The sequence below is a fragment of the Paenibacillus psychroresistens genome (assembly GCF_009728935.1).
GTDB classification, from domain to species: Bacteria; Bacillota; Bacilli; order Paenibacillales; family NBRC-103111; genus Paenibacillus_AC; species Paenibacillus_AC psychroresistens.
In genome coordinates this window covers 5,522,843-5,580,513 of sequence record NZ_CP034235.1, presented here as the reverse complement: position 1 = coordinate 5,580,513, position 57,671 = coordinate 5,522,843, and the positions used below count along the sequence as shown (strand labels likewise).

Genomic DNA, 57,671 nt, shown 5'->3' with positions numbered 1-57,671 from the left:
GTAAATTTAATTTTAAAGCGATTGGAAAAGCACTAGTTTATGGCGATACAGATGGATTTGTCAAAGTAATTGCTGATCAGAAAACTAATGATATACTTGGTGTGCATATGATAGGGCCGCATGTAACGGATTTCATATCCGAAGCAGCTCTAGCCCATGTATTGGAGGCAACTCCTTGGGAGGTTGGCCAAACAATACATCCACATCCAACTTTGTCGGAAGCTCTTGGTGAAGCTATGCTTGCGGTGGACGGTAAAGCAATTGGCATGTAAGCAATTATAGGATACTAGCGCTCTTTTGAAGCTTTGATGCTTTAAAAGGGTGTTTTCTTTAAATTAATAAGTTTTTAAAGGAGGTAGGAAAGGGTGATTTTGACCGAAAATAAGCCTATACGGGATGTTTATGATGCCATTGCAGATCCAACTCGGCGCGAATTGATTCGTCTTTTAGCAGGTGTCGAAGAATTGCCGCTCTATGAATTGACGGTGCAGTTTCAAATGGGGCGTACAGCGGTTTCCAAACACTTGTCTATCCTTAAAGAATCTGGTTTAGTAACGGACCGCAAAGTTGGCAGGGAAACACGCTATCAGTTTAATGCAGCACCACTTAAAGAAATTCAAGATTGGGTAGCTTTTTACGGATCGTTCTGGAAAGAAAAAATGATGCTTTTAGATGATTTATTAAAAGAGGACTAACATTGAAATTGGATGCCTGTGAACGCAACTATCCCTTCATGCTTGCATCCCATACAGCTTTTGCATATAATACCTTTAATAATACAATAAAATGCAAAGACGGAGAAAAGTAACCAGTGCCTCTAGAACAGGGAGGAGACGCCTAAGATTGAGAGCGTCTCTACAGAAACAGGCTGGCGAAGTTCACTCCTGAGCAGTCCCTTGAACGATTTTGTCATTAGAGGGTATCGGAATACGAGCCGTTATTTCGTGAATGAAGTGAGGAGAAGTAACGACGAACACAATGCTTAGGCAGGGTGAAGAAGCGGAAATTCTCTTAACAAGGGTGGTACCGCGAAGCTTTCGTCCCTTTTTTAGGGGGAGATAGGCTTTTTTTGTTGTTTATAAAGATCAATTTATTATGGGGGCGAAGATCATGAAAGCACGTTTAGAAGCATTAAAGCTAGAAGCGCTTGGCGAGCTAGAGCAAGTTACTGACATGCAGCAATTGAATGAATTAAAGATTAAATACTTGGGTAAAAAAGGGCCATTAACGGAAGTCCTGCGGGGAATGGGTGCATTAAGTGCAGAAGAACGTCCATTGATCGGACAGGTAGCTAATGATGTTCGAGCAGCAATTGCTGAGGTTATGGAATCCAAACAGCTGCAATATGAGCAGGCTGAAACAGCAAAAAGGCTGGAGCTGGAGACCATTGATGTCACATTGCCTGGGAAATCAACTAATCTAGGTGCGATTCATCCACTTAGCAAGGTTATTCAAGAGGTTGAGGATATTTTTATCGGCATGGGCTATACGGTCGAAGAAGGACCTGAGGTTGAGCAGGATTATTATAATTTTGAGGCGCTTAATTTGCCTAAGGATCACCCTGCGCGGGACATGCAGGATTCCTTCTACGTAACAGAGGATATCTTGATGCGGACACATACTTCACCTGTGCAAGTACGGACGATGGAACGGCTGCAAGGCGCAGTACCTGTTAAGATTATTTGTCCAGGCAAGGTATACCGTCGTGATGATGACGATGCTACCCACTCTCACGTGTTTACGCAAATTGAAGGCTTGGTTATTGATAAACATGTGCGGATGAGTGATTTGAAAGGGACTTTGCTGCAATTTGTGCAGGAAATGTTCGGAGCCCAAACTGAAATTCGGTTACGCCCTAGCTTTTTCCCGTTTACGGAACCAAGTGCAGAAGTGGATGTAACCTGTGTGATCTGTGGCGGAAGCGGCTGCAGGGTTTGTAAGCAAACAGGGTGGCTTGAAATTCTTGGTTCAGGGATGGTTCACCCGCGTGTACTTGAAATGGCCGGCTATGACCCGAAGATTTACAGTGGTTTTGCTTTTGGTATGGGCGTGGAACGAATTGCGATGTTGAAATATGGTGTGGACGATATTCGTCATTTCTATACGAATGATTTACGATTCTTGAAGCAATTTGCCCAAAACTAAGCGAGAGGAGAGCGACTAAAATGAAGGTTTCATATCAATGGTTATCTGAATATGTAGATTTGACTGGATATACCGCTTCGGAATTGGCGGAAAAATTAAATCGCAGCGGGATTGAAGTCGATGTGGTTGAAAACCGTAATAAAGGTGTAGATAGTGTAGTAGTGGGGTATGTGGTCTCACGCGAAAAGCACCCGGATGCGGATAAACTTAGTGTCTGTACAATAGATGTTGGGCAAAGCGAAAATCTGCAAATTGTTTGCGGTGCGCCCAATGTAACTGCTGGCCAGAAGGTTCCTGTTGCGCTGGTTGGCGCAAACCTGCCTGACGGACTGCATATCAAGCGGGCTAAGCTCCGCGGGGTTGAATCGCAGGGCATGATATGCTCGGCGAAGGAGCTTGGTTTGAATGACCGACTGCTGCCGAAGGAAATTCAGGAGGGAATATTGGTATTGCCTCCGCATACGCAGGTCGGGGCAAGTGTCTTGGAAGTGCTGGCAATCAATGATGAAGTGATCGAGCTCGACTTGACACCGAATCGCTCGGATTGCTTAAGCATGATTGGAGCGGCGTATGAAATCGCCGCGATTCTTGGCCGCGAGGTAAAGCTGCCGAGCGTTGGTTTGGGCAGTGCGGAAGCAGGAGCCGCTCCTTCGGGAACGAAGGCGGCAGATCGCATCCGCGTCAGCATTAGCGCGCCGGAGCAATGCGCGCATTATTCGGCACGCCTCATCGAAGGCGTGCAAGCCGCTCCATCGCCGCTATGGCTGCAGAATCGCCTCATGGCGGCTGGTGTTCGTCCGATTAACAACATTGTCGATGTAACCAACTATGTCATGCTGGAGTATGGCCAGCCGCTCCACGCATTTGACGCAGATGCTCTCGACAATGGCAGCATCGATGTACGTCTAGCGCGTGCTGGAGAAGTTATCGTCACTTTGGACGATGTCGAACGCACGCTAGAGCCGCACATGCTGCTAATCACGGACGGAACTAAGCCTGTGGCAATTGCTGGAGTGATGGGCGGCGCCAGTTCTCAAGTGACTGCATCGACTGTACGTATTGTATTGGAATCTGCCAAATTTGCCGGCAGCTCCGTTCGCAAAACGTCACGCCAGCTAGGGCTACGCTCAGAGTCAAGCCTTCGCTTCGAAAAAGAGGTCAATGCTGAGAACGTGATCGCTGCATTAGATCGTGCAGCATCGCTGATCGCTCAGCTGACTGGTGGACGCATCGCTGAAGGGATTGTTGAGTCAGTCCAGACACAAGCTGAACCCTTGCAAATAGAGCTTAATTTAACCAAAGTGAATCGTTATTTAGGCACAGCTTTATCTTTAGAAACGGTGCAATCGATTCTGCAACGCTTGCATTTTTCCTTCAGCCAGCAAGGTGAAGAGGATGTACTTGTGCATGTGCCTAGCCGTCGTGGTGATATTACTCGCGATGTAGATTTGATCGAAGAAATTGCCCGTTTATATGGGTATGATCATATCCCAACTACCCTAATGAATGGGGTTACGACTCCAGGATCATTAACCAAAGAGCAGTCAATTCGTCGAATATTACGTCAAGCTCTTACCCAAAATGGATTATTCGAAGTAATCAATTATACCTTTACTCATCCGGATCAAATTCAACAATTTCCGGGGAAATACTCGGCATCAGCTCCAGTAGCTCTGGCCTTGCCAATGAGTGAGGAACGCAGCACATTACGTACTAGCCTAATCCCGCATTTATTGGATACCGCTGTATATAATCGTAATCGGAGTACCTCTGATATTGCTATTTTTGAAATAGGTAAAGTATTCTTGACAGCAGAAAAGCAATTAACAAAGCTGCCAGAAGAGCGATTATTACTCTCGATTCTTATGACAGGCAATGTTAAGTCTAAAAATTGGTCCAGTAAATCTACAAAGGTAGATTTCTATGATTTGAAGGGGATCTTCGAAAAAGTCAGCGGTTATTTTGGCTTAGAGGGAATTGAGTTTGTTGCCTCAGCTCCACATGGTTTTCACCCAGGCAGAACAGCTGAGATTATTATCCAAACACCAGATGGATCTATCAGTCTGGGAACTTTAGGTCAGCTGCACCCAGATTTGCAACGAGCACATGACTTGGATGACACTTATATTATGGAATTGGAATTGGATACTTTAAGTAAATATGTTAGTTCAACGATCCAGTATATCAGCCTTCCCCGCTATCCTGCGATTAGCCGTGATATTGCTGTTGTCGTTTCTACAGAAATTGCTGTCGGAAAATTACAGGCTAAAGTTAAAGAAATTGCGGGTGCATTGTTGGAATCTATACAGGTATTCGACATCTTTACGGGTGAGCGTTTAGGTCAGGGTAAGAAGAGTGTAGCCCTCTCCTTAGTCTATAGACACGCCGAGCATACGCTAACAGATGAGGAAGTAGTTGCCGTGCATAGTCAGGTTGTTGAGGCTTTAGAACATTCTTTTGCAGCAGAATTGAGAAAGTAGCAGGATAAACGACTCTACTTAGCGAATATAGTAGCAATTACGCGGACAAAAGGAGAGGATCCTGTATGAGTGCCGAAGAAAAAACACGAATAACCGTTGATATATTTGGAACCAACTATAAATTGGTTGGCAGATCCAGTGTCAGTTATATGAAAATGGTTGCTTCACATGTTAACGATCAAATGTATCACATTTCCAATGCACTTCCACAACTAGAATCCTCTAAAATAGCTGTCTTAGCTTCTGTTAATATCGCAGATGAGTTTTTTAAGCTGCGCAAGGAAATGGAGCAATTGCAGGGTGAGGGTCAGAAAAGCATAGATTTAGAAGAAAAATATCGCAAATCCGTTCAACAATTTGCCGAGCTTGAGCAAGTGAATAAGAGCTGGCAGGAAAAACAATTAAACGCAGACGAACAAAGTGTTCAGCAGCAAATGGCATTGCAAGGCCTACAAATGGAGCTGCAAGCTGCACAGCAGCAGCACCAGGCTCAGCAAGAATATTTGCACAATGTAGAGCAACAGTTAATCCAAGCGAAAAACGAGCAAATTCGACAACGTGAAGCTTCAGAGGAGCATCAACAGCAGCTTACCTCTTCGGAGCTTGCAGAGCAGCAAAGATTGCAAGAAGAGAATGCAGAGCTAAGGAATGAACTCGAGCAAGAAAGAGCACGATATTCAAACCAGCAATCGGATGATCAGGATCTGGTTCAGGAGCATAAAAAGCTTACCGTTGAATATGAGAAGCTGAAAAAAGAGTATAACGAATGGATCCAGCTAGTTATGGAGAAAGAGGATCCGAGTTAGATAGTAATAATTAGAAATTTAAATTAATAATGGGGTTGTCTCAGCTAATGAGATTAACCCCATTAATATGTCTACAGTCTCTTATATAAACAGCGTGAACTACAAAAAGGAGGTTATGAAAAATGGAGTTGAATATGAAAACAGGTCGCTCAGGCAGCAGTTTAATTGTAGAAATGAATCGTACGGTAGTTCCACCAGGTATGCTAGCCATTTGGTTTTTAGGACAAGAAAGTGTGGTAATCAAGGGAGGGGATACCATTGTTTATGTAGATCCTTTTGTCTCTGATTATTTGGAGGTTCAATTCGGGGCCGTTCGCGCATTCCCTGCTCCATTCTCACCCCTGGATATAACGAATGCCGAGTTTTGTCTAATTACTCATGAACATGAGGATCATTTGGATCCGGGGACACTAAGCATCATGAGTCAGGAAAGTCCACAAACGACATATCTAGCGCCTGCTTTTTGCAGAAACAAGCTCATAGATTTAGGGATAAACACGCAGCAAATTATCGATGCTCGCACAGGAGAATGGTGGGGCCAAGGGGATTTGAGAATCAAGCCCATTCCAGCGGCTCATGAACAGCTGGAAGAACATCCTGAGCTAGGACATCGTTATGTTGGTTATATTATCGAATTAAATGGGGTAACACTTTATCACGCAGGAGATACAACCATTTATCCAGGAATGATCGAGCTCCTGAAAGCAGAAGCTATCGATCTGGGCATGCTGCCTATAAATGGTCGAGATGCATTCCGTAATGCTAAAGGGTTAGTTGGAAACATGAATTATCGTGAAGCGGGAGAATTAGCCTTTGCAGTTGGCTTTGATACTGTTATCCCATTACATTATGATGTTTTTGCTGCAAATTCGGAGAAGCCGGGTTATTTTGTCGATTACTTGTATGAGCATTATCCGGAGCAAAAATTCCATGTCATGGCGCGTTTCGAACGTTTTATTTATGCTTCTCCACGCGCTTGCCTTAGTGATTGATGCAGATTTCTTCTTGTTTTATAATTTGAAAAAAGTCTTTCACCGCAAAAAGCTGCAAAAATAAGCAGAATAAAGTGATTGGGATACCCATATCGGTCAAAGGTAACAAACGGCAAATAAATTAGCGTGAAATAGGAGAAAGCGAGCAGAATGACTAGCTTTTTCGCTTTTTTCTGAATAAAGCTTAGCACGATACCCATAATAGCCATAAAAAACATGATGATCTGAAAAGTAATCATAACTGGATAATGGATACCCAAAATAGGCTTCCAGTAAAATGGAGCAATATACAATAAAGCTGTTTTAATTACAGTATGCCAAGCGAGATATTTCAAAGGTTCATGAGTCAAGCCATAATAAAGGATCCGCTTTGCGGTTACAACTTTGGCTTCTTCGGAACCGAGAAGTATATTTTTTGGCGTATATTGAGGGTATTGGACAAAAAATCCATCGGATGGCAGTTTATCAAATATTAGAGCACCCTGCAAAAAGGGGCTTCCCGCTGAATTAGTAAACGGAATCCACTTGCCGAAGCTCTCATAATTCCTCACCCACCATGGCGTTAAAAGTAGACAAAAGGTTACAATAATCACCATCGTAAAGCTAATCATTTGCTTCCAAGAATATTTGTGCATGAACCAAGGTATTGCAAAAACGATTGGATAAAGCACCGCTTGCGGTTTAAAATAACAAGCCATTGCTAAAAAAACAGCGACAATAATGTAGTAGCGAAGCTGACGTTTTTCAATGGCAACTATCGTAAAAGTTAGCAGCAGCATGAAAATTGTTTTAAACCATGCCTCTGAGAGGATCACTCCTGCTGTAAAATAATCGGGCAAGTAAAAACAACTGATCGCACAAACAATCATGGCAATTCGGCTGTTAAGCACGTAACGTGCAAGCACGAACAACAAGAAAATAGAGCCTGACTGTAGAGTGGCTTGGAGAACGCGATAGGCCATAACAGCGGTATCGTTTTGCCCAAAAATCAGCATTAGACCCGAGAGGATTAGCGGAACACCTGGCATGATGAATGCAGTAGGCTTCGTTCCGCTGTTGTAGGCAAGTGTATGGTAATTGAGCAATATTTTGGCGCTGTTGACGTACTTGACATCATCATTATTCAGCTTCTCATAAGTCCCCAGTAAAAAGTGATCCCCGTAAAAAAGTACAATGCTTAAGCTTGCAACAAATACAAAGGCCATCATTATCGCCAACCAAAGCTTTGTCCTCCGGCTTTCTTCCAGCATACTAAACATCAGCTGTCACCTTTCTGCCAGGTAATAGTTGATAAACAAAGTACAGCAGATAAGCGATAAAAAGGATGAGAATGAAAACATTGGGATATCCGTAGCGTGAGAAGGTAACGAATGGGAAATAGACTAATGTAAAATAAGTAAAAGAAAGTAATACGAGCAGTGTTTTACCCTGTCTTTTTATCAAACTGAGCACAATCCCCAATGCCCCAACAATTGCTAAATAGTATTGAATTTTATCCATTGCAGCCTTAGTGACACCAAAAATATCCTTCCAATAATAAGGCCATTTATAGAGCGATTTTGGTTTTTCAATTAGATACCATTTTAAATAGGCAACCGGCTCATAGTACAAACCATATAACATAATTCTTTTTGCAGTGATAACTTGATTCTTATCGCCGCCTTGGAATAAGGTTTTGCTCGTATATTGCGGGTATTTTTCGTAAAATCCAGCTGACGGAGGATTGCCATTAATGAAAGCACCCTGCAATAACGGATTGCCAGCAGATTCCGTGAACGTCACCCAGTGACCGAAGGTAACATAATTGCGAATCCACCATGGAGACATCAAGATACAGAAAGTAACAGCGATCACCAGTGTATAAGTAATCATCTGACGCCAAGTATATTTCCTAAGGAGCCAAATAAAAGCAATCACTACCGAGAATAAAATGGTTTGCGGCTTGAAATAACAAGCGAAGGTCAGCAATAAAGCGACGATAAAATAATAACGCAGCTGCTTTTTGTCTAATGCAACAAGCGTAAAACAAATCAGGAGCATAAAAATCGGTTTAAACCAAGACTCGGACAATACAACACCGGAAGAGAAATAATCGGGTAAGTAGAGCGCGCTTAGGACACAAGCAATTAAGGCGACACGGCTGTTAAACACGTAACGGCCTAGACAGAACAATAAATAGATAGAGCCTGTCTGCAGTATCACGTTGACGATGCGATAAGCAATAACTCCACCGTCATGCTGTCCGAAGATCAGCATTAAACCGGAGACAATTAAAGGTACTCCTGGCATAATAAAAGTCGAAGGTTTATGACCGCTGTTATAAGCAAGCACATGCTCATTGATTAAGAGTCTTGCGCTGTTCACATATTTAACATCATCATTATTTAATTTTTCATAAGTCCCTAATAAGAAATGATCTCCATAATAAAGCACAATACCCAAGCTAATAATAAATACAAAAGCCATAATAATAAAAAGCGTGAGTTTGGTTGACCGACTTGTGTTCTGTAGTGTAAACATGCTTCCTCGCCTTCCTAATGAAAATAAAGCTTACCATACCATAATTCACCAAAAATTCAAAATAGAACGAAGCTCTAAGTATATATTGAAGGATATAAAGTCAGTCGCTTTTGACAGTTATCCCCTTCGCTCAGAATCATAAAAATCGAACATGCGTTTGTACAATTCACTAATTATGCTATAATATGGTTATTGAGATTATCTTTTGATTCTTCTATTGATGGTTTCAAACTGATCAGAATATGGTACAATAAAATTCTAAGGAGTGTGATCGGGATGCAAGAAATTTTAGCTAAACTAGATGAATTGTCAAAAGGCCAAACTGCAATTTTATAAAAAATGGATGAATTACAGAAAGGAACTAATGCTCGATTCGATGAATCAGATAAAAGAACTAATGCTCGATTCGATGAATCAGAGAAAAAATTTAATACCCGATTCGATGAATCTGAGAAAAAGTTTAATGCTCTATTCGATGAGTCAGATAAAAAGTTTAATGCTCGTTTCAATGAAACAGATAAGAGCAACAATGCACGCTTTAATAAAATTGATAATTCAATTATGCAAATTGAAAATATCGTGACTCAACTAGTTACTATGGTTGGAACGGTTATTAGCAAACAGAATGAAATGGAGAACATGAAGAAGGACATTGTTAATATCCAGCACGATTTTCGTTTGCTCTCACAAAAAACCACTCAGCATGAATTTGAAATTAATCGGCTTAAGAATGCAAAAAATTGACCCTACATAAGTAATTTAGATCTATAATAAATAAAAAAACAGCCATCTCTGAATTTCAGAGGTGGCTATTTTTCTAAAGCTTTAAACTACAATTAACTTTGCTTTCATGTTCATATGGCCGCCACCACAAGGGAAGCTGCAGCTGATCGTATAAGTCCCAGCTTCATCAGGTGTAATGATCTGGCTCATTTTGCCTTCTTTCAAATTAACTTTAAGTTTATCGATTCTCAGTGCATGAGTTCCGGATTCATTGACCAAAGTCAATTTGATCGTTTCACCTTTTTTAATCGTGTATTCTTCTTTATCGAATTTAAAGGTTTCCTTACTTGCTTTGAATATAAGCTCTGTTGAGGCTTCTGTTGTACCAACTGCTTCTGCAGGATCTACTATGGCGTCTGCTGCATCGTCCTTCTTACTTCCGCAAGCGGATAATGCAAACACTAAGGTTAGGACTAAGAGTAAACTTAATAATTTCTTCATGGTTATAAACTCCCTTTTAATAATTAATTTAACTACTCAATTATCATACTCCTAACTATTAATATTTGCAGTGACAAACTAATGAATCTTTAGTTGATTACTGTGAAAATGACAATTTGTGAACAGAAAAAAACCGCCGGTTAAGGCGGCAGCCAAGGCCATGGTTATTTTGAAGATAACTTACTTTACGGTGCGTTTACGATGATCGTTGTCTTTAAATACGCTGATGGGGACGAATAAATCGATAATCCCGATCACCAACGCAGCGATTATGGCACCGATCATGGTAACGTCCACACCACCTACGATGAACTGAGCCAACCAAATGACGAATGCACTTACGAGAAATCCGACAATTCCCCTGCCGAAAGGGGATACATTTTTGCCGAAAATCCCTTCAATAATCCACCCGATTACGGCTATGGCAATTGCCAAGAATAAAGCACTCCAAAAGCCGCCGACTGAGAAATTAGGCACAATCCATCCTACAATCATTAAAACTATAGCGGATATGATGAACCTAACTATGGCACCAAGAATATGCATCGAAGAAACCTCCTTTTCTAGATATATTACTTAATATAGTATTTCCAACAGAATTATAACCATTCAAGGGAGGTGATCCCAAGGAAATTTTAATTAAAATGATTTTCTCGAATGGCGGAAAGCTGGGGATTTGGATATAATGGTTATGCTAAAGTAGATCGTCATTATTGAGCTGCAGTGGCATTATCGTTGGAGGGATGAATTCGTGAATACTAAGATTATTAAAACTTTAGAATACGGTAAGATTTTACATACACTTTCTGGCTATGCGGCTACTTCGTTAGGGAAGGCTTGGGTTGAGAAGCTAGAGCCAAGTCCAGAGCTTACGGAAGTTAAGCAACGTTTGCAAGCGACCGATGAGGCCGCACATGTCATTCGGTTAAAAGGATCAGCACCGTTTGGTGGAATCCGTGATGTTCATGCATCCATACGTCGATCAGAAATTGCCGGGACACTTAATCCCACTGAGCTGCTTGATATTGCGAATACGATGAGTGGAGCCCGCAGATTACAGCGGTTTATTCTTAATGTCCATGAGGATCATCCGATTCCCTTATTGGCCAAGCTTGGCAATGAATTGACCGAAACTAAGGCAGTTGAAGAAGCTATTCGTTATTGTATTGACGATAATGCAGCTGTTTTGGATAGCGCAAGCTCAGAGTTAAGTAAGATTCGTCAAGAACTGCGTAATGGGGAGTCACGGGCTCGTGAAAAGCTGGATCAAATGATTCGAACCCCATCCATTCAAAAAATGCTGCAGGATAGTATTCTTACTATGCGCAATGACCGTTATGTTATTCCTGTTAAACAAGAATATCGGGGTCATTTTGGTGGGATTATTCATGATCAGTCCGCATCAGGGGCTACCTTATTCATCGAGCCTGAATCTGTAGTCGTGCTTAATAATAAATTACGCGAGCTCAAGCTCAAAGAAGAACGAGAAATTGAGAAAATATTGCAAATGCTCACGGCACAGGTAGCTGAAGTAGCAGAACCGATGAAAATTAATCTTATAGTACTGGCTGAGCTGGATTTCATGTTTGCCAAAGCAGGGATAGCACGTGAGATGAAGGCAGTGCTGCCCATTATGAACGATCGTGGCTTTCTTAAGCTGCGTAAAGGCAGACATCCCCTTATTCCACATAAATCGGTTGTCCCGCTTGATTTGGAAATTGGCAATCACTATTCGACAATTATCGTAACAGGACCTAATACAGGTGGTAAAACCGTTTCTTTGAAAACGGTAGGTTTACTAAGTTTGATGGCGATGTCTGGTTTATTCGTGCCTGCTGAGGAAGGAAGTCAGCTTTGTGTATTCGACGCGATTTATGCGGATATAGGCGATGAGCAAAGTATCGAACAAAACTTAAGTACATTTTCCAGTCATATGACTAATATTATTAATATCCTACGCGACATGACGCCTAAAAGCTTGGTGCTGCTAGACGAAGTCGGTGCGGGAACGGATCCAGCAGAAGGATCAGCTTTGGCGATCTCTATATTAGAAGATATCCATCGCAAGGGAAGCCGGATGATTGCTACGACCCATTATAGTGAGCTTAAAGCATACGCTTATGAGCGCAGCGGAATCATTAATGCCAGTATGGAATTTGATATTCAAACGTTAAGTCCCACCTACCGCTTATTGGTTGGAGTGCCTGGGCGCAGCAATGCCTTTGCGATTGCGGAGCGACTCGGTCTCGACAAGACGATCATCGATCATGCCCGCGGGCAGGTTAACGAAGAGGACCAACGTGTAGAAACGATGATTGCGACGCTGGAGGAGAACAGGCTTGTAGCAGAGTCGGAACGACATATCGCTGAGCAGCTGCGTCGTGATGGTGAACAGCTGGTTAGAAAGCTGGAGCAGGAGCAAGTCAAGTTTGAACTAGAGCGCGCCAAGCTCATGGAGCAAGCAGAGAAAGATGCGGCTCAAGCGGTTGCTAAGGCAAGAGTCGAAGCGGACCAAATCATCGCAGATTTGCGCAAGCTGGCAATGGAAGAACGCAGCTCAGTCAAGGAGCATGTGCTTATCGAAGCGAAGCGACGTTTGGATGAAGCCGTGCCTAAGCTGAAGGATAAGAATCGTTCCACACAGCAAGCGAAGAAACCAAAGGCGCTTCAAGCAGGTGACGATGTGATTGTTTCAAGCATCGGTCAAAGAGGCCAAATTGTTGAGATCGTTAGCGGAACAGAAGCAGTTGTTCAGTTAGGTATGATGAAAATGAAAGTAGCATTAGCTGATCTAGACACCTTAGGTGGTGGTACAGCGTCCAAGAAGACTGTTCAGCATGTAGTGACAGGCGTGAAACGGACTCGAGATGAGCATACACGTTCAGAGCTCGATTTACGTGGGGCTAATTTGGACGATTCGATTATTGAAGTCGATCGTTTTCTGGACGAGTCTTTTCTAGCCAATTTAAGTCAGGTCTATATTATTCATGGTAAGGGTACAGGTGTATTGAGATCCGGGATTCAGGATTATATGCGCAAGCATCGCAATGTGAAAAGCTATCGTCTAGGCAACTATGGTGAAGGCGGTAATGGAGTCACAGTAGTGGAGCTTAAATAAATTCGCAGTTCATCATATTGCTGAAAGTGTGGTAGGATGAGACATTTTATTACAAGATTATTTTTAAACCATTTATCTACTAAACTTGTGCTCTTAATTGTCCCTCTGCTCCTATTCACCATAGGAGTCATTAGTTATTTCTACTATGGCTCCACTTCAGACATAATAAGCGAAAATGTAAGGGCTTCCACTAAACAAGCGGCTAAACAGTCAGCTGACTATTTATCTTTGATTCTAACTGTAGGTACGGACGTGGGGCAGCAAATTTTTCATGATACGCGTATCCAGCAAGTGATAATATCAGAAACCAAAGGCAATCTATCTGTCGACCAAAAAACGGATATCAAAGATTCTGTAGATGAAATTTTGAATAATGTGATGTACACAAGCTCCTTTGTTCGCAGTATTTACTTGCTTAAAGAGCAGGGGAACAGTTGGGGAAGCGGTATGTTTAATGAATCCAAAATGATGCGCTATACGCTGAAGGAACATGATTGGTATAACGATGTGGTAAATGGCAAGGTGGATGATTTATGGCTGCCGCTCCACTACGATCCATTCAGTGGGGGCGGTGAGAATACCGAGCTAGTGCTGACTTTAATTAAACCGCTGCGTAACTTAGAAACACGGGAAGTGTTAGGTGTCATTGTAATTAATATGGATGGGAAGCTGATTTTGGATGCTATTCAACGGATTCGCTTAGGTAAAACGGGCAAATTTACGATTGTTAACAATCGAGGCGAGATCATGATATCCGAGGTTAGCGAGCAATGGAACCAAAGCTTAGCTGATTCAGAGCTCGGTAAGTGGATTATTGCCAATCGTAATATCGAAAATGAATTTGAGATGAAGCTGGATCATGTTGATCAATATATCGTCACCCGGAATATGAAAAATGATTGGACGATCCTTGGAACAGTACCTATTCAAGAGGTATTGGAGGGGATCCAAAAAATCCAACTCAAAATATGGATGTATTCAAGCCTGCTATTAGCTGCGGCGCTTGTCATTGGCGTGCTTTTTTCACGTAGAATAACATCGCCGCTAAAAGAATTAATGAATCAAATGTCGCAAATCGGGAAAAGTGACTTGAAAGCAAGGACAGATGTAAGATCACAGGATGAAATTGGTCAGCTAAGCCGCCGATTCAATCAGATGGTTGGTCATATTGAACTGTTAATAGGTCAGGTTAACGAAGAAGAAGCAAAAAAACGCGAAGCCGAAATGAGAGCACTAAGATATCAAATCAACCCGCATTTTCTGTTTAATACGCTTTCGACTATTCGTTGGATGGTGTTGTATCAAAAATATGATGAAGCCTATAACGGGATCGCTTCCTTGGTTCAGCTGATGGAAGCTAGTATGGAAAAAAGCGGTGTTTTCAGTTCGATTCGAGATGAGCTGGGCTTACTGGACAAATACATGGTCATTCAGCAATTTAGGTATGGAGATAACATCCATTTATTTGCAAATGTAGATGAAAGCTTATTGGATCTTGAAATCCCGCGAATGCTGCTCCAGCCTATCGTTGAGAATGCTGTATTTCATGGAATTGCCCCGCAAGAACAAGGGGGGAGAATTGATATCTCCATGGAGTTATCAACTGAGAGTGAGACGACCTTGCTGATTTGGATCAAGGATAATGGTCTAGGTATTAATCCAGAGCATATATCGGGACTATTGCGTACCTCATCAGAGCAGAGAGCTGGCATGTTTGGAATTGGATTAAACCATGTACATGAAACGATTCAGCTTTACTATGGCAAGGCGAGTGGTGTTTTCATTGAAAGCGAGCTAGGTATTGGTACCGTTATTCGCTTGGAATTGAACCTAAGGGGGGATAAAAATGACATATAAAGTATTTGTTGTGGATGATGAGCCTATGATACGTTATGGCTTGACCTCGTGCATTTCTTGGGCGCAAGAGGGTTTAGAATTAATTGGTGAGGCTGCTAACGGGGAAGCAGCGCTGCAATTAATTCAACAGCAAGAGGTAGATATTCTGATTACGGATATTAAAATGCCGGTAATGGATGGTCTTGAGCTAACCCGTAGAGTTAAGAGTCTATACCCAGATATTAAAGTAATTTTGGTCAGCAGCTACAGTGATTTTGAATATGCGAGGGAAGCTGTTCAATTAGGTGTTGTGGTTGATTATTTGTTGAAGCCTACCATGGAGCCAGCTGATTTATTGCGCATTTTACAGGTCTGTAAGATGAAATTGGATGAAAGTGCTGTTCGTGTCCAGAAATCCATGACAACCAAGAACAATGATCTAGAAAATGGAATAAAAAAACTGCTGCAAGGCGAAGTAGTACAATTTAGCGTTGTACCAGTTTGGTTAAAGGAACCATTGGTAGTTTCTGTTTGGAAGCTGGAAGCTGTTGAAACTAGCGCACAAGCTGGTGGTTTAGAGAAGCTGATTCAGTTAGAAAAAGCTAAAAGCTATTTATTGTCCGGATTTACAGAAAGCATAGGGTTTATTACGAGCGAGCAGCAATTAGTCTTAGTAACGGGTTATAACAACGGAAGCATTAATCAGCAATTGGAAAAGGCACAGCAGTATATGCAAAAGCAAGAAAAGGCAGCTTTTACAGTAGGTATCAGTGAATCCATACATAGTATCGAAGCGATAACAGCAGCTTATAAATGGGCGAGTCATGCACTAGACCAAGCTTTTTTCGACGGTAGGAATAAATGCTATCTCGGTAAAATAAGTTCTCATTACATAATCCCAAAAAGTGAAGATGCTGATCTAGTCTGGCTAGAAATAAAAGAGAGATTTTCAAAAGCATATGCCGCGGCTATTTTTGACGAAAGCGAGAATGCACTTAGAGCACTATATGCAGCCTGGGATTCCAAATTGTTCTCTGCAAATGAAGTTATTTTGCAAGCTAAAAGTCTAATTACGATCATTTGGTCGCGAAATATGAATTTAAAAACCAATGACAAAATTAATGGAATATTGGATAAACTCCAAGAAATCATTCTAATCGATACTTTGCAAAAGCTTATCTCCTATATGAATAAAGAATTTAAGGAAATTTGGGAATCCAATAAAATCTCGATTTTGAATGAAGATTCGAATAGCGCTCATGCTATTCAACTTGCAATGTCCTATATTCAAGAAAATTATCGTTCTGAATTGACACTGCAGAGTGCCGCAGATCATGTACACATGAGTCGAAATTATTTCAGTGAGCAGTTTAAAAAAGTGTCCAATCTGAACTTTATTGATTTTGTAATTCAACTGCGGATTAATAATGCTATGCAAATGCTTCGTCAAACTAACCTCAAGGTCTATGATATTGGCAGTCAATCAGGATTTAATAGCTCCAAACACTTTTTAAAGCTTTTCAAACGTGAAGTAAAGTGCACGCCTGCTGAGTACCGACAAAGTCAACGAGAGCTTAAAGTGGAGGCGGAAATATGAACTTGTTTAAATCCATGATTATGCTTTTGTCGATTCTGCTGCTTGTCTCATGCACTAATAGCTCGCTTGTTTCCGATAATAACCCTCCTTCCAGTGAAGACGTGGATCAACGCGATACGATTGAGTTTTGGCATACCTATAGCGACATTGAAACCAAGGTTTTTGAAGAGCATATTTTACCGCTTTTTGAGCAGGAATATCCAAATATTAAAATTCATGCGACACGGTTAGACTATACAGATCAATTAAAGAATAATATTCTTGCTTCCGTTGCGGATAACAAACAACCAGACGTCATGCGGATAGATATTAAATGGGTGCCGGAATTAGCTAAATACGGAGTGCTTGCTGAGCTATCTGAATTGGAAGACTTTAACCAGCTCAAAGAGCGTTTTATTGGGTTTTTGCTGAGCACTAATGAATACCATGGCAAATACTATGGATTGCCTGTTAACGCAACAACTAAAGCTGCCGTGTACAATCTTAAGCTGCTGAAGGAAGCGGGCTTATCCGAGCCACCTTCAACCTTTGATGAACTGATCCAAGCAGTGAAATATTTGCAAACCAAGCATTCCGATGTTTATGGGATTGGGATTTGCTGTACAGAAGGCTGGGGAACATTACCTTATTTCTGGACCCTGGGCGGAAATCTGACGGATGATAAGTTCACAAAGACGGATGGATATTTGAATAGTGAAGCAAGTATTAGAGCTATTACAACCTTAAAGATGTGGTATGATCAGCGAATTATTGGACCCTCCATATTACGTGGGGAGCCTGGCAATTGGGACGGTGTTCTCAAAGGAAAGCTACTGATGATTGATGAAGCTCATTGGTTTCATATAGTTAATTCAACAGGGGATAACAAAGATCTGCTCAAAGACACTATTATTGCTAAGTTCCCTAGTGGCGTGAGAGCTGGAACCTCGATCATTGGCGGGGAGAACTTGATTATGTTCAAGGATTCGAAGCAGCGAGAGCAAGCATGGACATTCATGAAATGGATGATGACGGAGCAACCGCAGAAAATCTTAGCAGAAACCGGATTGATTCCAACCATTAAAGATGTAGTGAATAATAATCCGATGTTTACCCCTTATTTGGAGCAGTTGAATAATGCCTTACCTCGCCCGCCTGTTTCCGTTTGGGATGATATGGACAAAGTGTATACGCGAATGATGGAACGCATTCTCACCAACGAACAGCCAATAAAAGCGGCAATTGATGAAGCCGTACTCAAAATTGACGCTATGCTGTTGAACCAATAAAAAATATAGCTTAATAGCTTATCAAGGCACTATTAGCGATTAAAGCGCTAAGGTGTCTTTTTTTCATGTTAAACGGAATAAAGCGGACTATATATAGCTCTAAGAAATTAACTAAGCGAATCCCTTAACAAACGATACCAAAACGGAATTTTAGGGTATCCATATATCCGTCGTTTTTCCAGTAAAGTAAAGCATGTAGACCAAAACTTTAAGGGGGAACAGAAATGAAAGTACTATTCAAAACTGCAGCGAAGACTTTGATTATATCCTTGGTTGCAAGCGTTTTCTTAACGGCATGCAGCAAATCAGAACCAACGGCTAGCACATCAGCAGCACCGGTAGCGGAAGCAACAGAGAAGGTAACAATTGCTCCTAGTACGGCAGCAGCCGAAACAACAGCACCAACAGCTAAACCGCTTGAGAATGTAACGATTGATTTCTGGCATGCTTTTGGTGAAGGCGAAGAAAAGGTGCTTAAAGAAGATGTGCTTCCTGCTTTTGAGAAATTAAATCCTACAATTAAAGTCAATGCAATTCGGATGCCAACAGAAAATCTCGATGCACAGGTACTTACTGCAGCAGCGGGCGGCGCCGTTCCTGATCTTATGCGAATGGACAATACTTGGATCTCACGTTTTGCTAAGGAAGGCGCCTTGCAGACAGTCGAAGGTTTTCCTGGCTTTGATCAAGTTGTAGCCAACTCCTTTAAGGCACCGATGGATACTAACCTATTCAATGGCAAATATTACGGCGTACCGCTTGATACCAATACGAGAGTAGCCATTTACAATAAAGAGCTATTGAAATTGGCCGGAGCAACAGAACCACCGAAAACGATGGATGAGCTTGTTACCTTAGCGAAGAATCTCAAAGCCAAAGGCAAGTATTATGGCATTACAATTGGTGGAGCGAATACGTGGGACATCTCAGCATTTTTCTGGACTTTAGGTGGAAAATATACAGACGATAAATTCGCAACAGCTACAGGATTTATCAACAGCCCTGAAAGCATCAAGGCATTGGAAACTATCGTTTCATGGAATGCGGATAAGCTATTAGCACCTCCGATTCTTGGTGGAGCACCTGGTACATGGGAAGGTTTACGTGGAGATAAAGGTGTAGCGGCAAATTATATGATGATTACCGATGGACCTTGGTTTTTCAGTATCCTAGGTGATGCAGTGAAGGACACTATGATCGCAGCTACAATCCCAAAAGGACCAGATGGTCAAAGCCATTCAATTATAGGCGGCCAGGATCTGGTGATTTTTAAAGATGCTAAGCATCCTAATGAAGCATGGACATTCTCTCAGTACATGTTGTCGGAAGAAGTTCAAACCTTGATGACACTTAAGACAGGTGCGATACCAACCAATACCAATGCAGCGAAATCAGAAAAATTGAAGGATGTTTATTATTTACAGGCTTATGTAGACGAAATGGCAACCGCTTTTGCAAGAACACCTACGCCAAGATGGAATGAAATCAGCGAACTAATCGGCACCAGCTTTGAGAGTGTATTGCGTAAAAAAAGCACAGCCAAGGAAGCTTTGGATAAAGCAGCAAAAGAAATCGATGCGATATTAGCTACAACAAATTAAAAGCTCATACTAGGAACGGTATTAATTCGAGCTTCGTAAGATCAACTTACGGAGCTCGTTTTTTTAAAGAAAGAGGTGTCCCAATGCCAAAAGCTATAAAACAATATATCGAGGTTGCTCCCTATTTACTTCTAGGATTAATTTGTACATCAGTTTTTGTGTTCTATCCAATGATTAAAGGGATTTATATGAGTTTTTTTGATTACAAGGTTTTGCAGCCCAAAGAAAGTCTGTTTATTGGACTAGATAATTATAGCAAGCTTTTGCATGATTCCAAGTTCTATTTATCCTTGCGAAATACATTTTTGATGGTAGCGGTTACGGTGCCAGGACAATGGTTTTTTGGAATAATAGTAGCCATGGCAATTAATTTGAAGTTTATCCGCGGCAAAATATTCTTTCGTTTGGTTTATTACATCCCTGCGATATCCTCGTGGATTGTAGTTTCCTATTTGTTTAAATATTTATTCTCTGACGGCTCTGACGGCATTATTAATTACCTACTGGTAGATGTGCTTCATCTAATAGCTGAACCCATTGCTTGGCTGCAAAATAGCTGGACAGCTAATATAGCCATTTGGACATTAAGTGTCTGGAAGGGTGTCGGCTGGGTGATGGTAATGTATTTGGCTGCATTGATGTCGATTCCGCGTTCACTCTACGAGGCAGCCGAAATAGACGGTGCAAAAGGGATACGAATGTTTATTCATATTACCTTGCCCTTAATGAAACCGATGACCGCGTTCGTTCTAATCAATTTAATTATTGGGGCATTTACGGCATTTCTCCAGGTTTATTTTCTCACTAGCGGGGGGCCGCTGGGTACTACAGAGGTCGTTAATACCTACATGTTTAAGCATGCCTTTACGTTTTTCCATTTTGGATATGGTTCAGCGGTAAGTGTAGTTATTGCGGTGATTATTTTCATCCTGACCTTCAGTCAGCAGCGTAAATTCGGCAAAGAGCGGATTGAATTCTAAGCTACTTAACAGATAAGAGGTGTGTTATGAAAAAAATTAAAAATACGCTAATCTATTTGCTGTTGATTGCGGGAATTTTTGTTGTTATAGGACCGTTTGTTTATATGTTTTTCACTTCGCTTACGACGGATAATTACAGCATCCCTTCACCACATAAGCTGATATTTGATGCAAAAAGCTTCAATAATTATTCCCTCGCCTGGTCCAAGAACCATTTTCAACAGTATTTTTTCAACAGCATATTTATAACGTTAATTACGGTGGTCTTAGCCATATCATTAGCAGCCTCAACAGCTTATGCTTTTGCCCGATTTACTTTTCCACTTAAGGAGTTGCTGTTCAAGGCGTTTATTTTTACGATGATTCTCCCGTCGCTGCTTAATATTATCCCGCAATTCACTATCATTAAAGCATTAGGGCTTGTTGATACACATGCAGGATTAATTTTACTTTACGTAGGATCCGGTGTGGTAGGTGGGACATTTTTTATACGTGGTTTTTTTGAAAGAATTCCTGTAGAGCTTGAGGAATCGATCGTTATAGACGGTGGCGGACGTTTTACCATATTTCGTTCGATTTATATTCCTTTATCGCTTCCCGCATTAGGTACATGGGCGATTTTGTCATTCTCAGGTACATGGGATGAATTCACAGTAGCACTTACGTTGTTGAAAACAGAATCACTACGCACGCTGCCCATTGCGCTTCAATTGTTTCGGGGGCAGTATGCGACTTCATATGGGTTATTCTTCGCTGCGTCGATCATAGCATTGATCCCAATCATGGTGATTTTCGCAGTGTTCCAAAAGCAATTTGTTAATCCCAATCAGTCAGATGGCAGTGTTAAAGGATAGAAAATTAGGATAAGGATGGATAAAACCATGACCAAGCAACATTTAATTCAACTCATTCCGAGTAAAGCTCAATACAAACCTAACGAAGAGATTGTTTTATATTTGCACTCAAAGCTAGAGGAAATAGCACGTTACCAATGGTGCTTATATGATCTGGAGCAGTTAATTTTGAGTGGTGAAGGAGAAATACGAGTTGGGATTACAGGTATAGAGATTCCGACTATTTCAACGGGCTCAGGTGCATATGGCGTATTCGTTAAAGTTACCAACGGTGATAACATAAAGCTGGAAGCCGAGACAGCATTTGATATAGCGGAGCATTGGCACGAGGCGCCTAGATATGGATTTCTCAGTGATTTTAAACCTGGAGAAGCGGCGGATAACACAGATGTTGAGTTTCTAAATAAGCATCATATCAATATTGTACAGTTTTATGATTGGATGTATCGGCATGATCAATTGGTACCAGAGGTGGATGATTTTACGGATCCATTGGGACGTGAAATTTCGCTTCAGGTCGTGCGTGAAAAGATTGCAGGCCTACGCGAGCACGGAATCGCCTCAATGGCTTATGCCGCAGTGTATGCAAGCTTAGCAGATTATGCGGCTAAATTCCCAGACCAGGTTTTATATCGAAATGATGGAGTGCCTTACTCATTAGGCAGCTTTTTCTATATCATGGATATTTCTACGGACTCCGCTTGGACCCCACATATTATTGCGGAATTTCTAAAGGTACTGGAGCTAGGTTTTGATGGTCTTCATTTGGATCAATATGGAATGCCAAAAAAAGCAATTCGTACGCTTAATGGCAAGAAAGAAGTTGTTGCGCTCAAGCAGCTGTATCCCGCATTTATTAATCGAACACGTGAGGTGATTGCTCCGAGATATCCGGTTGCTGGATTGATTTTTAATAACGTCAGCAATTATCCGGTTCATACAACGGCAAATGCGCTTCAAGACATCATATATATCGAAGTCTGGGATCCGATGACCTATCTTCGAGATCTTAAACAGCTGATTGATCGCGCCAGGGAATTATCGGGGAAGCAGGTCGTGCTTGCTGCTTATTTACCTGCTTTTCATCCAGAACGAGCAGCTCCATTGGCTGAAGCAGAGTTTGGTGCAACGTTAGTTATGGCGACTATATTCGCAAGCGGCGGGTATCATCTCTTGCTAGGGGAACAGGAGAATGTGTTGACTGAAGGGTATTATCCTAAATATGGATTCGTTTCTGATAGATTCAAACAAACTTTAACGTTTTACTATGATTTTATCGTGATGTACCGTCATTTACTCTATGATTTCCAGCTCGAGGATATCTCTTTGACCTTCTCAGGCGGGATAAATACAGAGATTTCATTTCACAAAGATGACATTATATTCTCGCCCAATCAACATGTGAACAGCGTGTGGACGATCGTCAAGGAAAAGCCAGGATACTTGATTTTGCATGCAATTAACCTGATTGGCTTAGATAATGATGTGTGGCATCAAGGCAAAAAGCAAGCACCTGCTTATCTTGATAAAATAGAAGTTACTATTGAAATGCTGGAAGAAATCGAAGGGGTTTACTGGGCGACACCGGATGGAAACTCGATTCAGGCTAAGGCACTGGATTACAATTGGGTTACAAGAGATGATTACAATGGCAGGTATATTCGCTTTGTTTTACCTGAATTATCGTATTGGTCTATGGTTTATGTGAAGACCAAGCATGGTGTTGCTACTGCGTAAATAAATTTCTTTTGCAAATATTGAAACCTTGGGGGATAATGAATCGTATCAATATTCATAAGTTATACCAATCTGAGGAGGAAAAAACGAAATGGGTATTTTTAAGAGATTACGTGATTTAACGGCAGCGTCAATTAATGATTTATTGGATAAAGCAGAGGATCCAGTGAAAATGTTAAACCAATTCCTGCGTGATATGGAAGAGGACATCATGGAAGCCGAATCAGCTGTAGCGAAGCAAATCGCAGTCGAGAAGAAATTCAAGATGCAAGTTGAAGAAGCACAAGAAATGGTGACAAAACGTCAAGAGCAAGCAGTCAAAGCATTGGAGCAAGGCAATGAAGATTTGGCTCGCCGCGCGCTTGAAGATAAGAAAGAGCACCAAATTCGTTTCGATGAGATGAGCAAGCAACATGCTATTTCCAAAACAAACGCAGATCAGCTTCGCAATCAGTTGAATGAAATGAAAGACGAATTCAACAAAATGAAGAATAAGAAAGATTTGTTGATTGCTAGAGCAGAATCAGCAAAAGCCCAAAAAACAATCAACCAAGCAATGTCAGGCTTCGGTACAGATAACGCAGCTAAAGGCTTTGATCGGATGTCGGAAAAGGTGCTTCAAATGGAAGCCGAAGCACAAGCAAGCGGAGAGCTTCGCTCCTCCAATCGCAGCTTGGACGACGAATTGGATAAGCTAGGCGGCGGTAGTGTTGTCGACGATGAGCTTGCAGCGTTGAAAGCTTCAATAGCAGCTAAAAAACAACAATAACATATTAAGCCCACAAGAGACTGAATGAACTTCTTCAGTCTCTTCGGCAATTTTATTGCAGGAGGCGGATATAGTATGAACGCTGAGGTCGATAGCTGGATGACGAACGTGTATTTAAAGACGGTGGCCTTTTTCTCGGTTTCCGTAGTGGCTTTGATTATTTTTTTAATTATCTTTGGATTGATTACCAAGTACAAGGATTGGGAAGAAATAAAGAAAGGCAATGTCGCGGCCGCCATGGCAACAGGGGGGAAAATTTTTGGAATCAGCAATATTTTTCGTTTTGCAATTCTCAATAATGATACTCTTGGCGATACGTTGATCTGGTCCTCCATTGGTTTTGGGCTACTATTGGTAGCTTATTTTGTCTTTGATTTTTTAACCCCGTTCTTTAAGACGGATGAGGAAATTAAAAAAGATAATCGTGCTGTGGGATTAATCACCTTGATTATATCCGTTTCTATGTCTTATATAATTGGAGCTAGCGTAACATGAAGTATTTGTGGGGCACGTTATTTGCATTAGCGGTTGTTTTTGTAGCTGTTGGTGTGTACTATTTAAGGTAAGGCAAGTTAATAGAGATAGATTGATGGAGGCAAGAAAATCATGAGTGAGAACGAAGTAGTGATATGTCCATGGTGTCACATGGAGATTACATGGGATCCCGAATTTGGACCTGAGGAAGAATGTCCGCATTGCTTCAATGAGCTTAAGGCTTATCGTTCATTGCCTTTAGGTGGTGCGATTGAACATGAAACTGATTTTGATGATGAAGATGACGAAGAGCCAGAAACCGCAGAGGAGTTAGCTCAAGTCGGTGTATTGGAAGAGGATATAGATGATGACAGCACAGATGATTATGAAGCCGATCTCGAAGAGATTAAAGCTAAAGATGTTTATCACGAAGGTGTTATGCAGGTACTTGATACTCAGCTTGAAGTACCAGAATGCTTCCGTTGTCAGGAATTAATGCTCCTAGCTGGCACTCAGACTGTAGATTCCAGCAAGTTTGTCCCGGAGATTCCTGTTTCGCTCGGTCAACCCTTTTTACCTCATGGATTCAAGCTGCAGCTTTATGTGTGCCCATCCTGCTTCTCGACCGAGAGCATGTTATCACCAGATGACCGGGATTCTATGATTAAAGTAATTAAAGGAAATCAGTAATTTTTGTCCCTTTTGGATATAGTAACAATGAAGCTTTAACTTCAATGTCACGCTGCCAAAAGGGGATCGAATGAAGTCAAAACAAACGAATAATAAGGCTTTATCTGGGCAATCCATACTACTTCTTTCTGTAAATGGGTTGTTTGCTATTGCCAATGCACTGTCGGGGACGTTCGTTAGCATTTACTTGTGGATTGCTAAGAATGATTTTGCGCTAATAGCTTGGTTTGCGATCGCAAATCAGCTGACTATGGCAATTACCTTCTGGATTGCTGGCAAATGGGTCAAAGAACATAATAAAATGCATGCTCTAAGATTAGGTGTAGCTGTTTCGGCTTTATTTTATCTGCTGATCCTTTGGCTTGGTGTAAACGCGGTACATTATGTATTTTTACTTGGTATGGTGATGGGGTTAGCCTCTGGGCTTTTCTGGATTGCCTTTAATATTGTATACTTTGAAGTAACTGAACGGGATACAAGAGATAAATTTAACGGATGTATGGGCTTGCTTGGTTCTGGGGCGGGCATGATTGCACCTTGGCTATCAGGTTATTGGATTACACATATGAAGGATGCGGCAGGGTATCGCCTTATTTTTACGATATCGTTGATTATTTTTCTAATCGGGGTTGTACTTAGTTTTTTTCTGAAAAAACGCAAGGTGCAGCAGCAATATGAATGGATGTTTGGCTTGAAGCTTTTATTGAAAAAGGGACATCCATGGCGGAAAATATCGATTAGCTTAGCAGCCCAAGGCGTACGTGAAGGTGTTTTTGGATTTCTGATCGGGTTACTGGTTTACATATACACCAAGAATGAAATGAAGCTAGGCAACTTTTCACTTATTTCTTCGGCTGTAGGCTTTGTTGGATTTTTTATTGTTGGAAAGTGGCTCAAGCAGCGTTGGCGCAAGACTAGCATGTTGCTGGGAATCTTGATGATGATTATGGTTATAGTACCGTTTTTCTGGAAATTAAATTATACTACGCTATTGATATTTGGAGTCGGAACGGCCTTTTTTATGCCACTTTTTATTGTTCCAATAACTTCTGTTGTATTTGATCAAATTGGTGCAAATGAGCAGAGTGCAGAGAAGCGTGTGGAATATATCGTGCTTCGTGAGCTCTCGTTATGTGCAGGACGCTTGCTGGGTTCGTTTATTTTTATTGGTGTTGTTTCGTGGAGCAAGCAGCCGTTGGTTATTAACTTTTTAATGCTGGGTATTGGTAGTGCACCGTTAGTAGCTTGGTTTTTTTTGCGGCCTTGGCTCAGCAAGCCCCTATCCTAATCGTTTTGAAAAGAGGAATTAGCATGAGAACAAGATTAGTAAACAGCATTACAGATTTAATTGGAGATACACCTGCAGTGCGGCTGAACCGGTTGGTTGGTGCGGATGATGCGGAAGTGTATGTGAAGCTGGAATATTTCAATCCGAGCGGAAGTGTAAAAGATCGAGCCGCCTATAATATGATTATAGAAGCCGAGAAGGCGGGGATATTGCAGCCGGGAGATACCATTATTGAACCTACCAGTGGCAACACGGGGATTGGGCTTGCCATGAACGCAGCAGCTAAAGGTTATAAAGCCATTCTAATTATGCCGGATAATATGAGCTTAGAGCGAATTAATTTACTTAAAGCTTATGGTGCAGAGGTTGTATTGACGCCAGCGGGTGAGCGGATGCCGGGAGCAATTAATAAAGCTTTGGAGCTTCAAGCTTCAATCCCGCGGAGTTTTATCCCCCAACAATTCGAGAATAAGGCGAATCCAGATATTCATCGCAAGACGACAGCTGTGGAGATTTTGCAGCAAATGGATGGGCGTTTAGATGCTTTTGTTGCGACATCAGGTACAGGGGGAACTATTACGGGGACGGGTGAGGCTTTGCGTGAGAGCTTGCCTAATATCTTGATTTATGTAGTTGAACCGCAGGGATCGCCGGTATTATCAGGCGGAGTTCCGGGCCCGCATAAGCTGGTTGGCACAAGTCCTGGCTTCATTCCCGCTATTCTTAATACGGAAGTATATGATAAAATCATCCAGGTTTCAGATGAAGATGCTTTGCAAACGACCCGTGACCTTGCTCAATTAGAGGGGATTCTGGTTGGGCCGTCGGCAGGAGCTTCTGTTTGGACTGCTATTCAGCTTGCTCGTCAATTAGGGGCAGGACGTAGGATATTATGCATTGCACCCGATACAGGGGAACGCTACTTAAGCATGGGGATTTTTTAGACCATTCAGAAAAGTCTGTAAAATATAGCGAAAGCTTGCATCACGATCTAAGGCTAATCCAAAGCCTTTTTTTATTTCCAAGGAAACAAATCCATGGAAAATACTGCGCAACCCGCGGACAGTATGGAGAGCATCATCTTCGGAAAGCTGATAAACCTCCAAAACACGCAGGATTAAATTTACAAACTCGTCGGCTAAAAGCAGCATAGCAGGATCATCGCGATCAGGTGCTGACAAGGTGGCTTCATATAAGCCGGGATGTTTGCGAGCAAAAGCCAAATATGCTAAACCCATAGCTATCAAAGCTTTTTCTCCAGACACACCTATCGCAGCATTTGCTATCTGATCCTTCATTCGACTCAAGCTCCAACTAGCTAAATCCTTGCGAATTCCAGGCATGCCATCCACATGATTATAAAGGGACGGTGTTTTGATTTTTAATTTCTGGGCTATGAGTGCTAAAGTAACTTGTTCTATGCCCATATCGTCTGCGAGTTCGATGGCGGCTTGCAGGACGACTAATTTATTGATTCCGGGACGAGCTGCCATAGTGTCACCTCAACGCTTTCTCTGCTTCATTAATCGCTTGCTCTAAAGCTTTTGCAGGATTAAGTATAACATTGCCATGTCCAATAGCCAGTAGGGAAGGTTGGAGGGTGCTTAATTTACGAACACTATCTAATGCAGATTGTTTATGCCAGGTTGCCATTGCCGGGAATGGGAACATCCATTTTACCGTTCCGGATACAGCAATTCCTCCCCGAGTTTGCATAGCATCTCCAGCAATCAATGCCTTATTCCTCACATCAATAAAAGCCATATGGCCAGGTGTATGACCAGGTGTTGCTATAGCTTGCAGTGAACCGATGCGGTCTCCGTCTTCGAGCAGGACTTCAGGGATGGTTTTTATGGATTTTGGCACATCGCCTTTAATTTGCGTTTGTGGTTCGCCGGGTTGAGAGTTTTTGTTGCCAGCTAATAGCAAGGAGTCACGTTTGGAGATATAGACCTTAACATTCGGTAGATCTTGCTTCAGACCATCAAGCGCACCGACATGATCTCCATGTGCATGAGTGAGTACAATGCGAGTCAGCGGCTTGCCAATTTTCTCGATCGCTTGAAGAATTCCCTTTTTGCTAAAAGGCATCCCAGCATCAATTAAAGTCAGCTCCGTATCCTCCTCAACCAAATAACAATTAATCGGAAAAGCTCTAGGTAAAAAAGTTAGCTGATAAATAGTACCATATTGACGAGTACGCATAAAACAACACTTCCTTTCGCAAAACTAATGTTATTAGTAATTTAACATATAATATTAGTTTGTGCAATGGGGTTTTGGAGGATTTGTGCTGTAGCGATAAGAAATATCGCTACAGATCTAAGTTAGTTAGAGAAACTTGCTGTAGAGATATTTAATATCGTTAGAGTGGCAGTGGGAGTGAGGAGTGGACTAGGTTCAGTGCTGTAGCGATAAGAAATATCGCTACAGATCTAAGTTAGTTAGAGAAAGCTGCTGTAGAGATATTTAATATCGTTAGAGTGGCTGAGGATGCTTGGAGTAGACTGGGTTCAGTGCCGTTGCGATAAGACATATCGCTAGGATAGCAATGGCTGTATGAATTAACTGGGTATTAGAGTCCAATACTACTAGGTGCGATATTAGTGGAAGGCCGAAAACACTTAATTCTTTTAGTACCTTCACCTCCTGGAATTAATAAGGATTTTTCAACTAATCTATGAAGAATTTTTCTAGCGGTTTGATTTTCTATGCTAAGAAGCAAACAAACATCAGATGGGGTAATGCTACGGTTTAAGCGAAGGCAAAAACTTAATATTTCTTTCTCTTCAATTGAAATTTGATCATGCTGAATAATCTGCGTACCTGATAATTTACCAATTAATTGCTGGATGATCTGCATGCACATTCTAGGGCGCTCTTTAATGTCATCGTGAGTAAACCGGATAATTTTCCAACCGTCTATGGTTAAATGGTTCTGTCGTAAGCATTGATCCGAATGCTGCCAACGGCTGGCTTTTTGAATATGTGTTCCATAATCATCAATCTCTATGGCAATTCGAAAAGCAAAAATGAAAAAAGCGAAGTCTATGAATCTCAGACCATCTTTAAAATCATTAATCTCAAACTCCGGATGCAAATCTTCGAAATTACCTAGTGCTGGCCACCAAACATTTTCTAAAAATAATCTCATCGTATGTCCCTGCCCAGCCTGCAATCTTCGGAGACGCTCACCTTTTCTACCTTTGGTATGTTTTTCAATGAATTTTTTGTACGCTTCTTCTAATTTCATTTCGATTTCCTCAGTTTAATATGTTAAGAAAATTAATTATAACTGAAAATTTCACTCCTTTCTTCATAAAGAAATATTGACTCCTAGCTTATTTTAGTGTAACTTTAGTTTATTAGTACTTGGTACTAGTATTAGATGCTAAAAATTTATTTTTGAGGTGATCGATATGAACTCTTACGCCAAAATAACCGCCATGGGAAGTTATGTTCCGGAGCGAATTTTAACAAATGAAGATTTGGAAAAGCTTGTTGATACCAATGATGAATGGATTATTAAAATGACAGGAATTCGTGAACGAAGAATTGCTAATGACAATGAGTTTACTAGTGATTTATGCATTGCGGCTGCACAAGATCTGATGACACGCTCTGGGAAGTCACTAACTGATGTAGAATTGATTATTGTCTGTACGCATACGCCAGATTTTCCTTTTCCGTCCGTTTCTAGTCTTATCCAGGCTAAGCTCAGCATTCCCCTAGCAGGTGCGATTGATTTGAATGCTACTTGTGCGGGATTTGCTTATGGTTTGCATGTTGCTAATGGTTTAATAGCTGCAGGCTTACATCGTAAGATTCTGGTTGTAGGCGCCGATACAATGTCCAAAATTACCGATTATACGGATCGATCCACATGCATTCTTTTTGGTGATGGTGCAGGAGCGGCATTAGTCGAACAAAGCGAAACTTCAGGATTTCTCGGCTACCACTTAATGTCTGAGGGAGAAGGCGGGAAGAGCCTATATCGTACGGGTATTTCCAAAGAAATGGACGGAGAGCCCTTAATCGACACGCAAAAAGTTGTGCAAAATGGCCGGGAAGTCTACAAATGGGCGGTCAGCACGGTGCCTAGAGGAGTGGAAGCATTACTACAAAAAGCAGATGTAACGCTTGCAGATGTTGATTGGTTCATTCCACATAGTGCAAATTTGAGGATTATAGAATCAATATGTGAACGCCTTGAGTTCCCAGTAGAAAGAACATTGCAAAGCTTGGAGTATTACGGAAATACTTCAGCAGCTACGATCCCACTAGCTTTAGATATGGGATTACGTGAAGGTAAAATTAAAGCTGGAGATACCGTGCTTATCTATGGTTTTGGCGGAGGCTTGGTGCAAGCTGGCTTGCTTTTGCAAGTTTGAGTGACAACGATAAGCTGAAAAACAGTCTAACATCAGACTATTCCAATAGTCCAAGGCACCATATGCTGGAAATCAGCGCATCGCAGCAGTACTCAAGCTTCATAGCATAGCAAGGACTCGTGATAAGCAGAAAAACAGTCTAATAGCATACTACTCCAATAATCTAAGCGGCCATATGCTGAAAATCATCGTATCACTGCAGAATTAGACGTCATAGTGCTGTATGTACGGGAGATTACCCTCCAAATTTTCAAAATTAACATTTAAATGTTAATTAGCTACTCATAAGCATAGCAAATGGGATAAGTGAGCATAGTAAGATTATCCCAACATGAAGTGAGTGTAGCGAATGAAACTTAGCATAAAGCTTAAATGGAAGAAAACAGTTTGGATTAGTTTATTATGTGGAGCGTTGCTTACTTTACCTATATCAACAGTATGGGGTGTTGGCAAAGGCTCAGTGGGAGCGGATGTTTTCGCAGTGCAAGGGATGCTGGCATCTTTAGGCGACTTCAATGGAACGATAACGGGGCAATATGGAACCCTAACAACCACAGCTGTGCAAAATTTTCAAAGGCGATATGGGTTGCCTGTTACCGGTACGGTGGACGATAAAACATTGCAATCTATTCTCTGGGCTTATAGCCAATTAAAAATCACAATGAAATCGACACCAATTCCACCTGTCAATCGTACACCGTCACAACCATTTAAACCTGCTCCATCAACATATCCAATTACGGGGCTGACAGCTGAAGAAGAACAGATGATTCAAATGGTTAATCAAGCTAGGGCTCAAGCGGGGCTGAAGGCCTTAATCGTAGATTCGGCGCTGACCCAGACGGCAAGACTGAAAAGTCAGGACATGATAAACTTGAATTATTTTGAGCATCAGTCACCGACGTATGGATCACCCTTTGATATGATGAACCAGTTTGGCATTACATTTCAATCAGCTGGTGAGAACATTGCCTGTAACCAAACAGTTGCTGCAGCCCATCAAGCTTTAATGAACTCGCAGGGACATCGTGAAAACATCCTCAATTCGAGCTTTACTCATATTGGGATTGGCATAATTAACGGTGGGAAATGTGGACAGATGTATACCCAGCAATTTGTCGGTAGATAAAGCATAAATCTCTAAAATGAAGGCCCTTGAAAAAGGGTCTTTTTATTTATTCCCTCTTAATGCTTAATAGTGTAAAATAGAGAAAGGAAAAATTAGGGGGACCATATGACAAAAAATGCCTTTTCTCGCGCAGCTATAATTCTACTAAGTGTATGGATGTTATTTTCTTCAGTTCAAGTAGCTAATGGTGGGATTGTAGCCATCACCGATATCAATACACATTGGGCCAAAAAAGTAATCAACAGCTGGATTGAAAAAGGATTTACCAACGGCTACAACGATAATACATTTAGACCTGATAAAACAATTACTAGAGCTGAATTTATAGTATTAATTAATAGATCCTTTGGCTTTTCAGAAAAAGCGGATATTACATTTACGGATGCAAAAGATAAGGATTGGTACTATGCAGATGTAGCAAAAGCTGTTAAGGCTGGATACATAACAGGATGCTCGGAAACCGCAATGTGTCCGAATAAGGAGATCACCCGAAGAGAAGCGGCAGTCATGATAAGCAGATTACTTCGTCTAGGGGATACTGTGGCTGGAGATAGCTCGATGTTCGAGGATTCATATGAATTTGCGGATTGGGGCTATGATGAAATTGGTATTGCAGCTACAACACTAATCATGACAGGCTATCTGGATGCAGCTTCTGGAAGTACGTCCTTTAAAGCCAATAATAAAATTAAAAGAGCGGAAGCGATAGTTTCGCTTGATAGAGCACTAACTTACAAAAATAACAACTTTAATTTGGCTGGACTTTATGGTCCGACTACAGGCGTGAAAACAATTGAAGGCGATGTAACGATTAAGGTTTCAGGTGTCGTTCTGCAGAATATGGTTATTAACGGTAACCTCGTTATCAGCGATCAAGTGGCTGAAGGGGATGCAACACTGAAGAATGTAATTATTAAAAAGTCAGCCATCATCAATGGGGGCGGAGTCAATAGTATTCATTTGGAGAATACGACTATTGATTCGCTGGTAGTCAATAAACCAACAGGGGCGGTGCGAGTTGTTGCGGAAGGAACGACGAGAATAACCAATACAACGGTTCAGTCCACGGCAACTTTGGAAGAAGCAATTGGCATAAAATCATCAGGTTTTCAAACGGTTACTATGAGTGGATCAGAATCCGGCGCAGCATCAGCAGTTACGTTAAGCGGAGCCTTTGATAAAATAAACCTAAATGGTCAAAGTATCCAGATGACCATTCCTATCGGTAGTGTTCAAACGATGGTTGTAAGTGAAGAAGCGGTAAGCAATTCCTTGAATATAAGTGCGGGTGTTACACTCAATGCATTAGTTTTAAATACTCAGATGACTTTTACAGGGCAGGGAACGATTCAAAATGCCACCCTTAGTGATAGTGCTATAGACTCGCCATTTGAAAAGCAGCCTTCAATAAGAAAGAATGCTAATGGTGCCATTATACTTCCAGCAGCTCCTCCAGTTTTCACAAGCGTTGTTGCAGTGAATTCAGGAAATAACGTTGGACTAGGAGTAAACGACTCCATTGTCATTACGTTCGATCAGAATACGAATAAACCGACCATAACTGCAGCTAATTTAATTACTTGGTTCACCATAAACAGTGGACATAGCTTTGGATCAAATTTACTGAATACAGACATCTCTTGGAATGCGACAGGTAATATCCTAACCATATACTTAAGTAATGTTACGGGGACAACCTTTGTTGTAGGTGACACAGTTCGAGTTCTAGCTGCAGCTAACTTAAAGAATAGTACAGGTTCAACTGTAGCGAGTGTTGCAATTAGTGCTCCAAGTACAGGGTCTTTCACTTCAGCTCCGGTTATCTCAAGTGTGGTTGCAAATAATACAGGTAATAATGATGGATTAGGAGTAGGCGATTCCGTTGTGATAACCTTCGATCAGAACACGAACCGTCCGCCCATTAAAGCAGCTACCTTGAATGCAATGTTAGTTCTGAATAATGGTCATAGCTTTGGAAATTTATTAGATCGAGATATTTATTGGAACTCAACTGGTAATATTCTAACGATAACTTTTAGCAATATAACAGCTACAACGTTCACGCAAGGGGACACCGTAACAGTCACAGCAAATGCCACCATTAGCAGTCAAGGCGGGAATGTTTTTTCAAATTCAACAAGCGGTGTAAGCACGGGCTCGTTTACCAGCTATCTAGAGATCAAAAGTATAGTTGCAGCTAATGTAGGAGTAGGACGTAATGTTGGTTTGAGTGTTGGTGACACAGTTGCAATTACATTTAGTACAGCTACTAGTCATCCGCCAGTGATAACAGCGGCTAATTTTAAAACTTGGTTTGCGAATTTGAATGGGCACAGCTGGGGCACTAACTTAACGGATAATAATATTAAATGGACCAATAGTCAGGTGCTGACAATTACCTTTAGTGATGTAACAGGAGCGACCATTGTTCCAGGTGATATTATATTCATATCTGAAAGTGCCAATATTCGAGACGTTGCCTTGAAGTATAAATTGAATCATATGGTTTCTCAACCTATGACAGGAAGCTTCAGCGATGCTCCTGCCATTAGCAGTATAGTTGCATCTAATTCCGGTAATAATGCAGGATTGGGAATTGGCGACTCTGTAATAATAAGCTTTAATCAACCTACCAATAAACCTTATCTTGCGGGCAGTATTATTAATTCTTTACTCGTATTAAGCGGTGGACATAGCTTCGGTACAGCGCTTGTCGATAGCAATATTTACTGGAATACAGCTGGAGACGTGCTAACCATTAATTTTAATAACATTACAAATGTAACATTTGCAGTTGGTGATACCATTACACTAACAAAAGCGGCGAATATAAAGGATGCCCTTCTAACATCACAAGAAGCTGTTACAATGAGTTCCAAGAGCACCGGCTCCTTCAGCCCATTACCTGCTACACCTTCTGTGGTAAGCGTTGTTGCCTCTAACACAGGAAATGCAACGGGCTTAAACAAAGGGGATAACATTACTATAACGTTTAATCAAAGTACGAATGGACCCACGATTACTGATTTGAAAAAATGGTTTATTGTGAATAGTGGAGCTGATTTTGGAACGGGTAGTTCTACAAGCTGGAATAGTTCTAAAAATGCCTTAACTATCACTTTCAATACACCTCCTGATGATTTGGCAAAATATATCAAGATAGGCGATATATTTCAAGTATCAGCAGAAGCTAATATTAAGGATGATAAGGGACTTTCACTTGCTTATACTGGGTTTACAACAGCATTGACAGGAAGCTTCTCCTCAGCACCTACAATTAAAACTGTAATGGCAAAAGATTATGGAAATGTTGGGTTGAGTTATGGTGACTGGCTAGAGATTACCTTCAGTGAAGCTACGAATAGACCATTGATTACTCCTCAAAACTTAAAGGATTGGTTAGTTATCAGTAATAATCATAGTTTTGGATCTGGTTTAACTGAATATGATATAACTTGGGATACGACTAATACAATTTTGAGCATTACCTTTAACGATATTACAGATTCCAGCATACAAGTTGGGGATACTATACATTTTACTTCCTCTGCAAAAATTATGGATTCAAAAGGGGAGGTAAATGTCAGCGAGGCAATAAGCTTACCGATTTCGGGGACCTTTACTTCTCCTCCTAAAATTATTGATTTTCTAGTGAGTTCTAATACGCCTGATGATAATTTTGGTGCTGGTGATACCATCACTATTGTATTTGACCAACTTACGAATAAACCGATAGTTACAGCTAATTTATTAAATAGGTGGTTTAGTCTTAAAAACTCTAGTAGTGACTTAATACCTAAATTTCCTGAATCCTTTATTCGTAGTATTAGCTGGTCAACAATGGAAGGACAACAAGATTGTTTGAATATTGTTTTAAGCGATGACATTGGTTCTTCCAATACATCAATTGTAAATGGTGATACCTATATTGATTTCAATACCAAAAATCCTATAATCATAAAAGATGATAAAAATTCGATTCAGGGATCACCAAAATCTGCTGATGAGCAAATCAGTATTCTTAACGGAAGTTATTAATTCACTAATCTACAAGTTAACAATAAAAACCGCTTGGACAGAATTAATGATCTGTCCAAGCGGTTTTTATGCTAATATCCGTTTTTATACAGCTGAACCGTAACAATCGTACCTTCACCAAGTGTGCTATGAATCACTATTGTTCCACCATGTAAGCGGACAATATTCTGTGCTATCGGCAGGCCAAGCCCGACACCGCCGGTTTTGCGGTTTCTTGCTTTATCTACGCGGTAGAAACGTTCGAATATGGCTTCCAGCTCATCCTCCGGTATGCCCACTCCGCAATCAACGATACTCACAGAAACAGCCAAAGGCTCGTCCTGTAGTTTAATTTGAATGCCGATATCACTGTACTTAATCGCATTATCGATGAGGATGATGAAGAGCTGTCTAATTTTTTCAGGTGAACCAGTCAGATATATGTCCAGAGGTGCTAACACTTGCGGATAAAGCACTTCGATCTCTCTGGAGAAGGCCACCTGCAACGATTGAGCGACAGAATCGATTAATTTAGTCAGATTAAAGTCAATCCAATCCAGCTTTTCATCTGTAGGTGTTCTCACAACTAAATCGAGTAATGCGGCTGTCATCCCTTTTAAGCGAATGGCTTCAGAGTGGATAGTATCGATAGCTTCTTCACGCAGCTTCGGGTCGTCGCCACCCCATCTACGCAGCAGATCAGAGTAGCTTTCAATAATAGTTAAAGGTGTTCTAAGCTCATGAGAAGCATCGAGTACAAATTGATTCTGTCGGAGAGAATGAGCTTCTAACCGTGCAATCATCTCATTAAAGATAAAAACCAATTGAATCAATTCATTATTCTTAGGATCACCCGCTTGCGGCAAACGGCGAAAGTCACCATCTTTCTGAACCCCTTGCATAGCAATTGCTAATTGATGAAGTGGTTTGAAGAGAGAAGTGGAATAGAAAAAGCTGCCTCCGACGACAGAAACAATAAGAATTCCGAACGATGTCCAGAGCAGGATGGTTAAAAGAGCTTTTTGCGAATCTGTATAGCTAGTGAGGTTCCGCCCAATTTCTAAAGATGCAATTTGAAGATTAGATGTTTTCGGATCAAGGGAATAAATCGGCATTTGCACAAAAGCCATAGCTATACCTTGACTACGGAATAGTGTAGTATTTTGTTCTGTTGTGAAGTGAGCTGGAATGTCAATTAAGCGAGTATCTGTTCCTGATTGAGCTTTGACGCTTTTTTCTAGATCTATAATTCGGATAATGTCTTCAGATATAAAATATTCAGTTAATAAGGTAGGTGAGCTCCAAAGCTGTGGATTATGTATATCAGGGTTTTTAAGAACTAGATTAGCTCTGCGAATTAAATGCAGCACTTCGTTTTTCTCAACAGAATGAATGAACACATAATATGCAATCGTATTAAAAATTAATAAAACCAGCAGCAGCCAAAGCGAGGTTATGGCTAATAATCTAACTTTTAGGCTCATATTCAACTTCCTTCAAACAATACCCTACACCTCTAGTTGTATGAATAAGGGGGTGTAGCGGATCCTGATCTATTTTCATCCGGAGGTGACGAATGAATACATCCACTACGTTGGTATCTCCTACATATTCATGCCCCCAAACCTCATGCATGATTTGTTCGCGGGTCAATACTCTTCCTTGATTCCGAATGAAATAATGAAGCAGCTCAAATTCCTTGAAGGTTAAATCTATTTTACGATTATTACGCTGAACCTTCCTAGTTTTTAAATCAATCGACAAATCAGCGATTTGCAGACTAGTGGAGTGCTCAACTTCACGGTGAAACATCCGCAGCAGGTTGCGAACACGTGCCAATAATTCTTCAATAGCAAAAGGTTTCGTTATGTAGTCATTAGCTCCCAAATCCAAGCCGCTAACTCGTTCGGGAACACTATCTCTTGCGCTCAATAGCATAATGGGAGTTTGAGTAATCGTTTGACGAATACGTCGGAGTACTTCAAGTCCATTTAATTCGGGAAGCATGACATCCAGGATGATTAGGTCCCAAGGCTGAGCCAATGCCATAAGTAGGCCTTTTCTACCTGTTTCTGCGATTTGAACCGTATATTTCTCATGAGTTAGCTCTAGCTGCAAGACTCTTGCAATTTTATCTTCATCTTCGACGAGAAGAATCTCAATACTCATAAACTACCTACTTTCCGTCTTATGTACCCTAAGTATAATAGAAAAGACCTATATTGATCTACAAATTAATTAGTTAACCAAAAGTTAATCTTAAATTAATTGTAATTTCATCCAATTCCTAAGTAAATAGTTGGGATTATTTATATAATATAGACAACATACGCTATTTTTCAACAAAAGATAGAAAAGTATGAGGTGATTCGACAGATTATTCGCAAAGCTTGGGATACAATATGACAATACTTTACAAAATGTATCTATTTTTGTGACTTTGGTTACAGAATAATTACTAGGGATAAAGTACTGTTTATTTATCTACGGCTTAGCTCTATTGTTCTACAAACATAATGTCGAATTAGAACTTTTAGTAGATTGCTATTTTAGGAGAGGGGATATACAGGCTAGCTTTAAAAGAGACTTACAAAACATAATTTTCAGGAGGAATAACATTGAAGAACAAATCATTTAAAAAGCTTGTTTCATCATTATTGATTGCAGTTATGCTATTCTCATCATTTGGTGTAGTTTTTGGTGCTACAGCATCGACGGACGTTAAGGGACATTGGGCTGAAAGCCAAATTTCCGCTTGGATCGATAAAGGACTAATTAAAGGCTATGAAGATGGAAGCTTCAAACCAGATAATAGTATCACTAGAGCAGAATTTATTGCTTTGATTAACCGCTCATTCGGATTCACCGAAGCGGCTGCAATTTCATTCAGTGATATTGCTGCAAGTAACTGGGCTTATGCTGAAGTTGCTAAAGCCGTTAAAGCAGGATACATAACGGGCTATGCAGATGGCACAATCGGTGCTAGCAAGCCAATCAGCAGACAAGAAGTAGCGGTGATCGTTGATCGCCTACTAGGACTTTCTGATAAAGAAAGTGCAGCTACTTCTTTTACAGATTCCAGCACCATAGCATTATGGGCTAAGGGATCGGTAGACGCAGCAGTAGCCAAAGGAATTCTAAAAGGCTATGCAGAAGACAACAGCTTCAAGCCAAGCAAATCCATCACTCGAGCAGAAGCTGTTGTTACATTAGATCGTGCTGTTGCGGCTAAAACTACTTCATTCAATGTGGCAGGAGCATTTGGACCAGCAACAGGTACTGAAACAATTAATGGCGATGTAGCTATTAATGTGGCAGGAGTTACTCTACAGAACACAATCATTACAGGAAAGCTATTATTCGCTGCTGGAATTGGCGAAGGAGATGCATTCTTGAATAATGTTACTGTTCTGGGCGAAACCACTGTACAAGGCGGGGGCGTTAACAGTATCCATTTTAAAGATTCAAAGCTTCTCACTATCATCATTAATAAGCCAACAGGAACAGTACGTATCGTAGCAGAAGGTACGACTACTGTTGATCAAGTTAATGTTTCTTCGCCAGTGACTATTCAAGAAACGGATACAACGGGTAAAGGCTTTGGAAATATTATATTAAATCAAAATCTTCCAAAAGGATCTGATGTAACATTAAAAGGTTCTTTTGATAATGTAACGGTTCTTGGAGATGGAGCAAAGCTTGATCTTCCAGAAGGAACAACTATTACAAAATTTAAAACAGATGAAGATGTTACCGTAACGGGTAAAGGTACGATTACAACTGCAGAACTAGGTAAAGATTCAAAAACAACTTTTGAAACTAAGCCAACGACTACAACGGTTGGGACAGCAACAGCTACTCCTACACCGGCTCCGACGGCTTCGCCTTCTCCATCACCGGTTCCTACTTCACCTCCAAGTAGTGGTGATACAACTGAGCCAACAGCATCCGTTACTTCTTATACCTATGAAGCAGGTGTAAATGTACCGAATGCACAGAGTACTGAAATAGGAACGATTTACCTAGTTCTTGATTCAGCTGATATTACTTCAGTATCTGCGGCTGAGTCTGCAGTAACAGGTGGAACAGCAGCAAAAGCAACAGTTTCAGCTGCAAATGCTGATACTTCAATTGCTACAACAGGGCTAGGATTAGGAGAATATAAAGTAGTGGCTGTTGATGCTGCTGGTAATTTTTCAGTTGAATCTAATGGAACTATAACGCTTGTTGATACAACAGCACCGGCTACTCCTATTATTACTTCGGTTGCTGGATTAACACCAACATCTGGTAAATCCAATGACAATACACCTAATGTAATTATTGGTAACCTTGAGATAGGCGTTACAGCATATGTTTATGATGGATCCACATCAGTTGGAACTGGAGTTGCAACTGGGACTTCGTTGACAATAACAACAAGTTCATTGTCTGATGGAGTTCATATCATTACAGTAAAAGTTAAAGACGCTTCTAATAACTTGAGTTCAGCTTCTGGAGCTTTTACTTATACTTTAGATACTATTGTTCCAACAGTATTATTGACTTCACCAGCTATAAGTCCAATTAATGCTGCATTTACAGTAACAGCAACATTTAGTGAAGCTGTAACAGGATTTGATGCAGGAGATATTCTTGTGACAAATGCGGCAAAAGGAACTTTTACAGCAGTCAGCCCAACCGAATATACACTTGTTGTAAATCCAAGTTCTAATGGACCTGTGACGGTTAATGTTGCTGGAGCGACTGCACAAGATTTAGCTGGCAATAATAACACAGCTGCAACACAGTTGAGTGTAACTTATGATGGGACTCGTCCTACAGTTACACTTACATCGAACGCTTCAAATCCTACTGGTGGAACATTCACAGTAACAGCAACATTTAGTGAACCTGTTACAGGATTTGATATAAATGATGTTTCGGTAACCAATGGAACTTATGCAAATTTCGCTGGAAGCTCATCCGTTTATACTTTTGATGTAACCCCAGGGATTACAGGTAGTGTAAATATAAATGTTGCTGGTTTAGTAGCAATAGATTCGGCGAGTAATGGTAATACAGCGGCATCTCAATTGAGTGTGAATTATGATTCATCAATTTTGAGTGTTGCTCTATCGAAGACAGTTGGAAATGCAACATATGAGCCATTTACAGTAACGGCAACATTTAGCCAACCAGTTTACGGTTTTGATGAATCAGGTTTTGGTGTTGATAATGGATCAACATCCGATTTTCAAGTTTTAACAGATTCTAAATATACTGTACTGATAACTCCTGCTTCAGAGGGCAATGTGACTGTTTCCATTGACGATTCAGTTGCTCAAAGTATTGCTTCAGATTTTTGGAATTTAGCAGCAATTGATTTGCAAGTGGAGTATGATACGACGGTGCCAACAGTTGCACTAACAACAGGAACAACAAGTCCGACAAATGCAGCCACGTTTATAGTAACCGCAACCTTTAGTGAAGCCGTAACAGGATTTACAGCCACGGATATTATGGTGTCTAACGGAACAAAGGGAACGTTTACTCCAACAAGTGGAACAGTATATACCTTAGTGATAACACCAAGTGGTGATGGAGCTGTAACAGCGGATGTGACAGGTTCAGTTGCGCAAGATGCTGCAGGGAACGATAATACAGCAGCCTCCCAATTGAGTATAATTTCGGATAAAACAGCACCAACTGTAGCACTAACAACTGGAACAACAAGTCCAACAAACGCAGCCACGTTTATAGTAACCGCAACCTTTAGTGAAGCCGTAACAGGATTTACAGCCACGGATATTACGGTGTCTAACGGAACAAAGGGAACGTTTACTCCAACAAGTGGAACAGTATATAGCTTAGTGATAACACCAAGTGGTGATGGAGCAGTAACAGCGGATGTGACAGGTTCAGTTGCGCAAGATGCTGTAGGGAACGATAATACAGCAGCCTCCCAATTGAGTATAATTTCGGATAAAACAGCACCAACTGTAGCACTAACAACAGGAACAACAAGTCCAACAAATGCAGCCACGTTTATAGTAACCGCAACCTTTAGTGAAGCTGTAACAGGATTTACAGCCACGGATATTACGGTGTCTAACGGAACAAAGGGAACGTTTACTCCAACAAGTGGAACAGTATATACCTTAGTGATAACACCAAGTGGTGACGGAGCTGTAACAGCAGATGTGACAGGTTCAGTTGCGCAAGATGCTGCAGGGAACGATAATACGGCAGCCTCCCAATTGAGTATAATTTCGGATAAAACAGTACCAACTGTAGTACTAACAACAGGAACAACAAGTCCGACAAATGCAGCCACGTTTATAGTAACCGCAACCTTTAGTGAAGCCGTAACAGGATTTACAGCCACGGATATTATGGTGTCTAACGGAACAAAGGGAACGTTTACTCCAACAAGTGGAACAGTATATACCTTAGTGATAACACCAAGTGGTGATGGAGCTGTAACAGCGGATGTGACAGGTTCAGTTGCGCAAGATGCTGCAGGGAACGATAATACAGCAGCCTCCCAATTGAGTATAATTTCGGATAAAACAGCACCAACTGTAGCACTAACAACTGGAACAACAAGTCCAACAAACGCAGCCACGTTTATAGTAACCGCAACCTTTAGTGAAGCCGTAACAGGATTTACAGCCACGGATATTACGGTGTCTAACGGAACAAAGGGAACGTTTACTCCAACAAGTGGAACAGTATATAGCTTAGTGATAACACCAAGTGGTGATGGAGCAGTAACAGCGGATGTGACAGGTTCAGTTGCGCAAGATGCTGTAGGGAACGATAATACAGCAGCCTCCCAATTGAGTATAATTTCGGATAAAACAGCACCAACTGTAGCACTAACAACAGGAACAACAAGTCCAACAAATGCAACCACGTTTATAGTAACCGCAACCTTTAGTGAAGCTGTAACAGGATTTACAGCCACGGATATTACGGTGTCTAACGGAACAAAGGGAACGTTTACTCCAACAAGTGGAACAGTATATACCTTAGTGATAACACCAAGTGGTGACGGAGCTGTAACAGCAGATGTGACAGGTTCAGTTGCGCAAGATGCTGCAGGGAACGATAATACGGCAGCCTCCCAATTGAGTATAATTTCGGATAAAACAGTACCAACTGTAGTACTAACAACAGGAACAACAAGTCCGACAAACGCAGCCACGTTTATAGTAACCGCAACCTTTAGTGAAGCCGTAACAGGATTTACAGCCACGGATATTATGGTGTCTAACGGAACAAAGGGAACGTTTACTCCAACAAGTGGAACAGTATATACCTTAGTGATAACACCAAGTGGTGATGGAGCTGTAACAGCGGATGTGACAGGTTCAGTTGCGCAAGATGCTGCAGGGAACGATAATACAGCAGCCTCCCAATTGAGTATAATTTCGGATAAAACAGTACCAACTGTAGTACTAACAACAGGAACAACAAGTCCGACAAACGCAGCCACGTTTATAGTAACCGCAACCTTTAGTGAAGCCGTAACAGGATTTACAGCCACGGATATTACGGTGTCTAACGGAACAAAGGGAACGTTTACTCCAACAAGTGGAACAGTATATAGCTTAGTGATAACACCTAGTGGTGATGGAGCTGTAACAGCAGATGTGACAGGTTCAGTTGCGCAAGATGCTGCAGGGAACGATAACACGGCAGCCTCCCAATTGAGTATAATTTCGGATAAAACAGCACCTACAGTAGCTTCAGCAGTCTTCAGTGATGCAGTAACTTTAGTGATAACTTTCAGCGAGGAAGTTGTAGCTAGTCTTTCAGACTTCACCAACGGAACTATAGTTAATGGTGGTTCTGGTGATGCAACAAGTTATAATATCTCAGCAGTCGCAGGTTCAGGAACAAACATTATCACCTTAACTATTGCAGGTAATACTCCCATTCAATCAGATGATTCTTCAACTGTAGATATTGGTAATACAGTTTTAGATACAGCTGGAAATTCAATAACAGCAGTTGTTGGACAGGCAGTAACTGGATTTTAATAAAATTTTAGAAGAAATACATTTGAAGAAAATAATAATTTCCGAAAAATGGTCAAGATCTAAATTAATAGTCAGTTAAACAAGGGTTATATAATAAGCTGGTTCCTGTATCCCGCAGGGATCAGCTTGTTTATTTTGAGTCGAACGAGTTCTTTTTTGTAAAGATATAGTCGTAAAATGCCTATTACTTAGTAGGATAAGAGTGTATTTGATATTACTAATAAAGCAGGTATTTAGCCTTTTATTAACTAGATACAGTAGAACCTAGATCATATCCGTATAGAAAATAAAGCTGCAAATCTTGGCTTAGACATTATAATGAAGATGGTTATGTTAATATAAACTGTCATTTCTCTATTGAATAAACCAACCAATGTTCCTATAAACGGAATTATTGGTTTTTTGTATCTAAAGTGTTTTTTAATCTATCTAATTAATAAAATTGTCGAAGTTTGTCATTTCTCCGTCATTGATTAGGTGTATAATAGTTTTGAGTAATTAAATAAAGAAACCATCAGGAGGAAGAAACATGAAGAACAAATCAGTAAAGAAATCGGTAGTATTCTTAGTTATGTTATGTCTAATATTTTCATCATTTGGTACGGTATTTGGTGATGCAACATCGGCAAATGCCAAATCTGATATCAAAGGCCATTGGGCAGAAGCTCAAATTGCTACATGGATCGACAAAGGATTCATTAAAGGCTACGAAGGCGGCAGCTTTAAGCCGAACAACTCTATTTCTAGAGCTGAATTTATGGCTTTGATCAATCGGTCTTTTGGATTTACGGAAAAAGACGCAACTGTATCGTTCAGTGACGTCGCTTCAACCAATTGGGCTTATGTTGAAGCAGCAATTGCTGTAAAAGCTGGCTACATTGAAGGTTATGCAGATGGCACTATTGGGGCAAGTAAGTTAATAAGCAGACAAGAGGTTGCTGTAATCGTAGATCGCTTACTGGGACTTACGAAAGCTGAAAGCCCGCAAGCTTCTTTTACAGATTCCGCTTCAATCGCCTCTTGGGCAAAATTTGCAGTGGATGCAGCTGCAGCAAAGGAAATTCTCAAAGGCTATGCGCAAGATAATAGCTTTAAGCCAACTAAGTCAATTACTCGCGCTGAAGCGGTTGTTACCTTGGATCGTGCGATTGCAGCGAAAGCAACTGTTTACAATACAGCTGGAACAAAAGGCCCTACAACTGGAATAGAGACGATTAATGGGAATGTAGTGATTGAGGTTCCAGGTGTTATTCTGCAGAATTTAGTGATTAACGGGGATCTATTATTTGCTGCAGGAATTGGGAGTGGGGATGCAACACTTAACAATGTAACGGTAAAAGGTCAAACAAGGGTAGAAGGTGGGGGCGAGAATTCGATCCATATAAACAACTCAATTATTCTAACTATTATAGTAGATAAGAAGAATGGAACGGTTCGTATTGTTGCAGAAGGATCAACGACTGTTGGAGAAGTAACTGTACAATCGCCAACTACGATTCAAGAAACAGGTACAACGGGAACAGGGTTTAGCAAAATTGTTCTTTCCGAGCTACTGCCAGCAGATTCAACCGTAACGTTAAAAGGAACTTTTGATAGCTTAGATATTAAAAGTGATCAAATTGAGGTTAATATACCTGAAGGCAGTGTAGCAGAAGTTACAGCTGAAACAACATCAACAGGCTTGAAGCTTAATTTAGGAGCGGAAGCAAAGATTATCAATTTGATTCTGAATGCAGTAGCAAAAATACTGGGAACAGGTACGATTGATAAGGTAACAGTTAGCTTAAAGGCTAAGGATGGTACTACCTTTGAAAAACCTGCAACTGTAACCATTTATGAAGGTGAAGGCACAGCTAAACCAACACCAACATCAACACCAACACCAACAACGGTACCAACTCCTACAACCACGCCAACGAGTCCACCAATTGATCCTGAGATAATATTAATAAGTGCTATTTCCGTTACAAGTGAGGGAGATTTAACCCAAGTTGCCAATGGTCAAGCTTTACAATTAAGTGCAGCTGTCACACCTGCCAATGCAACCAATAAAACTGTCACTTGGTCGGTAGTAAGTGGTCCAGGAACAATAGATACAAGTGGTGTGTTAACTGCTACGGGCATTGGAACCATAACTGTAAAAGCTGTTGCTCAAGATGGTTCCTTAATTGAAGGATCTAAAGTAATAACAGCCATTGTGGCGCCAGCAGCAATAGCAGCAGCTTTATTAGCGATAAACACTGCCCAAAAAGATGCGATGAAAACTACTCTCGAAACAAACGCAGAAGTATTAGGATTAACATTTAATGCAGATTATTTTAACGTAGATTTTATTGCTAAGAGCAGACAAATCTCAGTAACCAACTATGTATATGATTCAAAAGCAGTTACGAATGGTTCGTATGCCACATCTGGGCAAATTCAAGTTGCCATAAATAATGGGATTGCCTACGAAAAAGCAAAATTAGCGTTATCAACGAAATTCAATTCCGGTTCAGCAACAATTGGAGATTTAGGATCTATACAAACTGCATACCTGGATCATGGTAAATACAGAGGATATGTAAATGATGATGATTCAGTAAAAGATACCGCAGAGGCTATATTCAAAACTTCATTCGGTACTATAACTAGCTTTCTATTAGCTAATTCTGCTATTCAGAATACTGTATTGGCTATAGTGAACACGTCAACGCATAGTGTTGCAATCAATCCGTATAAGATTAACGATGTATTTGCAGCGATCAGTTCTGAAATGATCACGGCAAATGCAAAGGCAGCAGCGTTAACAGCAATAAATACTTCTTTAAAAGAAAACATGAAAACAACTTTGGAAGTAAATGCAGAAGTATTGGGATTAACCTTTAAGGCAGATTACTTTGACGCAGACTTTATTGCTAAGAGCAGACAAACCTCAGTAACCAATTATGTGTATGATTCAAAAGCTGTGTCGAACGGGTCGTATGCAACATCAGTTCAAATTCAAGATGCAATAGATCATGGGATTGATTACGAAAAAACAAAATTGGCTCTTTCAACAATATTCGATTCCGGTTCAGCAACAAGCGAAGATATTGAAACTATTCAAGCAGCATACCTGGAACATGGTGAATATAGAGGATATGTAAATGAAGATGGATCAGTGAAAGAAACTGCAGATTCTATATTCAAAACCTCATATGGCACTATTACTAAATTTCTTTTAGCTAGCCATGATATACAAGTTTATGTTCTTTATGTAGTCAATGGGTCAACAAATGATAGTTATGCAATCAATCCTTATAAGATAAACGATGTATTCGCAAGAATAAATATTGAATTGACTACAAGCGTGCTTACAGCAATAAATGATGCAGCAAATTCAGTAGAAAATATGAAAGCAGCAATTGCAGCTAATTCAGCATTGCTTAACCTACCAACTGCATTAACAGATGATTATATGGATACTGATTTCATAGCAAGAAACAGACAAAATTCTGTTGCTCAGTATTTAATAGACTGGAGAATATTTGCAGCGACAGGACAGACCTATTCAACTGAAACGCAAATTGTAGATACATTTGTTAATGCAGTTGGCTTTGAAACAGCTAAACTGACATTTTCAACTAAAGCAAAAGCAGGTAGTTTAGATGTGGCTGCCTTGGTAGGTATGAAAGCAGCTTATAGTGCGAGTGGAATTTATTTTAATGAATATAATCTATTAGGAGAATTTATTAACTTTGGAGTTTACGATACTACATTCAAGACAGCGATTGAGGCATTAATTGGAGCTATAGCTCGCCCTGAAGTATTGGATTTCATAAATGAAAAATACAATCTAGACGGTGCAGATGAAGCTGAACCAGGTGACCCAAATCCTTATAAGATAAATACTATTTTTTCGGATATTGCAGGATATTTTGTACCATAATTAACACTTTTGATAATTAGACATAGTAGAAGCTTAGCCTTTAATACGGGCTAAGCTTTTTCTATTATCTTGAAATTGATAATGATTCTTATGGAATATAATGCTTAAATTAAACATATAGCTCAATACTACTACTTTCCCTCACAAATTTTTCCTCCAATGAATCTCTAGCTAATGTAACCCCTTCATCTTGTTCAGATATGCGTAATGTTGGTTAAAATGCAGGTCATTTAATCAAGCTTTATCTACTGCTGATTTTCAATTGACTGCTAGAGGACAAGCTTTAGTTATACAGATTACGGCTATCCATACACTTTACTGGGATGAAGATGGAGTTTCTGCGATTGATCTCGTTCTCGGGACAATTGTAACCTCAACTAATTTCTACACCCTTTCTTTAACAGCGAGTGGCGCTAATAAAATAACCTTACCAGCAGCGACAAAATCCGCAATAGCTAACTATAGTACTTTTGGTCCTTCTGATGTGATAGAGCTGCTGAGTTTAATTGGGTCTATAGGTAAGCGTAAAACAGCCCCCACCTTGCACAAGTACAAAGGACGGGGACTAAGTGGTTTTCTTATTGAATACACGACAGGTCAGAGGCAAAGTCTGTGACCAGGGCAATAGCATATCTAAAGCTTTCGTGTCTTTTGGGTCTTCTAAATTGGGGAGTTTCTCAAATAGATAAGTCAGGTAGATCATTGGATTTAATCCATTCTCTTTAGCCGTTTCGATCATACTATAGATCATGGCACTTGCCTTTGCACCGCGAGGCGTATTGCTGAACATCCAGTTTTTTCGACCGATGACAAAGGGCTTAATCGAGCGTTCGCTTCGGTTGTTATCGATCTCTAAGCGACCGTCATTCATGAAAGTCTCGAGCTTCTCCCATTGGTTTTGGCAATAAATAATTGCCTCCCCGAGTTTACTCTTGGGTAAAACGCGAGATCGCTGTGTACGAAGCCATGCTGAAAAAGCATCCAGAATCGGGCGACTACGCGCCATTCGAATGGTTGTACGCTCTTCAGGTGTAGAATCCTTAATCTCTCGCTCAATAGCGAAGAGACGGTTGCAGAAATCTAAACCTTCACTGGCAGTTACAGGAGTGGATCGTTTAGGATCCGGTAATGCCTGCAGGGCCTCATCAAATTTGCGACGGGCGTGAGCCCAGCAACCGACTAAGGTCACATTCATTATCTTGTGGTATCCCGAGTAACCGTCAACATGCAGGTAACCTTTGAAACCCGTTAAAAACTTGCGCGGGTGTTCCCCTGCTCGTGTTGGCTGGTACTCATAGATAATGATAGGCGGACCTTCGCGCCCGGTACGATAAAGCCAAAGATAAGACTGGCTCTCTGCAGATCGACCTGGTTCTCGCAGCACCTGCAAGGTCGTCTCATCTGCATGTAGAATGTCCTTTTGAAGCAGATGCTCGTGCATGCGTTCAACCAGCAATCGCAACCAAGTATCTGCACCATGGATCATCCAATTGGCTAACGTCTGACGGGACAAGGCTACGCCAAGTCGTGCAAACTGCTGCTCCTGACGGTAAAGGGGCATGCTTTCTACATATTTTTGGCTCATGATGTAAGCCATCATCGAGGAAGAGACTAGGCTTCCCGGATAAACCGGACGTGGCATCGGTGCTGTAACCACAGGTGTCGTGGTCGCCTCGACCTCACAGCGACGGCAAGCATAAACGAAACGCACATGCTTCACGAGCTTAATTTCAGCAGGAATAAGCTTCAGTTCTTGGCGCGTTTCAGTGCTCATTTCATGCAAGTTTCCACCGCAGCATGAACAAGTTTGTTCTTCTTCGGACAAGCGGTACTCGATCGTCTCTACAGGTAAATTCTCAACCATGGCCTCTCGTTGTCCGCTTTGTTTCTTGCGGCTGTAGGTAACGGATTCCAACGTTGGTTCTTCTGCAGCGGGATTGGCATCCGACTCGGCTTCGTTAAAGAGATCCAATTGATCCGGATGCGTTCGTTCACTTGATGCACCGAATTGTTTCTTCTGGCTGAGACGGAATTGCTCCTCGAACCAAGCCAGCTTCGCAGACAGTTCGGCGTTTTGTTTGGCCAGTTTTATATTTTGTTGTTGTAACTCTTCTATTGTAGGGTGGGACGTATCCGTTGTGGTTTCCATATCTAACTTTTTCGACCTAGCTCACCGTTTTCCTTTCAACAATTTTGTCAAAATCTCGAACTTCCTGTTCCTTGAAGTTAGATCACGGTGCGTTCGGTAACGGAAGGATGCGCTTGCTGTTGCTCAAGTGAAAGTCCATCCAAAAGCCAGCGCAATTCACGGTAACCGACGACTAAAGGAGTTGTATTCGAAGAAGGCCAACGAAATGTACCGCGTTCCAGCCGACGATAATAGAGCCAAAAGCCATTGTGATCCCAATGCAAAATTTTGAGTTTGTCTCGATTGCGATTACAGAATACGAAGAGGCTGGATGAGAAGGGATCCAACTCAAAGCCTTCTTTAACCAGCACGGTGAGTCCATCAATCGATTTGCGCAGATCTGTATTGCCGCAAGCGAGGTAAACACGTTCGATGCTCGAAGCATTTAGCATGAAGTTAATGTGCGTACAAGGTCACGAAGTAGATTGGCGTTAAAGTCTGCTGGAACCTCAATACTTGCAGAGCCAACTCGAACAACGAGGTTGCCCGTTATATCTACTTTTTGTTTGTTGCTAGCGAGAGTAACCGGCAGCCATTGCGTGGAAGAAGATGAGGAGCTTGGACGTACGGAAATATTCATTTTCTTGAGCCAGTACTTCAATTGATGCATACTTTGCGTATGCGTTTTGCACCATGCTGACATTGTAAGTCCACTGGATTTAAAGTCTGCTATTCTTGTTATCCAATCCTGAGTTCGTTGATTGCTATCCATAAGAGAACCTCCTTCATTAAATCTGAGGAAGATTATCTCATAGAAAAATTCATATTTTTAGGTGGGGAGTATTTTACGCTTACGTCTATAGTACCAATGGGTCGTTTAATTTAATAAGTCGTAGGTTGGATAAGCGCTAGAAAACGTATTAATACGTTTTTAATGATGCTTTTTTGCGTATTGTTAACAGCTGATAATTAATTAATAAGTGAATAATTCCCGCATAAGTACTGCATTTTTTAGCGAAATTTAGTATAATATTAAAATCTGTATCTAGAAAATTAAATCTTTAATGTGAGGAAGTTTAAAGATGAGTCTATCTATTACTAAATTTAAAATTAAACCGTTTATTGCAATAATACTTACCTTGGCACTGTTATTTGGCGGGTTGACGTTGCCTAAACAAGTACATGCTGGTGCTTCCTATCCTTACGTTGGTGAAATTAAGTTGTTTCCATATGGAAGAGTTCCAGATAATTGGGTTTATTGCGCAGGCCAAACCTTATCTGTAAGTACATACGCATCACTATTTTCATTAGTCGGGGATAGGTTCGGAGGGAATGGAACTACTACATTCGCTGTTCCGGATTTGAGGGGAACTGAACCCAATGGAGGTGTTGGGTATTATATAGCTTTAGCTGGCGATATTCCCTCATCCTCTAGCCCATCTGGGAATGCAATATTAGGTGAAGCTAGATTGTTTCCGTATAATTTTACACCTGAAAATTGGGTGCCTGCTAACGGCCAAGCATTAAACATCTCACAGAATGCAGTACTCTTTATCTTGTTTGGGAATACATTTGGAGGAGACCCTCAGAGTGATTTCAACCTCCCATTATTGGATCCTATTAAAACAGGTGTGAATTACTATATTGCTACTGCTGGGGTTTATCCCAACAATGGGACAGGGTCTGAATTTGTTGGAGAAATATTAATGCTTCCTTATAGTTATGCCCAAGGTAATCTTGTGAATTTTGCTGAAGGCCAGGTTCTTCCTATTAATCCGAATGCTGCTATATTTTCTTTGTTCGGTATTAAATTCGGAGGTAATGGATCTTCAAACTTTGGTCTACCAAATTTAAGTGCTTCAAATCCTGCTCGATACAGCAATACATCCATTTATCCCAAAATGTATCGGATTATGCTAGCGGGTGTATATCCAAGTATGACAAATAACATATCTCTACCATACCCTAGTGATGATAATTATACTCTTAGCACGAACAGTATAATGAATGTAGTCTCTAGCTTAGGTGTGTTAGCAAATGATAGCGGTGGTGCTAATCTAGCAATTCTACAGAGTGCTCCCAGTCATGGATCATTGATCTTAAATACGGATGGTTCATTCAGTTATACGCCTGAAGTAGGTTACGTCGGTCAAGATAGCTTTACTTACAGAGCCTATAATAACGAAGGCTATGTTATAACAACGGTTATCTTAACACGTCCCGTATCTACTTTTACTGGCGTAACGGCTGGGGGGGTATATAACTATGACCGCACAATAAACTTTGCATATGGAACAGCGCTGTTGGATAATGTATCGTTTTCGAGTGGAAATAGTGTCATCACTGAAGGATTTCATACTATTATTTTTACACCATTTTTCGGCTTAACTTCGACTATTTATTTCACTATAGATAAAACTAATCCTATTATAAGTGGTGTGACGGAAGGGGAAGTTGCCACAACAGTTAAAACAATTACTTTTAACGAAGGAACGGCTACTTTGGACGGTGTGGTTTTTGTGAGTGGCAGTACTGTGAATGTACAAGGCGCTCACGCATTAACTGTAACGGATGCTGCTGGCAACAGTGTGACTCGACATTTCACAATTGCAATCCCACCAAGTACGGTTGTATTTGATAGTAATGGGGGTACAGCAGTAACCAGTCAGAGTGTGGGCTATAATGGAACTGCTTCAGCGCCAACTGTTCCAACAAAAACAGGGTACACTTTTGGAGGCTGGTACTCGGATATTGGGACAACTCAACTAAATAACTTTGGAGCACCAATCACTGGCAGTAAAACCCTTTATGCAAAATGGACGATTAACACGTTTACGGTTAGTTTTAATAGTGATGGAGGAACTCCAGTAACTAGTCAGAGTGTGGATTACAATTCGACTGCAACGGAACCCATTACCCCTCCAACAAAAACAGGGTACACTTTTGGAGGCTGGTACTCGGATAGCGGGACAACTCAACTAAACAATTTTGAGGCGTTGATTACAGGCAGCAAAACTCTCTATGCAAAATGGACGATTAACACGTATACGGTTAGTTTTAATAGTGATGGAGGATCCCCAGTTACCAGTCAGAGCGTGAACTATAACGGAACTGCTTCTGTACCAACTGTTCCAACAAAGACTGGCTACAGTTTTGGAGGCTGGTTTACGGATATTGGGACAACCCAACTAAATAATTTTGGAGCACAGATATCGGACAGTAAAACCCTTTATGCAAAATGGACGATTAACACGTATACGGTTAGTTTTAATAGTGATGGAGGAACTCCAGTAACCAGTCAGAGTGTGGATTACAATTCGACTGCAACGGAACCCATTACCCCGCCAACGAAAACAGGCTATAGTTTTGGAGGCTGGTACTCGGATAGTGGTACAACTCAACTAAATAATTTTGGGGCGTTGATTATAGGCAGCAAAACTCTCTATGCAAAATGGACGATTAACACATATACGGTTAGTTTTAATAGTGATGGAGGATCCCCAGTTACCAGTCAGAGCGTGAACTATAACGGAACTGCTTCTGTACCAACTGTTCCAACAAAGACTGGCTACAGTTTTGGAGGCTGGTTTACGGATATTGGGACAACCCAACTAAATAATTTTGGAGCACAGATATCGGACAGTAAAACCCTTTATGCAAAATGGACGATTAACACGTATACGGTTAGTTTTAATAGTGATGGAGGAACTCCAGTAACCAGTCAGAGTGTGGATTACAATTCGACTGCAACGGAACCCATTACCCCGCCAACGAAAACAGGCTATAGTTTTGGAGGCTGGTACTCGGATAGTGGTACAACTCAACTAAATAATTTTGGGGCGTTGATTATAGGCAGCAAAACTCTCTATGCAAAATGGACGATTAACACATATACGATTAGTTTTAAAAGTGATGGAGGATCCCCAGTTACCAGTCAGAGCGTGGATTACAATTTGACTGCAACGGAACCCATTACACCGCCAATAAAAACAGGTTATACTTTTGAAGGCTGGTTCACGGATAGTGGTACAACTCAATTTAATAACTTTGGTGCACCAATCACTGGCAATACAACTATTTATGCAAAATGGACAATTAAAACGTATTTGATTAGCTATAACAGTAATGGAGGAACCCCAGTAACCAGTCAGAGTGTGGATTACAATTTGACTGCAACGGAGCCTGTTACCCCACCAACAAAAACAGGCTACACCTTTGGAGGCTGGTTCACGGATATAGGGACAACTCAACCCAATAACTTTGGAACCTTGATAACGGACAGCAAAACTCTCTTTGCAAAATGGACGATTAATAAATATACGATAAGCTTTAATAGTAATGGAGGATCCCCAGTAACCAGTGAAAGCGTGGATTACAATTTGACTGCAACGGAACCCATTACACCACCAACAAAAACAGGATATACTTTTGAAGGCTGGTTCACGGATAGTGGGACAACTCAACCAAATAACTTTGAGTCGCCGATCACGAATGATGTTACTTTAAATGCAAAATGGACGATTAACAAGTATACGGTTATCTTTAATAGTAATGGAGGATCTGCAGCCAATGAACAGAATGTGGAATATAACTCCAAAGTTTCAGTACCAGGTGAAATCATAAAAACAGGTTATTCTTTCGTTGGCTGGTATGCAGACATTAACTTGGTTGTTCCATACGATTTTGTGCAAACTACGATAACAGGGATTACAACTCTTTATGCCAAATGGGGTTCACCATCTCAAGCTGAAGTTGCCGTTTCTGTAGCTGAGCTAGAGCAAACTCAAATCTCTGTAAATGCTGCAATAGCATTAGCTGTCAATCTGAATAATGGCTTAAAGAAGGATTCGCTATTGGCGCGTTTACAGGTCCTTCAAGTATTAATTAATAATACCCATTTTGATATTGCCGATCTTGTCTTGTTATGGAAAGTAGGCACCGATCAGCAAAAGGATATAAATCAAGATAATGCAGTTGATAACAAGGATATCCAAATTTTATTACAAAGGATTTCCACTATTGAGCATTAATTTGTATGCATCTGCCAAACTGAAAGCACCGCCAAACGTATTGTTACGTATTGGTTGGTGCTTTTTTTTTATTTTATTGCATGATGTAAATTTTCTGCGAAAAACCGCGAAAATTGTAATATGAATCACAGAATTCTTTGGTAAATGCTAGTATTATCAATACGTTAGGGACTTATGTGTATTGAAAAATGGGGGAATGTATCATGTATTTAAAGTTAACTAAGTTTTTGTTATTTTCATCTTTGGTAGTTTTAACATTAGTAGGTTTTCATATTGAAAAGGCTGCAGCTTCTGTTTCTGTAACTCCAATTGTAATCCAAGCGGAAGTTCAAGCTTCTAAATTAATAGTATTGGAATTAAATGAAGGCCCTTATAATTCGTTTTCTGGTTTACCAGGCGATTTTACTCTAACAGGTGTAGCAAGTAATCCCCTTGTATCTGGGGTTACAATCAGTGGAACACTTGTAAGGTTAACCTTGAGTCAATCAATTGTTGCGACGGATGCACCACTGCTTTCATACTCGCATTCCAATTCAAATATCAGTAATAATTCCTATCAAGAATTGGAAGCATTTGGTCCAAGGAGTGTTCCTTTTGCGCCAGTGCCTACAGCTCTATTTGTGGGGACAAATCGTACTGATCAAATTGTCTTAAATATGACACATAAAATGTCAGGCTATCTATTTGTAGGTGATGATCCCGGAGTGTTTACAATATCGGGGGTAACACATCCAGTAACGGTTACTAACGTACAAATTACAGATTATACAATTACCTTGCAGTTAAGTGGCCAATTAGCTTATGAAGATAAGAATATGGCTATTCATTATGCACCTATTGCCTCAAATAAAGTTACAAACGGAATCTATACGATAGCTGAGATAATTCATGGGGTGACCAATCAATTATTGATTTTACCTGAAGTCTCTGAAGTCATGGCGATTAATTCAAATTCCACTTCTTTCTTCGACACGGGTGATACTATTCGAATTACCTTTAACACACCGCTTTCGAATGTGGGGGATTTAACTAGTTTGCTTGCAGGTACTTCATTCGATCCTCTGGGATTTGGCAGGGTGATAACATGGTCAAATAATGATCAAACAGTAGAGATTATAATAGGAACATACGATAGTGTAAGTCCGTTAATTCAGCTTGGGCAAGCTATTGATTTGGATTATAACAAAATATTTAATTCAATAGGAGATAGCCCAGATGAGGATTTAACAGTCACTCTTCCAGCAACTTTAACAGAGCTTCCTTCCAACGAAGGGATTACAGGTTTTTCTTTCACTGATCTCGATCCACGTGCAAGTTTGCTTAGCGGAACTATTCATTTCGAATCTTCAGCAGACATCAATCTGAGTTATTCTGTTCAAGTAACGAATGCAGCGGTTGAAAATATTTATCAGAATACTGTTGCTCCTGAAGAAACTCTTAATCATAACATTGATATTTATTCAGTCCCATTTAACTCAGTAGCAGGTTTGAAAATCCAAATAAGAACTGTAGATACCGATAGAAATCTAATTGGGCTACCAGTAGAGTTTCCAATAACGGATTTAATCTCAACTGTTGAACCATTTCCAAGCGGAATGAGCGTAGAGATTACAGCAACTGGAGGCGTTAATGTCAGCTTAGGGACGACGAGCTTAATAGTAGATGGAGTCATAGCCTCTGGTCATACTTTGTATGCATCAATTGCAAATGAAGCGGCTGCTACTATACCCCAAATAGGTGCCAATCTCCCAGCGAATTATCCTATTATTTTTTCGGGTGGGGATATTGAACTGGCCGCCAAATCAGGAAATCATGTTTCCATAGTAGAAGTGGATATCACCAAGCAAATTGTCGGATACTTAGATTTAGTGTTGTCTGCTAATGAGATCGGTACTGCAATTACATCTATTGCAGATATTACCCCGATTCTTAATTATGCTAGAAATAGTTTCACGCTTTATTTTTCCTCTGGGCTGGATACAGAGTTTGACTTAACCGAAGCTGATTTTAAAATTTATGCGGGCTCCTTATTCGAAGTTGCAAGTGTCGAATACGATGAAACAGATGCTTCGCGCCATACCATTCTAGTCAAATTAACGGATGCAATCCCACTAAACTCACCGGAAATTTCATTGATCATTAATGGTAGTGCCTATAAAATAGTGGGTAGTTTTCCCAATATGAAAAAGGTAGCAATTCCATTGATCTTTTTTAGTCATATTGATTTAACGGGTAATGGGATTATAGATATTATGGACATTGTAGAAATGATTCACAGTTCATCTTTACAAGTGGATTTAAATCGAGACAACTCGTTTAATCAAGCTGATATGCGAATATTACTTAATTAGATTATTGCGGTCTAAGTTTAATCAGGTCATGTCCGATAGGATTATGGCCTTTTTATAATTTTTTTGTCGAAATAAGGATTATTTTCATAGATTGTGGATTATTTTCATGATAAAATAGGTTTTATTTACTAGTTAATAGAGTGAGTATATTGGACTATGGAACATCAGATTGTACAGAAAATAATTAAATTACATATCAAAAGTGAGGTTTTAACATGGCAAAGAAGGTTAAAGGGTTAGCGGGAAGAACAATGAAGAATATTTCGCGAGTCATGGCAATTACGTTGGTAATAGCGCTGATTGTTGCGG

General features: G+C 40.7%; 41 protein-coding genes and 1 other annotated feature (2 of these 42 running past the window's edge). Of the genes, 29 read left to right on the top strand and 12 right to left on the bottom strand.

The window, feature by feature from the left end; genetic code table 11:
* From lpdA to EHS13_RS25470, 6 genes are all read left to right on the top strand, one after another.
* Nucleotides 1-272, top strand: partial view of a dihydrolipoyl dehydrogenase gene (gene lpdA / locus EHS13_RS25495; RefSeq protein WP_155703082.1) — the 3' portion only. Its footprint begins 1,150 nt before the window's first position; 272 of the gene's 1,422 nt are visible here — the last part of the coding sequence; the start codon falls outside the window, past its left edge; its stop codon occupies nucleotides 270-272.
* A 99-nt stretch (nucleotides 273-371) separates the two neighbouring features.
* The gene (locus EHS13_RS25490) at nucleotides 372-695 is read left to right on the top strand and encodes an ArsR/SmtB family transcription factor (protein WP_155705505.1); all 324 of its coding nucleotides are present in this window, start codon (nucleotides 372-374) and stop codon (nucleotides 693-695) included.
* An 87-nt stretch (nucleotides 696-782) separates the two neighbouring features.
* Nucleotides 783-1,048, top strand: a binding site (T-box leader).
* A gap of 62 nt (nucleotides 1,049-1,110) precedes the next feature.
* On the top strand, nucleotides 1,111-2,145 hold the full coding sequence (gene pheS / locus EHS13_RS25485) for a phenylalanine--tRNA ligase subunit alpha (RefSeq protein ID WP_155703081.1): 1,035 nt from the start codon (nucleotides 1,111-1,113) through the stop codon (nucleotides 2,143-2,145).
* 20 nt (nucleotides 2,146-2,165) lie between these two features.
* Nucleotides 2,166-4,625, top strand: coding sequence for a phenylalanine--tRNA ligase subunit beta (pheT, locus tag EHS13_RS25480; RefSeq protein ID WP_155703080.1), 2,460 nt, complete (start codon nucleotides 2,166-2,168; stop codon nucleotides 4,623-4,625).
* A gap of 65 nt (nucleotides 4,626-4,690) precedes the next feature.
* Complete coding sequence (zapA, locus tag EHS13_RS25475) at nucleotides 4,691-5,431, top strand: cell division protein ZapA (RefSeq protein ID WP_155703079.1); 741 nt, start codon at nucleotides 4,691-4,693, stop codon at nucleotides 5,429-5,431.
* Between the two features lie 122 nt (nucleotides 5,432-5,553).
* Nucleotides 5,554-6,423, top strand: coding sequence for an MBL fold metallo-hydrolase (locus EHS13_RS25470; RefSeq protein ID WP_155703078.1), 870 nt, complete (start codon nucleotides 5,554-5,556; stop codon nucleotides 6,421-6,423).
* Here the strand turns inward: EHS13_RS25470 and EHS13_RS25465 are convergent.
* Nucleotides 6,390-7,682 (bottom strand): glycosyltransferase family 39 protein, encoded by a 1,293-nt coding sequence (locus EHS13_RS25465; protein ID WP_155703077.1) that lies wholly within the window; start codon nucleotides 7,680-7,682, stop codon nucleotides 6,390-6,392. The two genes, EHS13_RS25470 and EHS13_RS25465, sit on opposite strands and share 34 nt — an antisense overlap.
* Entirely contained in the window at nucleotides 7,675-8,943 is a 1,269-nt protein-coding gene (locus EHS13_RS25460; RefSeq protein WP_155703076.1) for an ArnT family glycosyltransferase, read from the bottom strand. The genes EHS13_RS25465 and EHS13_RS25460 overlap by 8 nt, the downstream gene beginning before the upstream one ends.
* A gap of 339 nt (nucleotides 8,944-9,282) precedes the next feature.
* Here EHS13_RS25460 and EHS13_RS25455 point away from each other — a divergent pair, with 339 nt between their 5' ends.
* Nucleotides 9,283-9,687: a hypothetical protein gene (locus EHS13_RS25455; protein ID WP_155703075.1), complete on the top strand. Its 405-nt coding sequence runs from the start codon at nucleotides 9,283-9,285 to the stop codon at nucleotides 9,685-9,687.
* An 81-nt stretch (nucleotides 9,688-9,768) separates the two neighbouring features.
* On the opposite strand, the gene EHS13_RS25450 is transcribed toward EHS13_RS25455, so the two are convergent.
* Both EHS13_RS25450 and EHS13_RS25445 read right to left on the bottom strand, forming a co-directional pair.
* Nucleotides 9,769-10,167, bottom strand: coding sequence for a cupredoxin domain-containing protein (locus tag EHS13_RS25450; RefSeq protein WP_155703074.1), 399 nt, complete (start codon nucleotides 10,165-10,167; stop codon nucleotides 9,769-9,771).
* Nucleotides 10,168-10,347: 180 nt separating this feature from the next.
* Nucleotides 10,348-10,713 (bottom strand): phage holin family protein, encoded by a 366-nt coding sequence (locus tag EHS13_RS25445; RefSeq protein ID WP_155703073.1) that lies wholly within the window; start codon nucleotides 10,711-10,713, stop codon nucleotides 10,348-10,350.
* 205 nt (nucleotides 10,714-10,918) lie between these two features.
* Between EHS13_RS25445 and EHS13_RS25440 the strand changes: the two genes are divergently transcribed.
* From EHS13_RS25440 to cysK, 13 genes are all read left to right on the top strand, one after another.
* On the top strand, nucleotides 10,919-13,285 hold the full coding sequence (locus tag EHS13_RS25440) for an endonuclease MutS2 (protein WP_155703072.1): 2,367 nt from the start codon (nucleotides 10,919-10,921) through the stop codon (nucleotides 13,283-13,285).
* Nucleotides 13,286-13,321: 36 nt separating this feature from the next.
* The gene (locus EHS13_RS25435; RefSeq protein ID WP_155703071.1) at nucleotides 13,322-15,142 is read left to right on the top strand and encodes a cache domain-containing sensor histidine kinase; all 1,821 of its coding nucleotides are present in this window, start codon (nucleotides 13,322-13,324) and stop codon (nucleotides 15,140-15,142) included.
* On the top strand, nucleotides 15,132-16,718 hold the full coding sequence (locus tag EHS13_RS25430; RefSeq protein WP_155703070.1) for a response regulator transcription factor: 1,587 nt from the start codon (nucleotides 15,132-15,134) through the stop codon (nucleotides 16,716-16,718). The genes EHS13_RS25435 and EHS13_RS25430 overlap by 11 nt, the downstream gene beginning before the upstream one ends.
* Entirely contained in the window at nucleotides 16,715-17,986 is a 1,272-nt protein-coding gene (locus EHS13_RS25425) for an extracellular solute-binding protein (RefSeq protein ID WP_155703069.1), read from the top strand. The genes EHS13_RS25430 and EHS13_RS25425 overlap by 4 nt, the downstream gene beginning before the upstream one ends.
* Nucleotides 17,987-18,210: 224 nt before the next feature.
* The gene (locus tag EHS13_RS25420; RefSeq protein ID WP_155703068.1) at nucleotides 18,211-19,587 is read left to right on the top strand and encodes an extracellular solute-binding protein; all 1,377 of its coding nucleotides are present in this window, start codon (nucleotides 18,211-18,213) and stop codon (nucleotides 19,585-19,587) included.
* Nucleotides 19,588-19,670: 83 nt separating this feature from the next.
* Nucleotides 19,671-20,567, top strand: coding sequence for a carbohydrate ABC transporter permease (locus tag EHS13_RS25415; protein ID WP_155703067.1), 897 nt, complete (start codon nucleotides 19,671-19,673; stop codon nucleotides 20,565-20,567).
* Between the two features lie 26 nt (nucleotides 20,568-20,593).
* Nucleotides 20,594-21,421, top strand: coding sequence for a carbohydrate ABC transporter permease (locus EHS13_RS25410; RefSeq protein WP_155703066.1), 828 nt, complete (start codon nucleotides 20,594-20,596; stop codon nucleotides 21,419-21,421).
* Between the two features lie 27 nt (nucleotides 21,422-21,448).
* On the top strand, nucleotides 21,449-23,158 hold the full coding sequence (locus tag EHS13_RS25405; RefSeq protein WP_162463250.1) for a glycoside hydrolase family 66 protein: 1,710 nt from the start codon (nucleotides 21,449-21,451) through the stop codon (nucleotides 23,156-23,158).
* Nucleotides 23,159-23,249: 91 nt separating this feature from the next.
* Entirely contained in the window at nucleotides 23,250-23,927 is a 678-nt protein-coding gene (locus EHS13_RS25400; protein ID WP_155703064.1) for a PspA/IM30 family protein, read from the top strand.
* Nucleotides 23,928-24,002: 75 nt separating this feature from the next.
* On the top strand, nucleotides 24,003-24,422 hold the full coding sequence (locus tag EHS13_RS25395) for a DUF350 domain-containing protein (protein ID WP_155703063.1): 420 nt from the start codon (nucleotides 24,003-24,005) through the stop codon (nucleotides 24,420-24,422).
* Nucleotides 24,423-24,533: 111 nt separating this feature from the next.
* Nucleotides 24,534-25,091: a hypothetical protein gene (locus EHS13_RS25390; RefSeq protein WP_155703062.1), complete on the top strand. Its 558-nt coding sequence runs from the start codon at nucleotides 24,534-24,536 to the stop codon at nucleotides 25,089-25,091.
* Between the two features lie 70 nt (nucleotides 25,092-25,161).
* Nucleotides 25,162-26,379, top strand: a complete 1,218-nt coding sequence (locus EHS13_RS25385; protein WP_155703061.1) for an MFS transporter — start codon at nucleotides 25,162-25,164, stop codon at nucleotides 26,377-26,379.
* A gap of 23 nt (nucleotides 26,380-26,402) precedes the next feature.
* Nucleotides 26,403-27,323, top strand: coding sequence for a cysteine synthase A (gene cysK / locus EHS13_RS25380; RefSeq protein ID WP_155703060.1), 921 nt, complete (start codon nucleotides 26,403-26,405; stop codon nucleotides 27,321-27,323).
* Here cysK and EHS13_RS25375 read toward each other — a convergent pair.
* From EHS13_RS25375 to EHS13_RS25365, 3 genes are all read right to left on the bottom strand, one after another.
* Nucleotides 27,303-27,872 (bottom strand): TetR/AcrR family transcriptional regulator, encoded by a 570-nt coding sequence (locus tag EHS13_RS25375; protein WP_155703059.1) that lies wholly within the window; start codon nucleotides 27,870-27,872, stop codon nucleotides 27,303-27,305. The two genes, cysK and EHS13_RS25375, sit on opposite strands and share 21 nt — an antisense overlap.
* 4 nt (nucleotides 27,873-27,876) lie before the next feature.
* Nucleotides 27,877-28,584: an MBL fold metallo-hydrolase gene (locus EHS13_RS25370; protein ID WP_155703058.1), complete on the bottom strand. Its 708-nt coding sequence runs from the start codon at nucleotides 28,582-28,584 to the stop codon at nucleotides 27,877-27,879.
* Between the two features lie 370 nt (nucleotides 28,585-28,954).
* Nucleotides 28,955-29,632, bottom strand: a complete 678-nt coding sequence (locus EHS13_RS25365) for a DNA-binding response regulator (RefSeq protein WP_155703057.1) — start codon at nucleotides 29,630-29,632, stop codon at nucleotides 28,955-28,957.
* Nucleotides 29,633-29,798: 166 nt separating this feature from the next.
* Between EHS13_RS25365 and EHS13_RS25360 the strand changes: the two genes are divergently transcribed.
* From EHS13_RS25360 to EHS13_RS25350, 3 genes are all read left to right on the top strand, one after another.
* Complete coding sequence (locus EHS13_RS25360) at nucleotides 29,799-30,770, top strand: ketoacyl-ACP synthase III (RefSeq protein WP_155703056.1); 972 nt, start codon at nucleotides 29,799-29,801, stop codon at nucleotides 30,768-30,770.
* 349 nt (nucleotides 30,771-31,119) lie between these two features.
* Complete coding sequence (locus tag EHS13_RS25355) at nucleotides 31,120-31,899, top strand: CAP domain-containing protein (protein WP_155703055.1); 780 nt, start codon at nucleotides 31,120-31,122, stop codon at nucleotides 31,897-31,899.
* Nucleotides 31,900-32,004: 105 nt separating this feature from the next.
* The gene (locus EHS13_RS25350; protein ID WP_155703054.1) at nucleotides 32,005-35,937 is read left to right on the top strand and encodes an S-layer homology domain-containing protein; all 3,933 of its coding nucleotides are present in this window, start codon (nucleotides 32,005-32,007) and stop codon (nucleotides 35,935-35,937) included.
* 71 nt (nucleotides 35,938-36,008) lie between these two features.
* Here EHS13_RS25350 and EHS13_RS25345 read toward each other — a convergent pair whose 3' ends face one another.
* Nucleotides 36,009-37,400, bottom strand: a complete 1,392-nt coding sequence (locus EHS13_RS25345; protein ID WP_155703053.1) for a sensor histidine kinase — start codon at nucleotides 37,398-37,400, stop codon at nucleotides 36,009-36,011.
* On the bottom strand, nucleotides 37,384-38,085 hold the full coding sequence (locus EHS13_RS25340) for a response regulator transcription factor (protein ID WP_155703052.1): 702 nt from the start codon (nucleotides 38,083-38,085) through the stop codon (nucleotides 37,384-37,386). Before EHS13_RS25340 ends, EHS13_RS25345 begins: the two co-directional genes overlap by 17 nt.
* A 449-nt stretch (nucleotides 38,086-38,534) precedes the next feature.
* Between EHS13_RS25340 and EHS13_RS25335 the strand changes: the two genes are divergently transcribed.
* From EHS13_RS25335 to EHS13_RS25325, 3 genes are all read left to right on the top strand, one after another.
* Entirely contained in the window at nucleotides 38,535-43,943 is a 5,409-nt protein-coding gene (locus EHS13_RS25335) for an Ig-like domain-containing protein (RefSeq protein WP_155703051.1), read from the top strand.
* 529 nt (nucleotides 43,944-44,472) lie between these two features.
* Nucleotides 44,473-47,853, top strand: coding sequence for an S-layer homology domain-containing protein (locus tag EHS13_RS25330; protein WP_155703050.1), 3,381 nt, complete (start codon nucleotides 44,473-44,475; stop codon nucleotides 47,851-47,853).
* 262 nt (nucleotides 47,854-48,115) lie between these two features.
* Complete coding sequence (locus EHS13_RS25325; RefSeq protein WP_155703049.1) at nucleotides 48,116-48,469, top strand: hypothetical protein; 354 nt, start codon at nucleotides 48,116-48,118, stop codon at nucleotides 48,467-48,469.
* Here the strand turns inward: EHS13_RS25325 and tnpC are convergent.
* The 3 genes from tnpC to tnpA all read right to left on the bottom strand — a co-directional run bounded on the left by tnpC (nucleotide 48,419) and on the right by tnpA (nucleotide 50,753).
* On the bottom strand, nucleotides 48,419-50,002 hold the full coding sequence (gene tnpC, locus EHS13_RS25320; RefSeq protein WP_155703026.1) for an IS66 family transposase: 1,584 nt from the start codon (nucleotides 50,000-50,002) through the stop codon (nucleotides 48,419-48,421). The genes EHS13_RS25325 and tnpC overlap by 51 nt on opposite strands.
* A gap of 77 nt (nucleotides 50,003-50,079) precedes the next feature.
* The gene (gene tnpB, locus EHS13_RS25315) at nucleotides 50,080-50,433 is read right to left on the bottom strand and encodes an IS66 family insertion sequence element accessory protein TnpB (protein ID WP_155698875.1); all 354 of its coding nucleotides are present in this window, start codon (nucleotides 50,431-50,433) and stop codon (nucleotides 50,080-50,082) included.
* Entirely contained in the window at nucleotides 50,427-50,753 is a 327-nt protein-coding gene (tnpA, locus tag EHS13_RS25310; RefSeq protein ID WP_155698876.1) for an IS66 family insertion sequence element accessory protein TnpA, read from the bottom strand. The genes tnpB and tnpA overlap by 7 nt, the downstream gene beginning before the upstream one ends.
* Before the next feature lie 310 nt (nucleotides 50,754-51,063).
* Here tnpA and EHS13_RS25305 point away from each other — a divergent pair, with 310 nt between their 5' ends.
* The 3 genes from EHS13_RS25305 to EHS13_RS25295 form a co-directional block, all read left to right on the top strand.
* Entirely contained in the window at nucleotides 51,064-55,011 is a 3,948-nt protein-coding gene (locus EHS13_RS25305) for an InlB B-repeat-containing protein (RefSeq protein WP_155703048.1), read from the top strand.
* Between the two features lie 203 nt (nucleotides 55,012-55,214).
* On the top strand, nucleotides 55,215-57,362 hold the full coding sequence (locus EHS13_RS25300) for a hypothetical protein (protein WP_155703047.1): 2,148 nt from the start codon (nucleotides 55,215-55,217) through the stop codon (nucleotides 57,360-57,362).
* Nucleotides 57,363-57,577: 215 nt separating this feature from the next.
* Nucleotides 57,578-57,671 carry the 5' portion of a discoidin domain-containing protein gene (locus EHS13_RS25295; RefSeq protein ID WP_155703046.1) on the top strand. It continues 3,917 nt past the right edge of the window, so 94 of the gene's 4,011 nt are visible here — the first part of the coding sequence; its start codon is at nucleotides 57,578-57,580; its stop codon lies beyond the right edge, outside the window.

Coding starts and splice junctions, on each gene's coding strand:
- EHS13_RS25395 (WP_155703063.1), top strand. CDS start 24,003: ATGAACGCTGAGGTCGATAGCTGGATGACGAACGTGTATTTAAAGACG.
- EHS13_RS25375 (WP_155703059.1), bottom strand. CDS start 27,872: ATGGCAGCTCGTCCCGGAATCAATAAATTAGTCGTCCTGCAAGCCGCC.
- EHS13_RS25410 (WP_155703066.1), top strand. CDS start 20,594: ATGAAAAAAATTAAAAATACGCTAATCTATTTGCTGTTGATTGCGGGA.
- EHS13_RS25455 (WP_155703075.1), top strand. CDS start 9,283: ATGGATGAATTACAGAAAGGAACTAATGCTCGATTCGATGAATCAGAT.
- EHS13_RS25345 (WP_155703053.1), bottom strand. CDS start 37,400: ATGAGCCTAAAAGTTAGATTATTAGCCATAACCTCGCTTTGGCTGCTG.
- EHS13_RS25350 (WP_155703054.1), top strand. CDS start 32,005: ATGACAAAAAATGCCTTTTCTCGCGCAGCTATAATTCTACTAAGTGTA.
- EHS13_RS25435 (WP_155703071.1), top strand. CDS start 13,322: ATGAGACATTTTATTACAAGATTATTTTTAAACCATTTATCTACTAAA.
- EHS13_RS25390 (WP_155703062.1), top strand. CDS start 24,534: ATGAGTGAGAACGAAGTAGTGATATGTCCATGGTGTCACATGGAGATT.
- EHS13_RS25385 (WP_155703061.1), top strand. CDS start 25,162: ATGAAGTCAAAACAAACGAATAATAAGGCTTTATCTGGGCAATCCATA.
- EHS13_RS25430 (WP_155703070.1), top strand. CDS start 15,132: ATGACATATAAAGTATTTGTTGTGGATGATGAGCCTATGATACGTTAT.
- EHS13_RS25365 (WP_155703057.1), bottom strand. CDS start 29,632: ATGAAATTAGAAGAAGCGTACAAAAAATTCATTGAAAAACATACCAAA.
- tnpB (WP_155698875.1), bottom strand. CDS start 50,433: ATGCTAAATGCTTCGAGCATCGAACGTGTTTACCTCGCTTGCGGCAAT.
- tnpC (WP_155703026.1), bottom strand. CDS start 50,002: ATGGAAACCACAACGGATACGTCCCACCCTACAATAGAAGAGTTACAA.
- EHS13_RS25370 (WP_155703058.1), bottom strand. CDS start 28,584: ATGCGTACTCGTCAATATGGTACTATTTATCAGCTAACTTTTTTACCT.
- pheT (WP_155703080.1), top strand. CDS start 2,166: ATGAAGGTTTCATATCAATGGTTATCTGAATATGTAGATTTGACTGGA.
- EHS13_RS25425 (WP_155703069.1), top strand. CDS start 16,715: ATGAACTTGTTTAAATCCATGATTATGCTTTTGTCGATTCTGCTGCTT.
- EHS13_RS25340 (WP_155703052.1), bottom strand. CDS start 38,085: ATGAGTATTGAGATTCTTCTCGTCGAAGATGAAGATAAAATTGCAAGA.
- EHS13_RS25300 (WP_155703047.1), top strand. CDS start 55,215: ATGTATTTAAAGTTAACTAAGTTTTTGTTATTTTCATCTTTGGTAGTT.
- EHS13_RS25415 (WP_155703067.1), top strand. CDS start 19,671: ATGCCAAAAGCTATAAAACAATATATCGAGGTTGCTCCCTATTTACTT.
- pheS (WP_155703081.1), top strand. CDS start 1,111: ATGAAAGCACGTTTAGAAGCATTAAAGCTAGAAGCGCTTGGCGAGCTA.
- EHS13_RS25450 (WP_155703074.1), bottom strand. CDS start 10,167: ATGAAGAAATTATTAAGTTTACTCTTAGTCCTAACCTTAGTGTTTGCA.
- tnpA (WP_155698876.1), bottom strand. CDS start 50,753: ATGGATAGCAATCAACGAACTCAGGATTGGATAACAAGAATAGCAGAC.
- EHS13_RS25360 (WP_155703056.1), top strand. CDS start 29,799: ATGAACTCTTACGCCAAAATAACCGCCATGGGAAGTTATGTTCCGGAG.
- cysK (WP_155703060.1), top strand. CDS start 26,403: ATGAGAACAAGATTAGTAAACAGCATTACAGATTTAATTGGAGATACA.
- EHS13_RS25460 (WP_155703076.1), bottom strand. CDS start 8,943: ATGTTTACACTACAGAACACAAGTCGGTCAACCAAACTCACGCTTTTT.
- EHS13_RS25405 (WP_162463250.1), top strand. CDS start 21,449: ATGACCAAGCAACATTTAATTCAACTCATTCCGAGTAAAGCTCAATAC.
- zapA (WP_155703079.1), top strand. CDS start 4,691: ATGAGTGCCGAAGAAAAAACACGAATAACCGTTGATATATTTGGAACC.
- EHS13_RS25400 (WP_155703064.1), top strand. CDS start 23,250: ATGGGTATTTTTAAGAGATTACGTGATTTAACGGCAGCGTCAATTAAT.
- EHS13_RS25445 (WP_155703073.1), bottom strand. CDS start 10,713: ATGCATATTCTTGGTGCCATAGTTAGGTTCATCATATCCGCTATAGTT.
- EHS13_RS25470 (WP_155703078.1), top strand. CDS start 5,554: ATGGAGTTGAATATGAAAACAGGTCGCTCAGGCAGCAGTTTAATTGTA.
- EHS13_RS25420 (WP_155703068.1), top strand. CDS start 18,211: ATGAAAGTACTATTCAAAACTGCAGCGAAGACTTTGATTATATCCTTG.
- EHS13_RS25355 (WP_155703055.1), top strand. CDS start 31,120: ATGAAACTTAGCATAAAGCTTAAATGGAAGAAAACAGTTTGGATTAGT.
- EHS13_RS25330 (WP_155703050.1), top strand. CDS start 44,473: ATGAAGAACAAATCAGTAAAGAAATCGGTAGTATTCTTAGTTATGTTA.
- EHS13_RS25305 (WP_155703048.1), top strand. CDS start 51,064: ATGAGTCTATCTATTACTAAATTTAAAATTAAACCGTTTATTGCAATA.
- EHS13_RS25465 (WP_155703077.1), bottom strand. CDS start 7,682: ATGTTTAGTATGCTGGAAGAAAGCCGGAGGACAAAGCTTTGGTTGGCG.